General features: G+C 71.2%; 55 protein-coding genes and 1 tRNA gene (1 of these 56 cut by a window edge). 22 read left to right on the forward strand and 34 right to left on the reverse strand.

Annotation, left to right across the window (positions count from 1 at the left end):
- The first annotated feature begins 23 nt into the window (after positions 1–23).
- Complete coding sequence (locus ACFY1L_RS50765) at positions 24–1,037, forward strand: SAM-dependent methyltransferase (RefSeq protein ID WP_388841988.1); 1,014 nt, start codon at positions 24–26, stop codon at positions 1,035–1,037.
- 18 nt (positions 1,038–1,055) lie between these two features.
- On the opposite strand, the gene ACFY1L_RS50770 is transcribed toward ACFY1L_RS50765, so the two are convergent.
- The gene (locus ACFY1L_RS50770) at positions 1,056–2,207 is read right to left on the reverse strand and encodes an NADH-quinone oxidoreductase subunit D (RefSeq protein ID WP_388841990.1); all 1,152 of its coding nucleotides are present in this window, start codon (positions 2,205–2,207) and stop codon (positions 1,056–1,058) included.
- 31 nt (positions 2,208–2,238) lie between these two features.
- On the opposite strand from ACFY1L_RS50770, the gene ACFY1L_RS50775 reads away from it, so the two are divergent.
- On the forward strand, positions 2,239–2,751 hold the full coding sequence (locus ACFY1L_RS50775) for a PH domain-containing protein (RefSeq protein WP_388841992.1): 513 nt from the start codon (positions 2,239–2,241) through the stop codon (positions 2,749–2,751).
- Positions 2,748–4,109 carry a PH domain-containing protein gene (locus tag ACFY1L_RS50780; RefSeq protein ID WP_388841994.1) on the forward strand — a complete coding sequence of 454 codons (1,362 nt, stop codon included), beginning with the start codon at positions 2,748–2,750 and terminating at the stop codon, positions 4,107–4,109. The genes ACFY1L_RS50775 and ACFY1L_RS50780 overlap by 4 nt, the downstream gene beginning before the upstream one ends.
- A gap of 18 nt (positions 4,110–4,127) precedes the next feature.
- Here the strand turns inward: ACFY1L_RS50780 and ACFY1L_RS50785 are convergent, their stop codons facing one another.
- Both ACFY1L_RS50785 and ACFY1L_RS50790 read right to left on the reverse strand, forming a co-directional pair.
- A complete protein-coding gene (locus ACFY1L_RS50785) occupies positions 4,128–5,510 on the reverse strand; it encodes a hypothetical protein (protein WP_388841996.1) in 1,383 nt (460 codons plus the stop codon).
- 160 nt (positions 5,511–5,670) lie between these two features.
- The gene (locus ACFY1L_RS50790; RefSeq protein WP_388841998.1) at positions 5,671–6,798 is read right to left on the reverse strand and encodes an alpha/beta hydrolase; all 1,128 of its coding nucleotides are present in this window, start codon (positions 6,796–6,798) and stop codon (positions 5,671–5,673) included.
- 224 nt (positions 6,799–7,022) lie between these two features.
- Between ACFY1L_RS50790 and ACFY1L_RS50795 the strand changes: the two genes are divergently transcribed.
- The 6 genes from ACFY1L_RS50795 (at position 7,023) to ACFY1L_RS50820 (ending at position 12,179) form a co-directional block, all read left to right on the forward strand.
- Entirely contained in the window at positions 7,023–8,834 is a 1,812-nt protein-coding gene (locus ACFY1L_RS50795) for a phosphatidylglycerol lysyltransferase domain-containing protein (protein WP_388842000.1), read from the forward strand.
- A gap of 115 nt (positions 8,835–8,949) precedes the next feature.
- Positions 8,950–9,861 (forward strand): dihydropteroate synthase, encoded by a 912-nt coding sequence (folP, locus tag ACFY1L_RS50800; protein WP_388842002.1) that lies wholly within the window; start codon positions 8,950–8,952, stop codon positions 9,859–9,861.
- A complete protein-coding gene (locus ACFY1L_RS50805; protein ID WP_388842004.1) occupies positions 9,858–10,361 on the forward strand; it encodes a nuclear transport factor 2 family protein in 504 nt (167 codons plus the stop codon). Before folP ends, ACFY1L_RS50805 begins: the two co-directional genes overlap by 4 nt.
- Positions 10,362–10,643: 282 nt before the next feature.
- The gene (folB, locus tag ACFY1L_RS50810) at positions 10,644–11,003 is read left to right on the forward strand and encodes a dihydroneopterin aldolase (protein WP_388842006.1); all 360 of its coding nucleotides are present in this window, start codon (positions 10,644–10,646) and stop codon (positions 11,001–11,003) included.
- Complete coding sequence (gene folK / locus ACFY1L_RS50815; RefSeq protein WP_388842008.1) at positions 11,000–11,611, forward strand: 2-amino-4-hydroxy-6-hydroxymethyldihydropteridine diphosphokinase; 612 nt, start codon at positions 11,000–11,002, stop codon at positions 11,609–11,611. The genes folB and folK overlap by 4 nt, the downstream gene beginning before the upstream one ends.
- Before the next feature lie 82 nt (positions 11,612–11,693).
- On the forward strand, positions 11,694–12,179 hold the full coding sequence (locus tag ACFY1L_RS50820; protein ID WP_388842010.1) for a DUF3180 domain-containing protein: 486 nt from the start codon (positions 11,694–11,696) through the stop codon (positions 12,177–12,179).
- A gap of 41 nt (positions 12,180–12,220) precedes the next feature.
- Here ACFY1L_RS50820 and folE read toward each other — a convergent pair whose 3' ends face one another.
- From folE to dacB, 6 genes are all read right to left on the reverse strand, one after another.
- Positions 12,221–12,826 carry a GTP cyclohydrolase I FolE gene (gene folE / locus ACFY1L_RS50825; protein WP_361275154.1) on the reverse strand — a complete coding sequence of 202 codons (606 nt, stop codon included), beginning with the start codon at positions 12,824–12,826 and terminating at the stop codon, positions 12,221–12,223.
- Positions 12,827–12,967: 141 nt separating this feature from the next.
- Entirely contained in the window at positions 12,968–15,007 is a 2,040-nt protein-coding gene (gene ftsH, locus ACFY1L_RS50830) for an ATP-dependent zinc metalloprotease FtsH (protein WP_388842012.1), read from the reverse strand.
- 207 nt (positions 15,008–15,214) lie between these two features.
- Complete coding sequence (gene hpt / locus ACFY1L_RS50835; protein ID WP_388842173.1) at positions 15,215–15,775, reverse strand: hypoxanthine phosphoribosyltransferase; 561 nt, start codon at positions 15,773–15,775, stop codon at positions 15,215–15,217.
- A gap of 53 nt (positions 15,776–15,828) precedes the next feature.
- Positions 15,829–16,872 carry a tRNA lysidine(34) synthetase TilS gene (gene tilS / locus ACFY1L_RS50840; RefSeq protein WP_388842014.1) on the reverse strand — a complete coding sequence of 348 codons (1,044 nt, stop codon included), beginning with the start codon at positions 16,870–16,872 and terminating at the stop codon, positions 15,829–15,831.
- A gap of 191 nt (positions 16,873–17,063) precedes the next feature.
- Entirely contained in the window at positions 17,064–18,188 is a 1,125-nt protein-coding gene (locus ACFY1L_RS50845; RefSeq protein WP_388842016.1) for a zinc-dependent metalloprotease, read from the reverse strand.
- A 78-nt stretch (positions 18,189–18,266) separates the two neighbouring features.
- Positions 18,267–19,919 (reverse strand): D-alanyl-D-alanine carboxypeptidase/D-alanyl-D-alanine-endopeptidase, encoded by a 1,653-nt coding sequence (dacB, locus tag ACFY1L_RS50850; RefSeq protein ID WP_388842018.1) that lies wholly within the window; start codon positions 19,917–19,919, stop codon positions 18,267–18,269.
- A 79-nt stretch (positions 19,920–19,998) separates the two neighbouring features.
- On the opposite strand from dacB, the gene ACFY1L_RS50855 reads away from it, so the two are divergent.
- Complete coding sequence (locus ACFY1L_RS50855) at positions 19,999–20,490, forward strand: inorganic diphosphatase (RefSeq protein ID WP_194078292.1); 492 nt, start codon at positions 19,999–20,001, stop codon at positions 20,488–20,490.
- Between the two features lie 106 nt (positions 20,491–20,596).
- The gene (locus tag ACFY1L_RS50860; RefSeq protein WP_388842020.1) at positions 20,597–22,267 is read left to right on the forward strand and encodes a threonine/serine exporter ThrE family protein; all 1,671 of its coding nucleotides are present in this window, start codon (positions 20,597–20,599) and stop codon (positions 22,265–22,267) included.
- 7 nt (positions 22,268–22,274) lie between these two features.
- Here ACFY1L_RS50860 and ACFY1L_RS50865 read toward each other — a convergent pair whose 3' ends face one another.
- On the reverse strand, positions 22,275–23,153 hold the full coding sequence (locus tag ACFY1L_RS50865) for a DedA family protein (protein ID WP_388842022.1): 879 nt from the start codon (positions 23,151–23,153) through the stop codon (positions 22,275–22,277).
- 141 nt (positions 23,154–23,294) lie between these two features.
- On the opposite strand from ACFY1L_RS50865, the gene ACFY1L_RS50870 reads away from it, so the two are divergent.
- The gene (locus ACFY1L_RS50870) at positions 23,295–23,660 is read left to right on the forward strand and encodes a YbjQ family protein (protein ID WP_388842024.1); all 366 of its coding nucleotides are present in this window, start codon (positions 23,295–23,297) and stop codon (positions 23,658–23,660) included.
- A 24-nt stretch (positions 23,661–23,684) separates the two neighbouring features.
- Here ACFY1L_RS50870 and ACFY1L_RS50875 read toward each other — a convergent pair whose 3' ends face one another.
- The gene (locus tag ACFY1L_RS50875; protein WP_388842175.1) at positions 23,685–24,446 is read right to left on the reverse strand and encodes a MerR family transcriptional regulator; all 762 of its coding nucleotides are present in this window, start codon (positions 24,444–24,446) and stop codon (positions 23,685–23,687) included.
- A 218-nt stretch (positions 24,447–24,664) separates the two neighbouring features.
- Between ACFY1L_RS50875 and ACFY1L_RS50880 the strand changes: the two genes are divergently transcribed.
- Complete coding sequence (locus ACFY1L_RS50880) at positions 24,665–26,065, forward strand: glutamate decarboxylase (protein WP_388842026.1); 1,401 nt, start codon at positions 24,665–24,667, stop codon at positions 26,063–26,065.
- A 4-nt stretch (positions 26,066–26,069) separates the two neighbouring features.
- On the opposite strand, the gene ACFY1L_RS50885 is transcribed toward ACFY1L_RS50880, so the two are convergent.
- The 4 genes from ACFY1L_RS50885 to ACFY1L_RS50900 all read right to left on the reverse strand — a co-directional run bounded on the left by ACFY1L_RS50885 (position 26,070) and on the right by ACFY1L_RS50900 (position 29,069).
- Entirely contained in the window at positions 26,070–26,831 is a 762-nt protein-coding gene (locus tag ACFY1L_RS50885) for an ABC transporter permease (RefSeq protein WP_388842028.1), read from the reverse strand.
- Positions 26,828–27,781 carry an ATP-binding cassette domain-containing protein gene (locus tag ACFY1L_RS50890; protein WP_388842030.1) on the reverse strand — a complete coding sequence of 318 codons (954 nt, stop codon included), beginning with the start codon at positions 27,779–27,781 and terminating at the stop codon, positions 26,828–26,830. The genes ACFY1L_RS50885 and ACFY1L_RS50890 overlap by 4 nt, the downstream gene beginning before the upstream one ends.
- A gap of 73 nt (positions 27,782–27,854) precedes the next feature.
- Positions 27,855–28,496 (reverse strand): PadR family transcriptional regulator, encoded by a 642-nt coding sequence (locus ACFY1L_RS50895; RefSeq protein ID WP_388842032.1) that lies wholly within the window; start codon positions 28,494–28,496, stop codon positions 27,855–27,857.
- A gap of 24 nt (positions 28,497–28,520) precedes the next feature.
- Positions 28,521–29,069 carry a DinB family protein gene (locus ACFY1L_RS50900; RefSeq protein WP_388842034.1) on the reverse strand — a complete coding sequence of 183 codons (549 nt, stop codon included), beginning with the start codon at positions 29,067–29,069 and terminating at the stop codon, positions 28,521–28,523.
- A 267-nt stretch (positions 29,070–29,336) separates the two neighbouring features.
- On the opposite strand from ACFY1L_RS50900, the gene ACFY1L_RS50905 reads away from it, so the two are divergent.
- Entirely contained in the window at positions 29,337–29,819 is a 483-nt protein-coding gene (locus tag ACFY1L_RS50905; protein WP_388842036.1) for a hypothetical protein, read from the forward strand.
- A gap of 24 nt (positions 29,820–29,843) precedes the next feature.
- Here the strand turns inward: ACFY1L_RS50905 and ACFY1L_RS50910 are convergent, their stop codons facing one another.
- Together ACFY1L_RS50910 and ACFY1L_RS50915 are read right to left on the reverse strand one after the other, a co-directional pair.
- Entirely contained in the window at positions 29,844–31,304 is a 1,461-nt protein-coding gene (locus ACFY1L_RS50910; protein WP_388842038.1) for an aldehyde dehydrogenase family protein, read from the reverse strand.
- A gap of 112 nt (positions 31,305–31,416) precedes the next feature.
- Complete coding sequence (locus ACFY1L_RS50915) at positions 31,417–32,241, reverse strand: helix-turn-helix domain-containing protein (RefSeq protein WP_388842177.1); 825 nt, start codon at positions 32,239–32,241, stop codon at positions 31,417–31,419.
- Between the two features lie 333 nt (positions 32,242–32,574).
- Between ACFY1L_RS50915 and ACFY1L_RS50920 the strand changes: the two genes are divergently transcribed.
- Positions 32,575–33,096 carry an ATP-binding protein gene (locus ACFY1L_RS50920; protein WP_388842040.1) on the forward strand — a complete coding sequence of 174 codons (522 nt, stop codon included), beginning with the start codon at positions 32,575–32,577 and terminating at the stop codon, positions 33,094–33,096.
- Between the two features lie 83 nt (positions 33,097–33,179).
- Here ACFY1L_RS50920 and ACFY1L_RS50925 read toward each other — a convergent pair whose 3' ends face one another.
- From ACFY1L_RS50925 to rpmG, 8 genes are all read right to left on the reverse strand, one after another.
- Positions 33,180–33,398: a DUF397 domain-containing protein gene (locus tag ACFY1L_RS50925; protein WP_388842179.1), complete on the reverse strand. Its 219-nt coding sequence runs from the start codon at positions 33,396–33,398 to the stop codon at positions 33,180–33,182.
- Positions 33,399–33,569: 171 nt separating this feature from the next.
- Positions 33,570–34,088, reverse strand: coding sequence for an SRPBCC domain-containing protein (locus ACFY1L_RS50930; RefSeq protein WP_388842042.1), 519 nt, complete (start codon positions 34,086–34,088; stop codon positions 33,570–33,572).
- The gene (locus tag ACFY1L_RS50935; protein WP_388842044.1) at positions 34,085–34,441 is read right to left on the reverse strand and encodes an ArsR/SmtB family transcription factor; all 357 of its coding nucleotides are present in this window, start codon (positions 34,439–34,441) and stop codon (positions 34,085–34,087) included. Before ACFY1L_RS50935 ends, ACFY1L_RS50930 begins: the two co-directional genes overlap by 4 nt.
- Before the next feature lie 10 nt (positions 34,442–34,451).
- Positions 34,452–34,823, reverse strand: a complete 372-nt coding sequence (locus ACFY1L_RS50940; protein WP_388842046.1) for a VOC family protein — start codon at positions 34,821–34,823, stop codon at positions 34,452–34,454.
- A 70-nt stretch (positions 34,824–34,893) separates the two neighbouring features.
- Entirely contained in the window at positions 34,894–35,127 is a 234-nt protein-coding gene (rpsR, locus tag ACFY1L_RS50945) for a 30S ribosomal protein S18 (protein ID WP_388842048.1), read from the reverse strand.
- A gap of 3 nt (positions 35,128–35,130) precedes the next feature.
- Positions 35,131–36,258 (reverse strand): CobW family GTP-binding protein, encoded by a 1,128-nt coding sequence (locus ACFY1L_RS50950; protein ID WP_388842050.1) that lies wholly within the window; start codon positions 36,256–36,258, stop codon positions 35,131–35,133.
- On the reverse strand, positions 36,255–36,509 hold the full coding sequence (locus ACFY1L_RS50955; protein WP_388842052.1) for a type B 50S ribosomal protein L31: 255 nt from the start codon (positions 36,507–36,509) through the stop codon (positions 36,255–36,257). The genes ACFY1L_RS50950 and ACFY1L_RS50955 overlap by 4 nt, the downstream gene beginning before the upstream one ends.
- Before the next feature lie 9 nt (positions 36,510–36,518).
- Positions 36,519–36,683, reverse strand: a complete 165-nt coding sequence (gene rpmG / locus ACFY1L_RS50960; RefSeq protein ID WP_015658813.1) for a 50S ribosomal protein L33 — start codon at positions 36,681–36,683, stop codon at positions 36,519–36,521.
- A 62-nt stretch (positions 36,684–36,745) separates the two neighbouring features.
- Between rpmG and rpmB the strand changes: the two genes are divergently transcribed.
- The 4 genes from rpmB (at position 36,746) to ACFY1L_RS50980 (ending at position 38,654) form a co-directional block, all read left to right on the forward strand.
- A complete protein-coding gene (gene rpmB / locus ACFY1L_RS50965; protein ID WP_388842055.1) occupies positions 36,746–36,982 on the forward strand; it encodes a 50S ribosomal protein L28 in 237 nt (78 codons plus the stop codon).
- On the forward strand, positions 36,982–37,287 hold the full coding sequence (gene rpsN, locus ACFY1L_RS50970; RefSeq protein WP_388842057.1) for a 30S ribosomal protein S14: 306 nt from the start codon (positions 36,982–36,984) through the stop codon (positions 37,285–37,287). The genes rpmB and rpsN overlap by 1 nt, the downstream gene beginning before the upstream one ends.
- Before the next feature lie 146 nt (positions 37,288–37,433).
- The gene (locus ACFY1L_RS50975) at positions 37,434–37,961 is read left to right on the forward strand and encodes a hypothetical protein (protein WP_388842059.1); all 528 of its coding nucleotides are present in this window, start codon (positions 37,434–37,436) and stop codon (positions 37,959–37,961) included.
- A gap of 171 nt (positions 37,962–38,132) precedes the next feature.
- Positions 38,133–38,654 carry a DUF4232 domain-containing protein gene (locus ACFY1L_RS50980; RefSeq protein ID WP_388842061.1) on the forward strand — a complete coding sequence of 174 codons (522 nt, stop codon included), beginning with the start codon at positions 38,133–38,135 and terminating at the stop codon, positions 38,652–38,654.
- Positions 38,655–38,666: 12 nt separating this feature from the next.
- On the opposite strand, the gene ACFY1L_RS50985 is transcribed toward ACFY1L_RS50980, so the two are convergent.
- Both ACFY1L_RS50985 and ACFY1L_RS50990 read right to left on the reverse strand, forming a co-directional pair.
- The gene (locus ACFY1L_RS50985) at positions 38,667–39,803 is read right to left on the reverse strand and encodes a DUF2786 domain-containing protein (RefSeq protein ID WP_388842063.1); all 1,137 of its coding nucleotides are present in this window, start codon (positions 39,801–39,803) and stop codon (positions 38,667–38,669) included.
- A 54-nt stretch (positions 39,804–39,857) separates the two neighbouring features.
- Entirely contained in the window at positions 39,858–40,805 is a 948-nt protein-coding gene (locus tag ACFY1L_RS50990) for a S41 family peptidase (RefSeq protein WP_388842065.1), read from the reverse strand.
- A 111-nt stretch (positions 40,806–40,916) separates the two neighbouring features.
- On the opposite strand from ACFY1L_RS50990, the gene ACFY1L_RS50995 reads away from it, so the two are divergent.
- The 3 genes from ACFY1L_RS50995 (at position 40,917) to ACFY1L_RS51005 (ending at position 44,092) form a co-directional block, all read left to right on the forward strand.
- Complete coding sequence (locus tag ACFY1L_RS50995; RefSeq protein WP_388842067.1) at positions 40,917–41,546, forward strand: LysE family translocator; 630 nt, start codon at positions 40,917–40,919, stop codon at positions 41,544–41,546.
- A 74-nt stretch (positions 41,547–41,620) separates the two neighbouring features.
- Positions 41,621–42,352, forward strand: coding sequence for a Clp protease N-terminal domain-containing protein (locus ACFY1L_RS51000; protein ID WP_388842069.1), 732 nt, complete (start codon positions 41,621–41,623; stop codon positions 42,350–42,352).
- A 48-nt stretch (positions 42,353–42,400) separates the two neighbouring features.
- A complete protein-coding gene (locus ACFY1L_RS51005; RefSeq protein WP_388842071.1) occupies positions 42,401–44,092 on the forward strand; it encodes a bifunctional 3'-5' exonuclease/DNA polymerase in 1,692 nt (563 codons plus the stop codon).
- Between the two features lie 51 nt (positions 44,093–44,143).
- On the opposite strand, the gene ACFY1L_RS51010 is transcribed toward ACFY1L_RS51005, so the two are convergent.
- The 7 genes from ACFY1L_RS51010 to tmk form a co-directional block, all read right to left on the reverse strand.
- Complete coding sequence (locus ACFY1L_RS51010; RefSeq protein WP_388842073.1) at positions 44,144–47,158, reverse strand: BTAD domain-containing putative transcriptional regulator; 3,015 nt, start codon at positions 47,156–47,158, stop codon at positions 44,144–44,146.
- A 401-nt stretch (positions 47,159–47,559) separates the two neighbouring features.
- Complete coding sequence (locus ACFY1L_RS51015) at positions 47,560–48,462, reverse strand: glycosyltransferase family 2 protein (RefSeq protein ID WP_388842075.1); 903 nt, start codon at positions 48,460–48,462, stop codon at positions 47,560–47,562.
- 87 nt (positions 48,463–48,549) lie between these two features.
- Positions 48,550–48,987: a DUF3052 family protein gene (locus ACFY1L_RS51020; protein WP_388842077.1), complete on the reverse strand. Its 438-nt coding sequence runs from the start codon at positions 48,985–48,987 to the stop codon at positions 48,550–48,552.
- A 59-nt stretch (positions 48,988–49,046) separates the two neighbouring features.
- Positions 49,047–49,123 (reverse strand) — tRNA-Thr (locus tag ACFY1L_RS51025).
- Positions 49,124–49,230: 107 nt separating this feature from the next.
- Positions 49,231–50,814, reverse strand: coding sequence for an alpha/beta hydrolase (locus ACFY1L_RS51030; protein WP_388842079.1), 1,584 nt, complete (start codon positions 50,812–50,814; stop codon positions 49,231–49,233).
- A gap of 123 nt (positions 50,815–50,937) precedes the next feature.
- The gene (locus ACFY1L_RS51035; protein ID WP_388842081.1) at positions 50,938–52,143 is read right to left on the reverse strand and encodes a DNA polymerase III subunit delta'; all 1,206 of its coding nucleotides are present in this window, start codon (positions 52,141–52,143) and stop codon (positions 50,938–50,940) included.
- A 128-nt stretch (positions 52,144–52,271) separates the two neighbouring features.
- Positions 52,272–55,016: the 3' portion of a dTMP kinase gene (gene tmk, locus ACFY1L_RS51040; RefSeq protein WP_388842083.1), read on the reverse strand. The gene runs 486 nt beyond the window's last position; only the last 2,745 of its 3,231 coding nucleotides appear in the window; its start codon lies beyond the right edge, outside the window — the gene reads right to left on this strand; the stop codon is at positions 52,272–52,274.

Below are 55,016 nucleotides of genomic sequence, written 5' to 3' on the forward strand. Positions count from 1 at the left end.
TCCTGCGCGCTTAGCCTGGCCCGGTGACGGACGACGCAACGGACGAGTGGCGCGGTTGGCGGGCGGCGACGCAGGACGCCCTGTACGGGTCCGACGGCTTCTATCGCAGGCCGGAGGGTCCGGCCGGGCACTTCCGTACGTCCGTGCACGCGTCGTCGCTGTTCGCGGGGGCCGTGGCGGGGTTGCTGGGCCGGGTCGACGAGGCCCTGGGCCGGCCCGCTCGGCTCGACTTCGTCGACATGGCGGCGGGGCGGGGCGAGCTCGTCGGCGGTGTGCTGGCCGCGCTGCCGGCGGATGTGGCCGCTCGCACGCACGCGTACGGCGTCGAGATCGCCGACCGCCCGGAAGACCTGGACGACCGGATCGAGTGGCTGCCCGAGCCGCCGCAGAAAGTCACCGGGCTGCTGTTCGCCAACGAGTGGCTGGACAACGTCCCGGTGGACATCGCCGAGGCGGACTCCGCAGGCGTACCTCGCAAGGTGCTCGTACGGCAGGACGGGACCGAGCGGCTCGGGGAACCGGTCGGCGGTGCCGAGGCGGAGTGGCTCGCGCGGTGGTGGCCGCTCGGCGGGGCGGAAGGGCTGCGGGCGGAGATCGGGCTGCCCAGGGACGAGGCGTGGGCGGACGCGGTCGCGAGCGTCGGCCAGGGCCTCGCGGTCGCCGTCGACTACGCGCACACTCTGGATGCGCGCCCCCCGTTCGGGACCCTCACCGGCTTCCGCGCGGGGCGTGAGACGGCACCGGTGCCGGACGGGTCGTGCGACATCACGGCGCACGTCGCGCTGGACGCGTGCGCGGCGCGCATTCCCTCCGGCGCACGCCTGTTGCGACAGCGCGAGGCACTGCGCGTCCTGGGCGTCGCGGGCGCGCGCCCTCCGCTGGCACTCGCGTCCACACAGCCCGCCGCCTACGTGCGCGCTCTTGCAAGTGCCGGCGAAGCCGCCGAACTCACCGCTCCGGGCGGCCTCGGCGACTTCGGCTGGCTGCTGCAGTCAGTTGGAATTCCGGACGTACTGCCGGATGTACTGGTCGACTGACCCGTTACCTGCCTGTCCCTACTTGTCGATGTCGCCGACCACGAAGAACAGCGACCCCAGGATCGCCACCATGTCCGCCACCAGCGTCCCCGGCAGCAGCTCCACGAGCGCCTGGATGTTGTTGTACGAGGCCGAGCGCAGCTTCAGTCGGTACGGGGTCTTCTCGCCCTTGCTGACGAGGTAGTAGCCGTTGATGCCGAGCGGGTTCTCGGTCCACGCGTACGTGTGCCCCTCGGGCGCCTTGAGGACCTTCGGGAGCCGCTGGTTGATCGGCCCGGGCGGCAGCTCGGAGAGCCGGTCGAGGCAGGCGTCGGCGAGGTCGAGGGCGACGTGGGTCTGCTCCAGGAGCACCTCGAAGCGGGCGAGGCAGTCGCCCTCCTGCCGGGTGACGACCTTCAGGGTGTCCTGCAGCTCGCCGTACGCGAGGTACGGCTCGTCGCGGCGCAGGTCGAAGTCGACGCCCGAGGCACGCGCGATGGGCCCGCTCACGCCGTACGCGTGCACGGTCTCCGGCGCAAGCGCCCCCACGCCCCGCGTGCGCCCGCGGAAGATCTCGTTGCCGAGCACCAGGTCGTCGAACCGGTCCATACGCGAGCGCACGGCGGCGACTGCTTCACGCGCGCGTGAGGCCCAGCCGGCCGGCAGGTCCTCCTTGAGGCCGCCGACGCGGTTGAACATGTAGTGCATACGGCCGCCGGAGACCTCCTCCATGACGTTCTGGAGGACCTCGCGCTCACGGAAGGCGTAGAAGACGGGGGTGATGCCGCCGAGCTCCAGCGGATAGGAGCCCAGGAACATCAGGTGGTTGAGCACCCGGTTGAGCTCCGCGAGCAGCGTGCGTGTCCACACCGCGCGCGTGGGGACCTCCATGCCGAGCATGCGCTCCACGGCGAGGACCACGCCCAGCTCGTTCGAGAAGGCCGACAGCCAGTCGTGGCGGTTGGCGAGCATGATGATCTGGCGGTAGTCGCGCGCCTCGAAGAGCTTCTCCGCGCCGCGGTGCATGTACCCGATCACCGGCTCCGCGTGCATGATGCGCTCGCCGTCCAGCACCAGTCGCAGCCGCAGTACGCCATGCGTGGACGGGTGCTGCGGTCCGATGTTGAGCACCATGTCGGTGCTCTCCGCGGCGCCGCCGATACCGACCATGGTCTCCGTCGTGGGAGTCATGGACACAGTCTCTCCTACGTACGCTGGCCGTATGGAAACGGGGAGCCCGCACAGCACGGGCACTACGGGGGACGAGGCGGCGGCACCCGAGTGGACCGGCCTGCCGCCCGGGCTGCTGCGGATGCGCCGCCTGCTGCTGGTGGTGTGGCTGGGGGTGCTGGCTCTCGCCCTGGGCCTGCTGCTCGGCCTGCTGGCCGGGCCCGGCTGGGCCGCCTTCGCGCTGCTGCCGCTCGCGCTCATGGCCTGGGGCTGGGTGCTGCTCGGCCGCAACTGGCGCTCCTGGCGGTACGCCGAGCGCGCCGACGACCTGCTGATCAGCCGGGGCGTGCTGTGGCGCGAGGAGACCGTGGTGCCGTACGGGCGGATGCAGCTGGTGGAGGTGACCTCCGGGCCCGTCGAGCGGCACTTCGGGCTGGCCAGCGTGCAGCTGCACACGGCGGCCGCCGCGACCGACGCGACCATCCCGGGCCTCGACCCGGCCGAGGCGGAACGGCTGCGCGACCGGCTCACCGAGCTCGGCGAGGCCCGATCGGCGGGCCTGTGACGGCGCCGGGCGTCGACGACGCCGTACTCGAGAAGCCGCCCGTCACCGAGCGGCGACTGCACCCCGTGACGCCCCTCAGGCGTGCGTGGGCGCCGGTGGCCGTGCTGATCGGGTGGGCGGTGCACGACCCCGACCAGGCGCAGCGCCAGCTGACGAAGCTGACGACCACCACCCTGCTGATCGCGCTCGCGGTCCTCGTCCCGGCCGCGGCCCTGTACGGCTTCCTCACCTGGTGGTTCACGCACTTCGCGGTGACCGACGCCGAACTGCGCATCCGTACCGGCCTGTTGTTCCGGCGCACCGCGCACATCCGGCTCGAACGCATCCAGGCCATCGACATCACCCAGCCGCTCCTCGCGCGTGTGGCCGGCGTCGCCAAGCTCAAACTCGACGTCATAGGCACCGACAAGAAGGACGAGCTGGCCTTCCTCGGGGAGCGCGAGGCGCGTGCGCTGCGCGCTGAACTGCTCGCGCGCGCCGCCGGTTTCGCACCCGAGACGGCGCACGAGGTCGGCGAAGCACCAGCGCGCGAACTGCTGCGCACGCCCGCGCGCGACCTCGCGATCTCCCTCGTGCTGACCGGCGCCACCTGGGGCACCCTGGCCGCCGCGCTCGTCGTCCCGCCGGTGCTGTGGCTGGCCACCCACAGCGTGTGGACGGTCCTCGCGACCGGCGTCCCCCTGCTGGGTGCGGCCGCCACGAGCAGCGTGGGGCGGTTCGTCGGCGAGTACGACTGGACTGTGGGCGAGTCCCCGGACGGGCTGCGCATCGACCACGGGCTGCTCGACCGCACGCACGAGACGGTGCCACCCGGACGCGTGCAGACCGTGCGGATCGTGGAGCCGCTGCTGTGGCGGCGGCGCGGCTGGGTCCGCGTGGAGCTGGACGTGGCCGGTTCGTCCAACTCCGTGCTCGTGCCGGTCGCTCCGCGCGAGCTCGCCGAATCGGTCGTCACGCGCGTGCTGCCCGGGGTGACCGTCCCGGCGGCTTCGGCGCTGTCACGGCCGCCGCGGCGCGCCGGGCGATGCGTGCCGGTGTGGTGGCGGGGATACGGACTCGCCGTCACCGACACGGTGTTCGCGGCACGGCACGGTCTGCTGCGCCGGAGCCTGGCGCTCGTGCCGCACGCAAAGGTGCAGAGCGTACGGCTCGCTCAGGGGCCCTGGGAGCGGCTGTGGCGGGTCGCCGACGTCCATGTGGACACGGGGGCCAACAAGACCGTCACGGCCCGGCTGCGGGACGCGGAGGAGGCCGCGGAGCTGCTGCGCGCGCAGGCGGAGAGATCACGCACCGGGCGCAGGGACGCGCGGCCGGACAGATGGATGGCGCCGCAGGGCAGTCACCCCACGGCGCCATGAGATCCGGTACGAGCTGCTTCAGGACACCGCGCTGCGCAGCCCCTGCACGTCGATCTGCTCCGTCTCGTCGTGGGCCGTCAGGTCGATCACCTGGCCGACGCCGCGCGCGTCCTCGTCGGCCGGCTTGAACTCCGCCTCGGTCTCGGCCTTGTGGAGGGCGAGCGCCTCCTGACCCACGACGTCGGCGAGGTCCTCGTTCTGCACGGCCTCCATGGCCGTGCTCGACTGCTCGGCCTTCGTACCGAAGAAGTCGAATCCGCCCTCGACTGCCGGTCGCCGCACGGGCGCGGCCGGTACGACGGCCACCGCGGTCGGCGCGACGAAGTGCCCGGAGGGCTGCTGCACGGGCCTGGCCGGAGTGATGGCGGCCGCGCGCTCATGCCCGTCGACCGCCTCGGGCTGCCCCTGTGCCTCGTCCTCCTGCGCCGCGGCCTCCGTGTCGTCGGCGGCGGCCTCGGTCACAACGGCGGCGGGCTCGTTGACGACGGCCGCGGCCGCGGCGGCAGCAGCCGCGGCGGAGTCCGAACCGGCCTTCGCCTTCACCGGCTCGCCCTTCTTGGAGCCGCGCTTTGAGGGACCGTCACCTTTCGGGGAACCGTCGTCCTTGGGGTCGGTGTCGTCCTCGGCCGCAGCGTCGTCCTCGACTGCAGCGGCGTCCTCGGCCGCGTCGTCGTCCGTGAGCGCCGCGTCGTCCTGCGAGCCGTCCTCGCCCGTCACGTCGCCGTCGTCCTTCGGAGAACCGTCACCGTCCTCGTCGAACTTCTTCAGCGCCGCGTTCGCCCGCAGGAAGAGCTTGGAACCCTCCGGGGAGAAGACCGCCGGAGCCTCCGGCGTCTCCTCGGTGCCCTCGGCGGCGTCCTGTGCCGAGGCAGCCACAGCCTCGGCCTCCTGGTCCGCGACCGCCGACTCGTCGGTCGGCACCGGTGGCAACGCGCGCGCGGGAGCCGCGGCCTCTATCTCGAGCAGCCGACGGCCCTCCAGGGCGCTCGCACGCTCGGTCTCCGCCGTCGCGTACCGCCGCAGCAGCGCCGCGTGCTCGTTGCGCAGCCCCGCCAGCTCGGCGCGCTTGGCCCGCAGCCGCTGCTCGAGCTTCGTGCGCAGCTCGCGCGACTCCTCGAGGTCGGTCTCGAGCTCGGCGACCCGCTCCTCGTGCCGCCACTCGTCGCTCGCACGCGCGCGCGTGAGGTCGGCGACCTGTTTGCCCGCCTGCGAGTCCCAGCGGCGCATGACGGCCGCCCCGACGACAGCCGTCGCCGCGGCGAACGCGGCGACGACACGGAGCACGGCCGGCTGCGAGAACACCCAGGGGCCGAAGGCGCAGACAAGGGAGACGCCTGCGATAGCCGACGGAGGCAGCAGCCTGTGCAAGGGCGGGGAATGGCGGTGACGTCCACGTGGCATGGCCAGAAACTTACCGCGCGTAGGCGAGCCTTGGTGCCCCGCCCCGCAAAAACACAGCCATCCCGAAACGTTCACAGGGCATCAGGAATAGCACTTCGCCGAATTCGGCAAGATCATCAATGATCGAAACCCCGGCTGCGCTGCCCGGACGGCCGTCCGGTCACCGGTCGCTCAGCCGCCCGCTGATCCACTGCAGCGTCGCCGGAATCTCCCGACGCCAGGTGTTGAAGTTGTGCCCGCCGCTTTCGAGGATGATCGACGAGATCCGCGTCAGCCCGGTGGCCTGCACGCGCTCTATGAACTTCAACGTGTCCTTGTAGTTGGATTCCCCGATCTTGCTGCTGGTGACGAGCAGTGAAGTGTCGGGGGCGGGAAGGTGCTTGAGATACCAGAACAGGTCGGCGCGATCGCGCAGCCCATTGTCGCCGTGGAAGAGATCGCCCGTGGTGGGGTCGATCGGTGCCTTGTAGTACGGCGACAGGCCCGCGGCGGCCGCATACGACCGCGGGTGGTGCATGGCCAGCTTCAGCGCGCAGTAGCCGCCCGTGGAGTCGCCGATGATGCCCCAACTGCCGGGCTTCTTGCCCACCCTGTAGTGCGCGAGCATCGCGTCGGGCAGGTCCTTGGCGAAGAACGTCTCGGTCTTCGGACCGCCCGGGATGTCCACGCACTCCGTGTCCCGCGGCGGCGCCACCGTCGGCCGCATCATCACCAGGATCATCGGCTGCATACGGCCGTCCTTGGCGAGGTCCTGGGCGGTGCGCGGGTAGTGCAGTTTGTCCACGAGGGCCTGGGCGGTGCCCGGATACCCGGTGAGGACGACGGCTGCGGGGAACGTACGCGTGCGGTACTGCGGCTGGAAGTACTCCGGCGGCAGGTAGACGTACGCGGGCGTGGCGATGTTCGTCGTACGGCCGACGATGTCGACCTTCTGGATCTGACCGCCGACCTGCGGCCTGGCACCGCCGGCGCCGCGCACGCTCGCCGTCTCGACCACCTGCAGCGGACCGCCCGAACCGCCGAGCGCCGTGTGGTTTATGACCACGCCCTGGTCCTTCTCCTGACCGAACAGGTCCGCCCAGCTGGCATAGAACCCGAAGGCCTGGTTGGCGGCGAGGCCCAGCGACATGAAGAGGGCCAGCTGGGTGCCGAGCAGCAGGCCGACGCGACCGCTGACGGCCCGCCAGTTCCGCCGCGCCAGACGCGGCCACAGCCACACCGTGCCGACGAACAGCAGTACGGCCAACGCGACTGCCAATCCCAGCACTTTGTTGCTCGTAAGACCCATGACCTGCTTCCTGCCTGCGGTTTCCACCCGGCTCCCCCACACCTTCGCAAGGGCTTGTCCGGGACTTTCCTCGGCCTTTGAACCGGCTTTGAGGAGGGTCTGGAACCTTCCTCCTCGAGACACCGTCCTAGAGGGCGCAATGTCGCCGGATGCCCGAATCGGGCCCGGATCCAAGGTCTCTCGCAGAACTACGGGATGCGATGTCTGTCAGGACAGATGAGGAAATGTCGGGCGGGGTTCCGTTCCGATCACGCAACGCGCGGCGCGTCCTGCGCGGTCCGCGCCCCGAGGCCGTCCCCGTCCTCGTCGCCAGAGCTTGTGCCGTCGTTGGCCTTCTGGACATCGCCGCGGGCGTCTTCCCGCGCTTCAGGCACAGCCGTATGCACACCATTGCCGAGGTGCTGCCGGGATCGTTCGGCCCGTTCGCGGCCGCGCTCTCGCTCAGCGCGGGCATCCTGCTGCTGCTGCTCGCACACGGTCTGAGGCGTGGCAAACGCCGGGCATGGCGCGCCGCGGTGGCGCTGCTGCCCGCAGGCGCGGTGGCGCAGTTCACATACCGCCACTCCCTCATCGGAGTGATCATCTCTCTGGCGCTGCTCGCACCCCTGCTGCGACACCGTGACCAGTTCCGGGCGCTGCCCGATCCGCGCAGCCGGTGGCGAGCGCTGGCGAACTTCGTCCTCATGGGCGCCGGATCGCTCGTCCTCGGCCTGGTCATCGTCAGCGTCCACCCGAACCGCATGGTCGGCGACCCCAGCCTGGCCGATCGCATCACGCACGTCCTGTACGGCCTGTTCGGCTTCGAGGGTCCGGTCGACTACCAGGGCAACACCTCCTGGACGGTCGCCTTCTCGCTGGGCGCTCTCGGCCTCCTGACGGCGGTCACGACGATCTACCTCGCCTTCCGGCCCGAACACCCGGCCGCGCGCCTCACGGAGGAGGACGAGGCCCACCTGCGCGCCCTGCTGGAGAAGCACGGCGGCCGCGACTCCCTCGGCCACTTCGCACTGCGCCGGGACAAGGCCGTCGTCTTCTCGCCGAGCGGCAAGGCGGCCGTGACCTACCGCGTCGTGTCCGGCGTGATGCTCGCCAGCGGCGACCCCATCGGCGACGTCGAGGCCTGGCCCGGCGCCATCGAGCGCTTCATGGACGAGGCGAAGGCGCACTCCTGGACTCCCGCCGTCATGGGCTGCTCGGAGACGGGCGGCGAGGTGTGGACCCGCGAGACCGGTCTCGACGCCCTCGAACTGGGCGACGAGGCGGTGGTGGACGTAGCGGATTTCTCCCTCGCCGGCCGCGCGATGCGCAACGTGCGCCAGATGGTCAAGCGCATCGAGCGCGCCGGTTACGAAACCCGGGTACGACGTGTACGTGACCTCGGCGAGACCGAGCTGGAGCGGATCCGGCAGGCCGCCGAGGACTGGCGCGGCACCGACACCGAGCGCGGCTTCTCCATGGCGCTCGGCCGCATCGGCGACACCGCCGACGGCGACTGCCTGATCGCCACCGCCCACAAGGCGGACGACCAGCCCGGGGAGTACGGCGACCTGAAGGCGATCCTGCACTTCGTCCCCTGGGGCGAGGACGGCGCCTCGCTGGACCTGATGCGCCGCGACCGCTCGGCCGACCCCGGCATGAACGAACTGCTCATCGTCGCGGCCCTCCAGGCGGCGCCGAAATTCGGCATCACGCGCGTGTCGCTCAACTTCGCGATGTTCCGCTCGGCACTCGCGCGCGGCGAGAAGATCGGCGCGGGCCCGGTGCTGCGCGCCTGGCGCGGCCTCCTGGTCTTCCTCTCGCGGTGGTTCCAGATCGAGTCCCTGTACAAGTTCAACGCGAAGTTCCGCCCCCGCTGGGAGCCCCGCTTCGTCGTCTACCGCGCGTCCGCTGACCTGCCCCGCATCGGCTTCGCCGCCATGCAGGCGGAGGGCTTCGTCGACCTCGCCCTGCCGCTGCCGCGCTTCCTGCGCCGCCGCAAGGCCCCCGCACGCGCGTGTGCCCACGCGGTGGCCGAAAGAGACGTCCGGGCGGCGTGAGCGGCACCACCGCAGCCACTGAGACGGGCCCGGGCGGGAGCCCCACCCCCCAGCCCGGGGGCTCCCGCCCGGGCCGCGGCGTCCTGCGGCCGGGCCCGGGCTCTACGCTGAACGTATGAGCAAGCAGAGCGGACGCGGGCGCGTCGCGGGCCTTCCGGAATGGGACCGCTGCGCGGTCATGGGAGTCGTGAACGTCACTCCCGATTCCTTCTCCGACGGCGGCCGCTTCTTCGACACCACGGCCGCCGTCAAGCACGGCCTCGGCCTGGTCGCCGAGGGCGCGGACCTGGTCGACGTCGGCGGCGAGTCCACCCGCCCCGGCGCCACCCGCGTCGACGAGGCCGAGGAACTCAAGCGCGTCATCCCGGTCGTCCGCGGCCTCGCCTCCGAGGGCGTCACGGTCTCCGTCGACACCATGCGCGCCTCCGTCGCCGAACGGGCCCTCGCCGCCGGTGCCGCCCTCGTCAACGACGTCAGCGGCGGCCTCGCCGACCCCGCGATGATCCCGGTGGTGGCCGAGACGGGCGCCCCCTTCGTCGTCATGCACTGGCGCGGCTTCCTGGAGGGCGGCAACGTCAAGGGGGTCTACGACGACGTCGTCACCGAAGTCATCGACGAACTGCACGCACGCGTGGAGGCCGTCCTCGCCGGCGGCATCGCACCCGAGCGCATCGTCGTCGACCCCGGCCTCGGCTTCTCCAAGGACGCCGAGCACGACCTCGTCCTCCTCGCCCATCTCGACCGCCTGCTCGGCCTCGGCCACCCGCTCCTCGTGGCCGCCTCCCGCAAGCGGTTCCTCGGCCGCGTCCTGGCCGGACCGGAGTCCGCACCGCCGCCCGCGCGCGAGCGCGACGCCGCCACGGCCGCCGTGTCCGCGCTCGCGGCGCACGCCGGCGCATGGGCGGTACGGGTGCACGAGGTGCGCGCAACGGCGGACGCGGTACGGGTCGCACGCGCCGTGGAAGGGGCGCGCACCACGGGGCACGCGCCCGGCGCAGACACCCGCCGCGCAGAAGGAGCCCGGTGAGCGCCCCCCACACCGACGTCGAGCAGGTGGAAGCCGCCAACACCGCCTTCTACGAGGCGATGGAGCGCGGCGACTTCGACGAGCTGTCCTCGCTCTGGCTCACGCCGGCCGACCTGGGCGTCGACGAGGAGTACCACGACCCGGCCGACGCCGGCGTGATCTCCTGCGTGCACCCCGGCTGGCCGGTGCTCACCGGCCGCGGCGAGGTCCTCAGGTCGTACGCGCTGATCATGGCGAACACCGACTACATCCAGTTCTTCCTGACCGACGTGCATGTCTCCGTCACCGGCGACACCGCCCTGGTGACCTGCACCGAGAACATCCTCAGCGGCGGCCCCGCGCCCGAGGGCGGCGAGGAACTCGGCCCGCTCGTCGGGCAGCTGGTCGTCGCCACCAACGTGTTCCGCCGCACCCCCGAGGGCTGGAAGCTCTGGTCCCACCACGCCTCCCCGGTTCTGTCCGAAAACGACGAGGAAGCGGACGAGGAGACACCCTCCTGACGGGGTAGGCGCCCCTCGAAGAACACTCACGGGCACCCGCCCCGGAACCCGCAGGGACCAAGAAGTGGTTGGAATCACGAACCCCTGGGTAGGGGCGGCTACCAACCCGTGAGCCGCCGGGTTCCCCAGGGGAAACACGCGATGAAACCTCCTGATCCCGGCACGGACCACGCCCTCGTGGCCGGGTCCTGTCAGTGCCCGCAGGTAGATTCGTTCGAGGCCGGTGTGCCGCCCGCACACGGCATCGACCGGCCGTTACCGACGATTGCAGGAGTGATTCGCGTGGATCGTGTCGCGCTGCGCGGCCTCAAGGCCCGCGGGCACCACGGGGTGTTCCCCAAGGAGCGCGAGGAGGGCCAGACCTTCATCGTGGACCTCGTCCTCGGCCTGGACACCCGACCGGCCGCGGCCGACGACGACCTGGCGAAGACCGTGCACTACGGCATCGTGGCGGAGGAGGTCGTGGCCGTCGTCGAGGGCGAACCCGTCGACCTCGTCGAGACGCTCGCCGAGCGCATCGCCCAGGCCTGTCTGAAGCACGACCTGGTCCAGGAGGTCGAGGTCTGCGTCCACAAACCGGACGCGCCGATCACGGTCCCCTTCGACGACGTGACCGTCACCATCACCCGGAGCCGAGTATGACCGCGTCCTTCACCGAGGATCACAGCGACCCGACCGTACAGCCGGTGCCCGCCTCCGTCGTGCAGCAGGTGGACGCCGCCGACACGACCCTGCACAACCCCAAACGCGCGGTGATCTCCCTCGGCGCCAACCTCGGCAACCGCCTGGAGACCCTCCAGGGCGCCATCGACGCCCTCGAGGACACCCCGGGCGTCCGCATCAAGGCCGTGTCGCCGGTGTACGAGACGGAGCCGTGGGGCGTCGAGCCCGGCAGCCAGCCGTCGTACTTCAACGCTGTGATCGTCCTGAAGACGACCCTCCCGCCCTCCTCGCTCCTGGAGCGGGCGCACGCGGTCGAGGAGGCCTTCCACCGCGTACGGGACGAGCGCTGGGGCGCACGCACGCTCGACGTCGACATCGTCGCGTACGACGGTGTCGTCTCCGACGACCCGCAGCTCACCCTCCCCCACCCGCGCGCCCATGAGCGCGCCTTCGTCCTGGCCCCCTGGCACGACGTCGACCCCGACGCCCAGCTGCCCGGCCGCGGCCCGGTGGCCGACCTCCTCGATACCGTCACCCGCCACGGCGTGGAACCCCGCAAGGACCTGGAACTCCACCTGCCCGAGTAGTCGTTAAGGTCAGGACGGCAAGGTCGGGAAGACCACAGTCCGCGGGACGGTCCGCAGGACCCGGGGGAGCTGAAGGGACACCGTGAGAGAGCTGCGCATCAGGGTGCTGGCCGGCGTGTTCGTCGTGGCGGGAATCCTGTCCTGGGCGGGGGCCCGCCTCTGGAACTCGATCGGGACCCTCCCCAGCGTCCCCCTGGCCGCGCCCATCGTCCTGGCCCTGATCGCCGTGGTCCTGACGGCCACGGCGCTCTCGATCCGCGCCCGCCTCAAGGCCCAGCGCGAGCGCCGCCCCGAGGCCAAGGGCGTCGACCCGCTGATGGCGGCCCGCGCGGTCGTCTTCGGCCAGGCCAGCGCCCTGGTGGCGGCCCTCGTCGCCGGCATGTACGGCGGCACGGGCGTCTTCCTCCTGGAACAACTCGACATCCCCGCCCGCCGCGACCAGGCCATCTACGCCGGCTTCTCGGTGGCGGCGGGCATCGCGGTCATAGCGGCGGCCATCTTCCTGGAGCGCGTCTGCAAGCTCCCGGAGGACGACGAACACAACAACGGGGCGGCTTCGGCGGCGTAAAGCCGCACACACCGCCCCGGCCCGGCGCACCCGGTCCGACGTCAGCGCGCCATGATCAGGCTCATCGCCTCGTTCCGCGTGGCCGCGTCCCGCAGCTGCCCGCGCACCGCCGACGTTATGGTCTTCGCGCCCGGCTTGCGGATGCCACGCATCGACATGCACATGTGCTCGCACTCCACGACGACGATGACGCCGCGCGGCTCCAGGATGTCCATGAGGGAGTCCGCGATCTGCGTGGTGAGTCGTTCCTGCACCTGCGGCCGACGAGCATAGACGTCCACCAGGCGGGCCAGCTTCGACAGGCCGGTGATCTTGCCGGTGGTGGCCGGAATGTATCCGACATGAGCGACACCCCTGAACGGCACCAGGTGATGCTCGCACGTCGAGTACACCTCGATGTCCTTCACGAGCACCATCTCGTCGTGCCCCAGGTCGAACGTCGTCGTCAGCACGTCCTCGGGCTTCTGCCACAGCCCCGCGAAGATCTCCTTGTACGCCCGCGCCACCCGCGTCGGCGTCTCCCTGAGCCCCTCCCGGTCCGGGTCCTCGCCGACCGCGATCAGCAGTTCGCGTACGGCGTTCTCGGCGCGCTTCTCGTCGAACTCGCCGATCGAGCCCTCGCCGTCCAGCGTCACGGGGTCGGTCATCTGGTGCCTCGTTCCTGTGCGGGTCACGCGTGCGGGCCACGCGCCTCATCTGCGGCATGGCTGAAAATGCCGCGCCCCCCAGGCTAGAACCTGGGGGGCGCGGCATTCATTCCGGGCCTGTTGAGGCCGCCGGGAGCCGGGTCAGCTCTCGGAGCGGTCCTCCGGGGCCGACTCGGTCGCCGGGGCGGGCTCCGCCGCGGTGGCCTTGGCGGTGGTGATCGCCGGGGTCGCGCCGTTGGCGCCGTTCGTCAGTGCGAGCTCCTTCGGGGAGAGCACCGGCGGGCGGGTCGACGGCGTGCGGCGGGAGGAGCCGGTCCAGGCGGGCCGCGGCGGACGCTTGACGATCGGGGCGAAGATCTCGGCGATCTCCTCCTTGCCCAGCGTCTCCCTCTCCAGCAGCTGCAGGACGAGGTTGTCGAGGACGTCGCGGTTCTCGACCAGGATCTCCCAGGCCTCGTTGTGCGCGTTCTCGATGAGCTTCTTGACTTCCTCGTCCACCAGCGCGGCGACCTCTTCCGAGTAGTCGCGCTGGTGAGCCATCTCACGTCCGAGGAACGGCTCGGTGTTGTCGCCGCCGAACTTGATGGCGCCCAGCCGCTCGGTCATGCCGTACTGCGTGACCATCGCGCGGGCCGTTGCGGTGGCCTTCTCGATGTCGTTCGCAGCACCGGTCGTCGGGTCGTGGAACACGAGCTCCTCGGCCGCGCGGCCGCCCAGCATGTAGGCGAGCTGGTCGAGCATCTCGTTGCGCGTCGTGGAGTACTTGTCCTCGTCCGGCAGAACCATCGTGTAACCGAGGGCCCGTCCGCGCGACAGGATCGTGATCTTGTGGACCGGGTCGGAGTTCGGGGAGGCCGCCGCGACCAGGGCGTGACCGCCCTCGTGGTACGCGGTGATCTTCTTCTCCTTGTCCGACATGATCCGGGTCCGCTTCTGCGGGCCCGCGACCACACGGTCGATCGCCTCGTCCAGCATGGAGTTGTCGATCAGCTTCTTGTCGCTGCGGGCGGTGAGCAGCGCGGCCTCGTTGAGGACGTTGCTCAGGTCCGCTCCGGTGAAGCCCGGGGTGCGGCGGGCGACGGCCGACAGGTCGACGTCCGGCGCGACCGGCTTGCCCTTCTGGTGAACCTTGAGGATCTCCAGACGGCCCTGCAGGTCCGGCGGGTCGACCGCGATCTGGCGGTCGAAGCGGCCGGGGCGCAGCAGCGCCGGGTCGAGGATGTCGGGCCGGTTCGTGGCGGCGATGAGAATCACACCGCCCTTGACGTCGAAGCCGTCCATCTCGACGAGCAGCTGGTTCAGCGTCTGCTCGCGCTCGTCGTGACCGCCGCCGAGGCCGGCGCCGCGATGGCGGCCGACCGCGTCGATCTCGTCGACGAAGACGATCGCCGGGGCGTTCGCCTTGGCCTGCTCGAACAGGTCGCGGACCCGGGAGGCACCGACACCGACGAACATCTCGACGAAGTCGGAACCGGAGATCGAGTAGAAGGGGACCCCGGCCTCGCCGGCCACGGCACGCGCGAGGAGCGTCTTGCCGGTACCGGGACGGCCGTAGAGGAGCACGCCCTTGGGAATCTTGGCGCCGACGGCCTGGAACTTCGCCGGCTCCTGCAGGAACTCCTTGATCTCGTGGAGTTCCTCGACCGCCTCGTCACAGCCCGCGACGTCGGAGAACGTCGTCTTCGGGGTGTCCTTGGTGATCAGCTTGGCCTTCGACTTCCCGAAGTTCATGACCCGGGAGCCGCCGCCCTGCATCTGATTCATCAGGAACAGGAAGACGACCACGATCAGGACGAAGGGGAGCAGGGAGAGCAGGATTCCGAGGAACGGGTTCTGCTTGGACGGCGAAACCGTGTAGCCGTCCGGGATCTGCTTGTCCTGGTACTTGGTCTGCAGCGTGTTGGCGATGGTCACGCCCTGGTCGCCGATGTAGCTCGCCTGGATCTTCGAGCTGCCCTCGACCTTTACGCCGTCCTTGAGCTGGACCTTGACGGTCTGCTCGTCGCCGGTGGTCAGCTTGGCCGACTCGACCTTGTTGTCATTGATCGCCTGGACGACCTGGCCGGTGTCCACCGTCTTGTAGCCGCCGGACGAGCCGACGACCTGCATCAACACGACCACGGCAAGGACGGCCAGCACGATCCACATGACCGGCCCACGGAAGTATCGCTTCACGTCCATCCATACGGAGCGATGTCGCCCCGTCCCTCCTGCCATAGTGAGTTTGATAAGACAGTTCTTCTGACGGTACCCCAGCATTGTGGCCCGAAGCCGCACGGGACGGCTGGCAAACCCGTCTGCATGCTCCAACGGCGCGAAACCCGCTGGGGTTCCCGATCGTCTTACGAGTGTTCGGCCCTTTGGGGCTCAGCCACCGCGAAGAGCGGTTCAGCCGCCGTAGACGTGGGGCGCGAGCGTACCGACGAACGGAAGGTTGCGGTACTTCTCGGCGTAGTCGAGGCCGTAGCCGACGACGAACTCGTTCGGGATGTCGAAGCCGACCCACTCCACGTCGATGGCGACCTTGGCGGCGTCGGGCTTGCGCAGCAGCGTGCAGATCTTCAGGGACTCGGGCTCGCGGGAGCCGAGGTTGTTGATCAGCCAGGACAGGGTCAGGCCCGAGTCGATGATGTCCTCGACGATCAGGACGTGCTTGCCCTTGATGTCGGTGTCGAGGTCCTTGAGGATCCGCACGACACCGGAGGACTGGGTGCCCGCGCCGTACGACGACACGGCCATCCAGTCCATGGTGACAGGGGTGGACAGCGCCCGCGCGAGGTCGGCCATCACCATCACCGCGCCCTTGAGGACGCCGACGATGAGCAGGTCCTTGCCCTCGTACTCAGCGTCGATCTTCGCCGCCAGCTCTGCCAGCTTCGCGTCGATCTCTTCCTTGGTGATGAGCACCTCTTTGAGGTCGGTGCCCATGTCTTTCGCGTCCACCCGCATCACTTTCGGTCGTCCCACCGGCCACCCGTCACCCCCCAAAGGGGGGCAAGGTTTCAGCCTTGCCGAATCACCAGTCTGCCACCCTGGCGCTGCGCGACGACTTTGCCCGGGAGATTGATGGCTCCCTGGCCGCGCCAACCGGTGATCAGCCGGTCGACTTCCTCGATGTGGCGGGCGAACAGCGAACCGGCGGGCGCCCCGGCGGCGATGGCCGCACGGCGCAGGACACGGCGGCGCACGGCGGGCGGCAGGGCGTAGAGCTTGGCGCACTCCAGGAGGCCTGCGGCGTCGCGTACGGAGTTCTCGGCCTGGCCGGCCCAGGCGTCGAGGGCGTCGGCGTCGTCGCGGGAGAGCTGCGCGGTGCGGGCGAGGGCCTCGACGACGCCCTTGCCGAGCGCCTTCTCCAGGGCGGGCAGGCCCTCGTGGCGCAGGCGGGAGCGGGTGTAGGCCGGGTCCGCGTTGTGCGGGTCGTCCCAGACGGGCAGGGACTGGACCATGCAGGCCTTGCGGGCGGTCTGCCGGTCCAGCTGGAGGAAGGGGCGGCGGTAACGGCCGTCGGCCCCCGAGACCGCGGCCATTCCGGACAGGGAGCGGATGCCGGACCCGCGGGCGAGACCGAGCAGGACTGTTTCGGCCTGGTCGTCGCGGGTGTGGCCGAGCAGGACCGCGGCGGCGCCGTGGCGGGCGGCGGCGGCGTCCAGGGCGGCGTAGCGGGCGTCTCGGGCGGCGGCCTCGGGTCCGCCTTCGCGGCCGACGGTCACGGCGACGGAGTCCACCGGGTCGAGGCCCATCTCGCGCAGGCGCAGGGCGACTTCGTCGGCGCGCAGGTCGGAGCCGGCCTGCAGGCCGTGGTCGACGGTGATGCCACCCGGGCGGATGCCGAGCTTGGGGGCCTCGAAGGCAAGGGCGGAGGCGAGGGCCATGGAGTCGGCGCCGCCGGAGCACGCCACGAGCACGACCGGCGACGACGCGCTCTCGTGCGGGGGCTGCTCGGAGGGCTCGGGAGCCCCGGTGGTCGTCCGGTGGTCGTTGAGGATGTCGTGGAGGGCGCGGCGGACCGCCAGGCGTATCGCCGCGACCGCAGGATGGGGACCCATGTCCGGTTCCCTTCATGAAGTTTTCGGGGGTGAGCTCGAGTTCGGTCACTCAGAGTGTGTAGATGGTGACAGAACCGGGCCGTTCCCCGAGCATCGCACGCCTACCCCTGCCCCACGGTCCCTCGGACGGGTGATTGGAGGGGCGTTCGCCTGCCGTCGGCCGGAATCGGTTCACGACCTTCCCACGGTGTTCACGACTCGCTCTTGCGGTGCACCCGCGCGACCCAGTCCGCCGGTTTGGCGATCTCCGCCTTGGTCGGGAGGGTGTTGGGGGACGTCCACACGCGGTTGAAGCCGTCCATGCCGACCTGGTCCACGACGGCTCGTACGAACCGCTCGCCGTCGCGGTACTGCCTGAGTTTGGCGTCCAGACCGAGCAGCTTGCGCAGGGCCATGTCCAGCCGCGAGGCGCCCTTCGCGCGGCGCTGCTGGAACTTCTCACGGATCTCGGAGACGGACGGCACGACGGCCGGACCCACCCCGTCCATCACGAAGTCGGCGTGGCCCTCCAGGAGGGACATCACGGCGGTGAGGCGCGCGAGGATCTCGCGCTGCGCCGGGGTCTGCACGATCTCGACGAAGGACCGCCCGCCGTCGTCCTCCTCGGCCTCGGGGCGTCCGCCGGCGAGGGACTGGGCGGCCTCGCGGATGCGCTCCAGGACCGTCATGGGGTCGACGTCGGTCTCCCCCAAGAACGACTGGATTTCGCCCTCGAGGTGGTCGCGCAGCCAGGGCACCGCGCTGAACTGCGTGCGGTGCGTCTCCTCGTGCAGGCAGACCCAGAGGCGGAAGTCGTGGGGCTGTACGTCGAGTTCGCGCTCCACGTGCACGATGTTCGGGGCGACGAGGAGCAGCCGGCCGCCGCCGTGCTCCCCCGCCGGGAGTTCGCGCGTCGCGGGGGCGAAGGTCTCATACTGGCCGAGGACTCGGGAGGCCAGGAAGGACAGCAGCATCCCGAGTTCGACGCCGGTGACCTTGCCGCCCACTGCCCCGAGGACCGCGCCGCCGGGGGTGTTGCCGCGCCGCTCCTGCATCTTGTCGAGCAGCGGTTTGAGGATCTCCCGGAAGCCGGCGACGTTCGCCCGGACCCAGCCGGGGCGGTCGACGACGAGGACCGGGGTGTTGTGGGTTTCTTCCGTCCCCATACGAGTGAAGCCCCGGACGTGTTCCTCCGAGGCCTTGGCATGCCGGCGCAGCTCCGCGACGACGGCCCGGGCCTCGTCGCGGCTCACGTCGGGGCCCGGCCGCACGAGCCGGGTCGCGGTCGCCACCGCGAGATTCCAGTCGACCATCTCGGCACCACCGATGCTCGTCATGCGTCAACCGTACGTGAGCGTTCCCACTTGGGGCAGGCCGTGCGGGTTGGCGGGGTGGACGTCGGTTCGGGTCCGGCGTCAGCCGCAACCGCACGCCGCCAGCGCCGTGGCGGTCCTGTCCAGGGCCGACTGGGCCTCCAACGGGCTGGTCGTGTCGGACGCCAGGAACGCGAAGGCCAGCAGGCGGCCGTCCTGGTCGACCACCGTTCCCGCCAGCGTGTTCACGCCGGTCAGGGTTCCTGTTTTCGCTCGTACGACTCCTGCCGCGCCGTTCGTGTAGCGGCTGGTCAGGGTGCCGGTGAAGCCTGCCACCGGGAGACCCGTGAGGACCGGGCGGAGTTCGGGGTGGGCTGCGTCGCCCGCCTTGACGAGCAATGCCGTGAGCAGGTCGGCCGTCAGTCGGTCGTCGCGGTCGAGGCCGCTGCCGTCGTGGAACTCGGCACCCTTGAGCGGGAGTTCGAGCCTCTTCAGCTGCGCTCCGATCGCGGCTGCGCCGCCGTCGAAGCTCGCCCGGCCGCCCGTCGCGGCCGCTGTCTGGCGGGCCAGTGCCTCCGCGATGTCGTTGTCGCTGTTGGTCAGCATGCGTTCGACCAGCTCCGAGAGCGGCGGCGAGGAGACCGAGGCCAGCGGCTCCGCGCGGTTCGTCGCCTTGGACGGGCCGGGGGACGTGGTCTTGATGCCGTGGTCGCCGAGGAACTCCCGGAACCGGCGGGCCGCGTCCGCCGCCGGGTCCGTCACGCGCGCGGCCGGGCCGCTCGTCGAGTCGTCCGTGCGGCCCTCGTCGGCCATCAGGGCGCTGACCGGCGCGAGGTTGTCGTTGACGCCGATGGGGTGGATCCGGGAACCGGCGTACAGGGTGGTGTCGTAGGAGAGCGTGACCTCGTGGATGTCGCGCTTGTTGAGCGCGGCCGCCGTCCGGTCGGCCAGGTCGCGCAGGCTCGCCCAGCCGTCGGCCTCCTTGTGCGCCGTCAGGGTCGGGTCGCCGCCGCCGACCAGGACGAGTTCCCTGGTGTCGGGCTCCAGGGCCGTGCGGGTCGTCAGGCGGTGGTCGGCGCCCATCGCCGACAGGGCGGCCACCGCGGTTGCGATCTTCGTCGTGGAGGCGGGGGTCAGGGCGTCGTCGGCGCCGGTGCCGTAGAGGCGCTTGCCGGTGGCCACGTCGACGACCGCGGCGGTGTGGCGGGTGCCGAGCGCCGCGTCCTTCAGGAGGGGGCCCAGGAGGTCGGAGAGGGCCGTGCCGGTCGGGGCCGACTTCACGGTGTTGGCGGAACCGCCGAGGCCGGTCAGGACGGACCCGGCGCTGGGGGCGGGCCGGGGGACCCCGGCGGCCGTATCGGACGTATCGGAATTACGACCGTGATCTGTGCCACCCGTGCGTTCCAGGGCGACCGCGCGGTCCGCCTCGGCCGTACGCTGACCGCTGGAGTCCCAGGGGCCGGCGGCGGTCGCCACTGTGGCGGCCAGCGCCAGACCGGCGGTGGCGGCGCCCGCGGTGTACTGCCAGGTCCTGACGGTCTTCGGCCGCGTGAACCGGACGGACGGCACGCGTGCGAGCTGCGGTTTCGTGGCGGCCGCGGCTCGTTCGAGGCCCGGTCGCACGGCGTTCGCGGCTCGTTCGAGATGCGGGCGTACGGTCCCGGCGGCCCGTGCCAGATGCGGTCGTACGGCGTTCGCGGCCCGCGCCACATGCGGTCTCGCGGCCCGCCAAGGCCTCAGCTCAGGCACGACCACCAGCCCCTTTCGCGATCACACACCTGCGTGAGGGACACTTAACCACCAGAACTATGTGCTGATCATGGAGGAGCCACCGGTGGAGTTCGACGTCACGATCGAGATCCCGAAGGGTTCGCGGAACAAGTACGAGGTGGACCACGAGACCGGTCGGATCCGCCTGGACCGTCGACTCTTCACCTCGACCGCCTACCCGACCGACTACGGCTTCGTCGAGAACACCCTCGGCGAGGACGGTGACCCGCTGGACGCGCTGGTCATCCTGGACGAGCCGACGTTCCCGGGCTGCCTCATCAAGTGCCGCGCGATCGGCATGTTCCGGATGACGGACGAGGCCGGCGGCGACGACAAGCTGCTGTGCGTCCCGGCGACGGACCCGCGTGTGGAGCACCTGCGTGACATCCACCACGTGTCGGAGTTCGACCGCCTGGAGATCCAGCACTTCTTCGAGGTCTACAAGGACCTGGAGCCCGGCAAGTCCGTCGAGGGCGCCAACTGGGTGGGCCGGGTCGACGCCGAGGTCGAGATCGAGCGGTCGTACAAGCGCTTCAAGGAGTCCGGCGGCCACTGAGCCCCCAGCAGTCTTTTCGGGCCGCACGCGTACGCGTGCGGCCCGTTCGCTTCTCTGTGCGCATACTGGGGCTTGCCGCACGCGTCGTACAGGGAGCGTTACTCACGTGACGGATTTGGAGGACCGCAAGCCTCAGTCGGACGAGGCCAGGGGCGCGTTCGATCCCGAGATCACATCCGAGTTCGCCATTCCGGCGGGACTCGCCGCCCCCAGAGCCGTCGCCGAGCCGGAGACCACGTCCGAGTTCGCCGTCCCCCAGGGGCTGGACGTGCCGCAGTCGCCGGGTGCCGAGCCCGAGGGGTCCGCGTTCACCCTGCCGAGCACCTACAGCGCCCAGCAGGCCCCCGCCGCGTTCACGCCGCCGACCGGCGTCCCCGTGGTCAGCCTCACCAAGGACGCGCCCTGGCAGGACCGGATGCGCACGATGCTGCGCATGCCGGTGGCCGAGCGGCCCGCTCCGGAGCCGCGGGGCAAGGTCGAGGAGGAGGGTCCGGCCGTCCCGCGCGTGCTCGACCTGACGCTGCGCATCGGCGAGTTGCTGCTGGCGGGCGGTGAGGGCGCAGAGGACGTGGAGGCGGCGATGTTCGCGGTCTGCCGGTCCTACGGCCTGGACCGCTGCGAGCCGAACGTCACCTTCACACTGCTGTCGATCTCGTACCAGCCCTCGCTCGTCGACGACCCGGTGACGGCCTCGCGGACGGTGCGGCGCCGGGCCACCGACTACACGCGGCTGGCGGCCGTGTTCCAGCTGGTGGACGACCTCAGCGACCCGGAGACCAGCATCTCCCTGGAGGAGGCCTACCGGCGGCTCGCCGAGATGCGCCGCAACCGGCACCCGTACCCCACCTGGGTGCTGACCGGGGCGAGCGGGCTGCTCGCGGGGGCGGCCTCCGTGCTGGTCGGTGGTGACGTGGTCGTCTTCATAGCGGCCATGCTGGGCGCGATGCTCGGCGACCGGCTGGCGTGGCTGTGCGCGGGGCGCGGGCTGCCGGAGTTCTACCAGTTCACGGTGGCCGCGATGCCGCCGGCCGCGATCGGGGTCGCGCTGACGGTGGCCCACGTGGACGTGAAGGCGTCCGCGGTCATCACCGGTGGGCTGTTCGCGCTGCTGCCGGGGCGGGCGCTGGTGGCGGGTGTGCAGGACGGGCTGACCGGGTTCTACATCACCGCGTCGGCGCGCCTGCTGGAGGTGATGTACCTCTTCGTCGGCATCGTCGTGGGCGTGCTCGTGGTCCTGTACTTCGGGGTGAACCTGGGCGCCAAGCTCAACCCCGACGCGGCCCTGAGCATCACTCCCCGGCCCGGCTGGCAGATCGGCGCCTCGATGCTGCTGTCGCTGACGTTCGCGGTGCTGCTCCAGCAGGAGCGGTCCACCGTGCTGTGGGTGACGCTGAACGGTGGTGTCGCCTGGTCGGTGTACGGCGCGCTCCATGACGCCGGTGGCCTCTCGCCGGTTGCTTCCACGGCTGTGGCGGCCGGGCTGGTGGGGCTGTTCGGGCAGCTGCTGTCGCGGTACCGGTTCGCGTCGGCGCTGCCCTACACGACGGCGGCGATCGGGCCTCTGCTGCCCGGTTCCGCCACGTACTTCGGGCTGTTGTCCATCGCACAGAACGAGGTGGACAAGGGGTTGGTGTCGCTGGCCACGGCGGCTTCGCTGGCCATGGCCATCGCGATCGGGGTCAATCTCGGGTCGGAGATCTCGCGGCTGTTCCTGCGGATCCCCGGCGGGGCTTCGGCGGCCGGGCGGCGAGCTGCCAAGCGAACTCGAGGGTTCTGAGCGCCTGCTAGTAACCCTGGTTGTACGGGTGCTGCTGGTACTGCTGGCCGCCGTACTGCTGGTTCGGGTCGTACGGCTGCTGCTGCGGCTGCTGGTACCGCTGCCCGCCGTACTGCTGGTTCGGGTCGTACGGCTGCTGCTGCGGCTGCTGGTACTGCTGGCCGTAGTCCTGGTCGGCCGGCGGGATGCGGCGCAGCTGGGTCGTCGCATCGTCCATGACCGGGGGCTGCTGGTGCTGGGCCGGAGCGGGCTGCTGCGGGTTCTTCCTGGCCTTGGAGCGGGCGCGGAGGAACTCGATGATGATCGGGACCACCGAGACGAAGACGATCAGGATGAGGATCGCCTCGATGTTCTTGTGGACGAAGTCCACGTTGCCGAGCCAGGAGCCCAGCAGGGTCACGCCCGCACCCCAGAGCACGCCGCCGATGACGTTGAACGTGATGAACGAGCGGTACTTCATGCCGCTGACGCCGGCGATGATCGGCGTGAAGGTGCGCACGATGGGCACGAAGCGGGCCAGGACCAGGGACTTGGGGCCGTACTTCTCGAAGAACTCGTGCGCCTTGACCACGTTCTCCTGCTTGAAGAGGCGGGAGTCCGGGCGGGTGAAGAGCGAGGGGCCGACCTTCTTGCCGAAGACGTAGCCCGCCTGGTCGCCGAGGATCGCGGCGACGCAGATCAGCAGGATGGCCGCCCACAGCGGGAAGTCCAGGGTGCCCGCGGTGATCAGCAGGCCGCAGGTGAACAGGAGCGAGTCGCCCGGCAGGAAGAAGCCGATCAGCAGGCCCGACTCCGCGAAGACGATGAGGAGCAGGCCCCAGATGCCGAACGTGTCGAGGAGATAGTTCGGATCCAGCCAGCTCGGGCCGAGGGCAAGCGTCGTCACGGTTCCGGGCTCCTGAAGGGATGGGGGCGAGTACGGCGTACTCGTGCGGCCGCACAAAGCTATCAACGCCATGTGTCCTCCCCAGGTTCCCCCGGTGTCCACGGGATGCACTGTGGGCCGCCTGGGACGAAGCTGTGAGCCATGGGTATCGACGAATACGGCGGCGGCCAGGGGCCCCAGCCGGACGTGCTGGTCGTGACGACGAACGACGCTCCCGGTTTCCGGGTCCAGGAGGTTCTAGGTGAGGTCTTCGGGCTGACGGTGCGCTCCCGCCATCTGGGGAGCCAGATCGGCGCCGGGCTGAAGTCGATGATCGGCGGTGAGCTCAAGGGGCTCACCAAGACGCTCGTGCAGACCCGCAACCAGGCCATGGAACGGCTCGTCGAGCAGGCACGCGCGCGTGGGGCGAACGGAGTCCTGATGTTCCGCTTCGACGTGACCGAGGCGGCGGACGTGGGCACGGAGGTGTGCGCCTACGGGACGGCCGTGGTCCTGGCCCGGGAGTGACCCTCGGGGTCCCGGGCCAGGTCACTAGGAGGTGTGCCGGGACGCGTTCGCCTTGATGGCGTCCCTGAGGTGTTCCGCGAGACCTGGGCGCATGGCGTCGTAGAACGCCTTGAAGCGCTCGTCGGAGACGTACATGTCGCCCAGGCAGCGGTGCATCTCGTACGGGCAGTCGTAGAACCACCTGCTGATGTGCTGCCGGTGTTCCTCGGCCAGGTCCATCGCGGCCTCGCCGGCCGACGGTTCACCGGCGGCCACCAGGGCGGCGTAGCGCTCGCTCCAGTCGTCGACCTCGGCCTGCAGGCGTTTCCAGTCCTCCTTGGTGTAGGTGGCCGCGCGGCGCTGCGACTCGGCGTACGCCTCGGTGCCGCCCCAACGCTCTTCCGCCTCCTCGGCGTACTGCTCGGGGTCCTTGTCGCCGAAGACCTCGAACCGCTCCTCGGGCGTGAGGTTGATGCCCATCTTCCGTGCCTCCATGGCGTGCTCCACGGCCGCCGCCATCTTCTGCAGCTTCTCGATCCGGGCGGTCAGCAGCTCGTGCTGGCGGCGCAGATGCGCGCGCGGGTCCGCGTCCGGGTCGTCGAGCAGGGCGGCGACCTCGTCGAGCGGGAAGCCGAGCTCCCGGTAGAACAGGACCTGCTGCAGCCGGTCGAGGTCGGCGTCGCTGTAGCGCCGGTGGCCGGCGTGGCTGCGCTCGCTCGGGGCGAGCAGGCCGATGTCGTCGTAGTGGTGCAGCGTTCGCACCGTGACGCCGGCGAAGCCCGCGACCTGTCCCACGGAGTAGCCGATCTGTCCTGCCGAGTGGCTCACTTCGTCCGCTCCCTTCTCGGTACGCACTCCACGGTGGGTCCTCACGTCACGTGAGGTGCAAGTCCCACGTTGCTGCCGCTGATCCTGCCCGCTCTGGTCGTGGGCGTCCTGGTGACCGGTCGGCCCAGACGCAGCTGCGCGAGGACGGAACTCCGATCCGCCGACATCCGTTCTTCAGACGACACGAGGAGATGTCCATGCCGCTCCACAAAGGTTCCGAGAAGCCCGACGAGCGCCCGCTGTCGGTCAACCCGTTCTTCGGGGAGGCCAATCCGGTCGGCGGCATGACCCAGGCACCGCCCAAGCACCGCCTACCGGACACCCCGCTGCCGCCGATGACGGCGTACCAGCTGGTGCACGACGAGCTGATGCTGGACGGCAACTCCCGCCTGAACCTGGCCACTTTCGTCACCACCTGGATGGAGCCGCAGGCCGGTGTCCTGATGGCGGAGTGCCGGGACAAGAACATGATCGACAAGGACGAGTACCCGCGCACCGCCGAGCTGGAGCGCCGCTGCGTGGCGATGCTGGCCGACCTGTGGAACGCACCGGATCCGTCGGCCGTCGTGGGCTGTTCGACGACCGGTTCGAGCGAGGCGTGCATGCTCGCCGGGATGGCGCTCAAGCGGCGCTGGAGCAAGCGGAACCCCTCCGCCACGGCCCGCCCGAACCTCATCATGGGTGTCAATGTCCAGGTCTGCTGGGAGAAGTTCTGCAACTTCTGGGAGGTGGAGGCCCGCCTGGTCCCCATGGAGGGCGACCGGTTCCATCTCGACCCGCAAGCCGCCGACGAGCTGTGCGACGAGAACACCATCGGGGTCGTCGGCATCCTCGGCTCCACCTTCGACGGCTCGTACGAGCCCATCGCCGACCTGTGCGCGGCACTCGACGCCCTCCAGGAGCGCACGGGCCTGGACATCCCGGTGCACGTCGACGGCGCCTCCGGCGGCATGGTCGCGCCCTTCCTCGACGAGGACCTGGTGTGGGACTTCCGCCTCCCGCGCGTGGCGTCCATCAACACCTCGGGGCACAAGTACGGGCTGGTCTACCCGGGCGTCGGGTGGGCGCTGTGGCGCGACAAGGAGGCTCTCCCCGAGGAACTCGTCTTCCGGGTCAACTACTTGGGCGGCGACATGCCCACGTTCGCCCTGAACTTCTCGCGCCCGGGCGCCCAGGTGGTCGCGCAGTACTACACGTTCCTGCGGCTGGGCCGCGAGGGCTACCGGGCCGTGCAGCAGACGACCCGGGACGTGGCCAGGGGCATCGCCGACCGGGTGGAGGCGCTCGGCGACTTCCGGCTGCTGACCCGGGGCGACGAGCTGCCCGTGTTCGCCTTCACGACGGCTCCGGGCGTGGAGTCGTACGACGTCTTCGACGTGTCCCGGCGGATGCGCGAGAAGGGCTGGCTGGTGCCCGCGTACACCTTCCCGCCGAACCGCGAGGACCTGTCCGTGCTGCGGGTGGTGTGCCGCAACGGCTTCTCGGCCGACCTCGCCGACCTGTTCGTCGAGGACCTGACCCGTCTGCTGCCGGAACTGCGCCGGCAGCCGCACCCCCTGACCAGGGACAAGGGGGCGGCCACCGGCTTCCACCACTAGCGACCTAGCGGCTCATGTGCGCGAACTTCCGCACCGCCAGCGGGAAGAACACAGCCAGCAGCCCCAACGGCCATACGACGGCCGCCCATACGTGCCCCGGCTCCCCGCCGGGGCCGCCGAGCAGGTCTCGTACGGCGGTCGCGGTCTGGGACATCGGGTTCCACTCGACGACCGTGCCCAGCCAGTCGGGCATGGACTTCGGGGTGGCAAGGGCGTTGGACAGGAAGCCGACCGGCCAGACCAGGATCTGTACGGCCTGCACCATCTCCGGCTTCCCGGCGACCAGGGCCAGGTGGATGCCGATCCACAGCATGGCGAAGCGGAGCAGCAGCAACAGGCCCACGGCGCCCAGGAACGCGGCCGCCGACCCGTGCGCGCGCCAGCCGAGCGTGTGTCCGACGCCGATCAGGATCGTCAGCCCCAGCGCCGACTGGAGCATGTCGGCGGCCGAACGGCCCACCAGAACCGACCCGTTGGCCATCGGCAGCGAGCGGAAGCGGTCGATGACGCCCTTGTCGAGGTCCTGGGTGACGGCGAGCATCGTGCCCTCCAGGCCGAAGGCCATGGTGAGCGCGAGCATGCCGGGGACCAGGTAGTCGCGGTACTCGCCACTCACCCCTCGGCCGCCGCCGATCAGGTAGGCGAACATCAGCAGCAGCATCACCGGGAAGACCAGCCCGACGACCAGCCGGCCCGGCTGTCGCGCCCAATGGGCGAGTTCGCGGCGGGTCATGGTCCAGGAGTCGGTCAGTGCGTACGTGGTCATGCGGCCTCCTCGACTCGGTGGTCACCGGTGAGGTGCAGAAACACCTCGTCCAGCGTCGGTCGCCGCAGAGCGACGTCCTCCGCCTCGATGCCGGCCTCCTCCAGGGCCCGTACGGCACCGGAGAGCGCGGACATGCGGTCGGTGACCGGGGCGCTGAGCAGACGGCGGTCGGGGTCGACCGAGATGTCGGACTCGGGGATGGGCAACAGGGCGACCGCGGCGCCCAGCTGGCCGGCATCGCGCAGGACTACGTCGATGCGGTCGCCGCCGGTGGCCGCCTTGAGCTCGTCCGCCGTACCCTCCGCGATCACCCGGCCGGCGTCGACGACCGAGATGCGGTCGGCGAGCTGGTCGGCCTCCTCCAGGTACTGGGTGGTGAGCAGGACCGTCGTACCGCCGCCGACCAGGGAGCGGACCGACGCCCATACCTCGGCGCGGCCGCGTGGGTCGAGGCCGGTCGTCGGCTCGTCCAGGAACAGCACCTCCGGATCCCGGACGAGGGAGGCGGCCAGATCCAGGCGGCGCCGCATGCCGCCGCTGTAGGCGCGCACCGGCTTGCGGCCGGCGTCGGCGAGGCCGAAGCGCTCCAGGAGTTCGCCGGCACGCACGCGCGCGTGCCGTGCGCCCAGGTGGTACAGGCGGCCGAACATCTCCAGGTTCTGGCGGCCGCCGAGTTCCTCGTCGAGGGCCGCGTGCTGACCGAGCAGACCGATGCGCAGGCGCACCGCGCGGGCCTCGGCCACCACGTCGTGCCCGGCCACCTCGATCCGGCCCGCGTCGGGCCTGAGCAGGGTGGACAGGATGCGGACCAAGGTTGTCTTGCCCGCGCCGTTCGGGCCCAGGACTCCGTGCACCGTGCCACGGGCGACCGTGAGGTCGAGCCCGTCCAGTGCGTGTTTCTCGCCGTACTTCTTGCGTGCTCCGTCGACGGTGATCGCCGCGTCGGCCACTGCCACTCCCTCGCTAGTCAAACTTGACTACCTTCTGGAAGGTAACGCGGGAATCCCGATTGGTCAAACTTGATTAGTGGTCGTCCTCCGGGTGCCGCTCCCCGGTCGCGTACGGGTTCTCCTGCCCCTCCACGAGGACGCCGACGAAGGGCTCACCCTCCCCCGCGAACGTGTACGCCCCGCCCTCGATCCGGCCGATGAGCCCCTGGGTCCACTCGGCCTCGGCGTCGGCCGTGTGGATCCAGAGGTTCATGATCTCGCCGATGTGGCCGAGCTGTTCGGGGCCGTCCTCGGGGATGTAGTGCTCCGTGACGGCCCCGCGCCACTCCTCGATCCGCCGGGTCCGCTCCTTCAGGAGGGACACCACCTCGGCGCGCGGCAGGTCGACCATGAAGCCGATGGCCGCCGCCTTCACGTCCATCTTCTGGTCGTAGGAGGTCAGCGCCTCGCGCACCAGCCTGAGGTACTCCTCGGTGCCCGCGTCGGTGATCTCGTACTCGGTGCGCGGCGGGCCGCCGGCCGTGGACGGTGCGATCTCGTGCGCGTGCAGCAGCCCTTGCTTGGCCATCTGCTTGAGCGCGTGGTAGATCGAGCCGGGCTTGGCGTTGGACCACTCGTGCGCGCCCCAGTACTCCAGGTCGTTGCGCACCTGGTAGCCGTGGGCCCGCCCGTGCTGGCGGACGGCGCCCAGCACCAGGAGACGGATCGCTGACATGGGGCCAGCGTAGGACCCTTGACGTCAGCCCCAGCTCGTGCCCTGCTCCTTGGCCACCAGCTCGAAGGCGGTGGCGCCGTCCAGGGACTCCCTGATGATGTCGGCGTGGCCTGCGTGCCGGGCCGTCTCGCGGATCAGGTGCAGGCAGAGCCAGCGCACGGAGACGCGGCCCTCCGGCGGGAACCAGGGGTCGTTCGGGAGCGGGAAGGTGTCGTCGAGGCTCGGCACCGAGCGGATGTACGCCTCGGTCTCGGCGGCGACCTTCTCCCAGTACGCGAGCTGGGACTCGACACTCTCGCCGTCGACGAGCTGGAACGTCTCGTGCCAGTTGGTCTCGTCCCGCTGGATCGCCGGCGGCTCCTGCTTGGCCCGGGCGATCCAGCCCTGCTCGACCTCGGCGACATGCTTGAGCAGACCGGAGAGGGACAGCTCACTGGCGCTGGGCCTGCTCGCGGCCTGCTCCTCCGTGAGTCCGAGCAGCGCCCGGCGGATGCCACCGCGCTGCTCCTCGATGAACGCGAGCAGCGCCCCGCGCTCGTCGCCCTGCGCCTCTGCCGGTACGTGCGTGACCATGACCGTCGCCTTTCGTCGGATCGGGGCCTCGGGAGGCCTCCTGACACCGACGAAGCTACGGGGCCTTTAGGTCAGGTTCTGTCCTCAATCGGGAGGCGGTGCAGAGAAGTTCCACCCAGGGAGGATCATGACGGCAGGCCGTCAGGGGAGGGCGCAGTGGGCAGGGGATCCAGGAAACGCCGCGCACGCAGGAAGCGGGAGGGCAAGCAGCCCGCGCGCCCGAGACCGCCGCTGAATCCCACGCGGCCCGGCGCGAAACCGTCGCCCGTGGTGGTCGCACTGGCCGGGGCGTTCTGCGTCCTCGTGTTCGGCCTGGCGCCGCTGCTCCAGGGCGGCTACATGCTGGCGGGCGCCCTCGGCCTCGTAGGGCATCGCGCCGTCTTCACCGCCGCGGGCTGCCACCTGACCGGGACCGGCAAGAACCGCCACAACGTCTGCGAGGGCGAACTGGTCGAGGCGCACCGGCCGCAGCGGTACGCCTCCATCGCCGCGGACGTGCCGCTGGACCGGGCCACACCCGTCCAGGTGCTCCCCACCGGCTGGCTGGAGACCGTCGGCCCCGCCGCCGTCACCGGCTGGTCGACCCTGGGCCTGGGCGGCCTGACCGGCCTGACGGCAGCCTCGCTCGTCGTCTTCCGGGGCCGCGTGAAGCCGCCGTCCCACAGCATCGGACGCCGACTGTTCGTCGTCCTGGCATCCCTGACACTGACCGGGCTCGTCGTCTACGTCGTTGTCAGGGCCGTCACATGACGACGGCCCCGACCGGACCGTTCCTCAGAACGGGAACCCGCTCCGCCCGTGCTGCACCGAGATCCACTTCTGCGTGGTGAAGCACTCGACGGTCCCCTCACCGTTGAGGCGGCCGACGCCGGAGCTCTTCTCGCCGCCGAAGGGGACGAGCGGCTCGTCGTGGACGGTGCCGTCGTTCACGTGGAACATGCCGGTGTCGATCTGCTTGGCGAAGGCGACACCCCGCTCGATGTCACCGGTGTGCACGGCGCCGCTCAGACCGTACGGCGTGTCGTTGACGATGCGTACGGCCTCCTCCTCACCGTCGAAGGGGATGAGGAAGGCGACCGGGCCGAAGACCTCCTGCCGGAGCAGGGCCGAGTCGGCGGGGACGCCGGTGAGGACGGAGGGCTCGACCAGGTTGTCGGTGGTCTCGCCGCGCACCAGGGCCGTCGCGCCCTCGGCGATCGCCTGCTCGACCGTGGCCGAAAGGGAGTCCGCCTGCGAGGAGTTGATCACCGGGCCGATGACGGTCTGCGGGTCGCGCGGGTCGCCGACCTTGAGGGTCTTGACCTTGGCGACGAACTTCTCCGTGAACTCGTCGACGATCGAGCGGTCCACCAGCACGCGGTTGGCGGCCATGCAGACCTGGCCCTGGTGGACGTAGCGGCTGAAGACGGCCGCGTCGACCGCGTAGTCGATGTCTGCGTCGTCGAGCACCACGATCGCGCTGTTGCCGCCCAGTTCGAGGACCGTGCGCTTGAAGTGCGAGGCGCAGACGGTGGCGACGTGCCGGCCGACCTTGTCGGAGCCGGTGAAGGAGATGACCTTCGGTACCGGGTGCTCGATGAAGGCGTCGCCGATCTCCGCGATGTCCGTGATGACAACGTTCAGGAGCCCGCCGGGCAGACCCGCGTCCTCGAAGATCTTCGCGACCAGGGAGCCGCCGGTGATCGGGGTGTTCTGGTGCGGCTTGAGGACCACGCCGTTGCCGAGCGCGAGGGCCGGGGCGACCGACTTGATCGACAGCAGGAAGGGGAAGTTGAAGGGGCTGATCACGCCCACGACACCGACCGGGACGCGGTAGAGACGGTTCTCCTTGCCGTCCACCGGCGACGGGAGGATCTTGCCCTCGGGGCGCAGCGCCCACTGGATCGACTCGCGCAGGAACTCCTTGGCGAGATGGAGCTCGAAGCCGGCCTTCAGATGCGTGCCGCCGAGCTCGGCGATGATCACCTCGGTGATCTCCTCCTGGCGCTCCTCGATCAGCGCGAGGGCCTTCTCCAGGACCGCACGGCGCGCATACGGGTTGGTCGCCGCCCACTGCTTCTGCACGCGGGCCGCCGACTTGTACGCCTCGTCGACCTCGTCGACCGTGGCTATCGTGATCGACGCCAGCTTCTCGCCGTCGTACGGGTTGAAGTCGATGATGTCCCAGGAACCCGTGCCCGGGCGCCACTCACCGTCGATGTACTGCTGGGCCAGGTCGGTGAAGTACGACGACATGTGATCCCCAAATCACTAGCAGACACACGATCAACATCACGGTCTGATCACACGTCATCGTACTTGCGACGCAAGCGAGTTGGGGACTGAGAGCGAACTTATGGGGAGAACCCTAGGAGAGCTGGAGGAGACCTCGTAGGACATCGCGGCTCTCTTCCAATCCCGGGCTGTCCTGCTGGAGCTCCTTGAGGGCCTTCTCGTACTGGGCGACGTCCTCGTGCTTGTCCAGGTAGAGGGCGCTGGTGAGCTGCTCCAGGTAGACGACGTCGGTCAGATCGGACTCGGTGAAGCTGAGGATCGTGAACGCGCCGCTCTCGCCCGAGTGCCCGCCGAAGCTGAACGGCATGATCTGCAGCCGTACGTTCGGATGCTCGGAGATCTCGATCAGGTGCTGGAGCTGACCGCGCATCACCTGCCGGTCGCCGTACGGGCGGCGCAGGGCCGCCTCGTCGAGGACGATGTGGTAGTCCGGGGCGTTCTCGGAGACGAGGTACTTCTGCCGCTCCAGGCGCAGCGCCACCCGCTTCTCGATGTCGGCGGGGCTCGCGCCCTTCATGCCGCGCTGTACGACTGCACGTGCATACGCCTCGGTCTGCAGCAGGCCGTGCACGAACTGCACCTCGTACGCCCGGATCAGGGACGCCGCACCCTCCAGCCCCACATAGGTGGGGAACCAACTCGGCAGCACGTCCGAGTAACTGTGCCACCAGCCCGCGACGTTGGCCTCCCGGGCGAGGGAGAGGAGCGAGGTGCGCTCCTGCTCGTCCGTGATGCCGTACAGCGTCAACAGGTCTTCCACATCACGCGTCTTGAAGCTCACCCGGCCCAGTTCCATCCGGCTGATCTTCGACTCCGACGCGCGGATCGAGTAACCCGCCGCCTCGCGCGTGATCCCGCGCGCCTCGCGCAGTCGCCTGAGTTGCGAGCCGAGCAGCATGCGCCGCACCACCGATCCGGGCTCTCCCACGCTCACGTTCGCCAGCCTCCCCAACGCCTTCAGGGGCCGAAGTCTGCCACTAAAACACTCCGAGCAGTACTCGTCCGATTACAGAGAAGGAAAGAAGCCAAAGATTCTGCACAGGAACCAGGAAGGAGTTGGCAAGTAGGGGGAGAGAAGATGGCGGAAAAAATGGCCAACAAGCGGTACGGGAGGGTCCAATTCGGTCGCGTGCACGTGCATCTGCACCTTGCATCTGCACCGCTCATCCAAGACCATGGTCTCGCGCAACCGCTGCATCGCAACGACCGCGAATTCCCGGGAGTGCCTCGCATGGGGACGAATGGATCGACCATGCTCGAGCCGTTACGGCAGGGCCTTCCGCCGCTGGATCCCGCGGCCGTGTCCAACGCCGCCTCCTGCGCTCTTCCCGCCCGCTACGAGGCGGTCCGCGAGGCGAGACTCTTCACCCGCAGAACGCTGGACCAATGGGACGCGGGCGACCGCTTCGACGACATCTGCCTGGTCGTCTCCGAGCTGGTCACCAACGCCCTGCGGCACGGCCTGGCGGCGACCGGCGCGCGCATACCGGAGCACAACCCGTCCGTGCGGCTGCACCTGATGCGCTGGACCGAGCGGCTGGTGTGCGCGGTGCGCGACCCCAGCAACGACAGTCCGGTCGCGGGCGAGGTGGACGACTTCTCGGCGGAGTCCGGGCGCGGCCTGTTCCTCGTCGACTCCTTCGCCGACGGCTGGGGCTGGCACCCGCTCGCGGGCACGCTCGGCGGCAAGGTGGTCTGGGCACTGTTCCGGCTGCCGCAGCCGCCGGCGGCGTCGGCGGACTGCTCGGAGTGAGTGGCCCCGGCGTTTTTTGACGCCGGGGTTCTACGCGCGTTACGGCGACGGTGGCCCGGACCGTCCCGAAGTGCCCGCTTTCGTCAGCCGGCTACCAGGTGGTCGAACTCGCCGTCCTTGATGCCCAGGAGCATCGCCTCGATCTCCGCGCGCGTGTAGACGAGCGCGGGGCCTTCGGGGAAGCGCGAGTTGCGTACGGCCACGTCACCGCCGGGCAGCCGGGCGAACTCCACGCAGGAACCCTGCGAGTTGCTGTGCCGGCTCTTCTGCCAGGCCACTCCGTTCAGCTCCGTGGCTGCCATGCCGTTGTACACGTCGTGGTCCACAGGTCGCTCCCGGTGGTGCGGTGGCCTTGGGGCCAGTGATGCAGTGGTCAACTGGTCCGGATCATAGCCGTGTTCACGTGCGGATGCATGAGCAGATGCACGTGCACGCGGGGTGGTTCTGTGGTTACAGATGTGACGTACGTGGCGCTACACCCGTTCCAGCGCTTGCCCCAGAGCTCGCATCACATGCGTTCTCCAGCCCCCGCCCATGATCGTCCGGGCCATCAGCTGTGCGGGGTCGTCGGGGTCGAATCCCTCGTGCACTAGGAAGAGACGTGTACCGCGGCCTTCTTGTTCCAACCTCCACGTAATGGTCCAGTCCGCGGGATTGGCCGGATCGGCATCCGCCCAGCGGACGGAGAGCATCCGCTCGACGTCGTAGGCGAGGACCTCGACGTCCACGACGCCGGAGAAGTTGGTGTTGGGCCGCGGTACGGAGGTGAGCCGGTACCGGTGGCCGATCTCGAGGCGAAAGTCCTCTGACCCCTGCATCTGCCACTGCACGAGCAGCTCGGGCTCGGTCAGGGCGCGCCAGACCTTGGCGGGCGGGTGCGGGAAGAACTGGTCGACGCGGACGGCGGTGAGGTCGTCGTCGGGGCCGTCGGCGGGTCGGTAGCCGGCGGCACGGTCGTCCGGGGACCGGTCGCCTGCGGGTTCGGTGCTCATGTCGGCCCATCGTCGGGCATGTGGTCGAGGAGGTCACCGAGGCCCTTCAAGCGGTCGCGCCAGAACCGCTCGTACGGATGGAGCCAGTCCTGCACCTCGGCGAGGGGGGCCGCCTCGAGGCGGTAGATGCGCTGCCGGCCGGAGCGCTGCTCGGAGACGAGGCCCGCGTCGCGCAACACCTTCAGGTGCTCGGAGAGGCTGGGACGGCGCATGTCGAAGTGCTCGGCCAGCGCCTGGACGGGCTGGGGCCCGCCGTCGCGGAGCAGCCGCAGCACCTCGCGGCGGGTGGCGTTGGCGAGCGCGGCGAAGACGCGGTCCGCCACGGCCTCTTCGCGGGCCCCGGTTGCGGTCATGCCGACCTTCCTACTGGTGTGCCTCCGTCAGCAGCAGCAGACCGTTGCCGTCGGGGTCCGTGAAGGAGGCCATGCGGCCCCACGGGAGATCGTCGGGCCCCTGCACCGCGGTCCCCGCCTCAGCGAGCCGAGCGCAGTCCGCGTCGACATCGGTCGTGACCAACATGATCCCCCGGGCCGAACCGGCCTCGAAACCGCCCATCCCGGGACCGGAAAGCGTGAAGACGGTCTGCGCCCCCTTCGGGGCCACCTGGAGCCAGCGCCCCTGTGGCATGTCCAGGTCGGCGGTGACCTCGAAGCCGAGAACGTCCGTGTAGAAGCGCAGGGCGCGGTCCTGGTCGGAGACGGGGAGGGTGACGAAGGAGGCGTGAGTGATGTTCATGGAGCCGACGATAGGTAGGAGATTCCCTACGTGTCAAACGTAGGGAATCTCCTACCTATTAGCGGCGCGCTCAGCGGCTGCCATACGGCAGCAGGGCCATCTCCCGGGCGTTCTTGATCGCGCGGGCGAGCAGTCGTTGCTGCTGGGCCGTGACTCGGGTGACGCGGCGGCTGCGGATCTTGCCCCGGTCGGAGATGAACTTCCGCAGCAGGTCGGTGTCCTTGTAGTCGATGTACGTGATCCCGGCCGCGTCCAGCGGGTTGGGGCGGTTCGTGGCGGGCTTGCGGTCGGGCTTGCGGGCCATGGGTCAGACCTCCAGGAGGGCGTCGAAGGCGGGCGGCAGTCGTTTCCAGGCGTCGCGCCCGGCGGCGTACTCGGCGTCGGTCAACAGGCAGGCCTCCAGCAGGTGTTCGAGCCCGTGGCGGTCGAGGCCGGGGGAGGTGAAGACGAGGTGCTGGCAGCAGTCGCCGTGCTCCGCGTGCCAGTCCAGCGCGGCGGCGGCGCGGCGCACCGGCGGGACCATGTCCCAGGCGGCGTCGGGGAGCGCGGCCAGCCACGGCCCGACGCTCTCCACGCACAGCGCCCCGCCCGCCGCGTCCCAGTGCAGCAGCGTGTCCGGCTTGTCGGCGAGCCAGAACCGGCCCCGGCTGCGGGCGGCGGCGCAGGTCAGGTCCTCCAGCGCCGCGTACAGCCGCTCCGGGTGGAAGGGGCGGCTGCGGTGCCATACGAACGTGGAGACACCGTGGGCATCGGCCTCGGCGGGCAGGAGGGCGCAGGCCGGGTGCTGGGCTGCGGCCGCCGCTTCGACGTCGAATCCGGCCAGCGCGGCGCCCGCAAGGTCGCCGTGGCCGATGACGACCCGCCGGGCCGTCGGGTGCAGCTGCTCCAGCAGCTCGCGGTCCTCGTCGTCGGCCTCCTCACCGTCGGTGACAGCCAGGACGGGGGCGTACTCCAGCTGGCGCGCGAACGTGTCCGCGACCGTCCGCTGGTCCGTGGCCGCCGCCGCGAGGCCGCCCTCGGCGAGGTCGTCGCCGTTGCCGAGGCAGGGCAGGACGAGCGCCGGGTCGACGGCGGTGATGACGCCGGTGACCGTAAGGCCGCCGGCCACGACCACCTCGGCCATGGCCTTGGGCTCGACGGAGTCCCACAGCTCGACGACGGCGAGGCGGGTGCCCCCGGCGTCCGCGAGCCTGCGCAGCTCGGGGACGAGGTCTTCCCTGAGCGCGCAGCAGGCGCAGTCGTTGACCAGGGGCGTCTCGCCGGCCGACACGAGGCCGGCCGCGTCGCGGATCGTCCGTACGACCGTCCCCGCCGCGGCCGTGGCGAGGTCGTGGTGGAGTACGACGCTGCCGGGGACGTCTGCCAGCAGCTGGGCGACGGCCGCCCTGCGGGCGTCGGCGTGCAGGCCGCCGACGATCACGACCGACAGGCTCACGCCCCGCCCCGCTTCCCGAACCGGCGCTCGAAGCGCTCCACGCGGCCGGCGGTGTCCAGGACGCGGGCCGTACCGGTGTAGAAGGGGTGGCTGACGTTCGAGATCTCGACGTCCACGACCGGGTAGGTGTTGCCGTCCTCCCACTCGATCGTCTTCTCGCTCGTCATCGTCGAGCGGGTCAGGAAGGCGTGGTTCGCGGCGCGGTCACGGAAGACGACGGGACCGTAGGCCGGGTGGATTCCCTTGCGCATGGCGGTGGTTCAGCGCTCCTCTCGGAAGTCGACGTGGCGGCCGGCGACCGGGTCGTACTTGCGCAGCGTCATGCGGTCGGGGTCGTTGCGGCGGTTCTTGCGGGTCACGTAGGTGAAGCCGGTCCCTGCCGTGGAGCGGAGCTTGATGACCGGGCGGAGTTCGTTGCGAGCCATGGTGGTACCTTACTGAAAATGAATTCCATTAGCGACATCGCTTCAGGAGAGGTACGTCACCCATGTCCGCGCACTGCATGCTGACCGGCGCCCGGCCCGGCTTCGGCAACCGCATCTCCCACTCCCACCGGCGCACTCCCCGCCGTTTCGACCCCAACATCCAGAGCAAGCGGTACTGGCTGCCGAGCGAGGGCCGGTACGTACGGCTGCGGCTGAGCACGAAGGGGATCAGGACCGTCGACACGATCGGCGTCGAGGCGGCCGTGGCGCGGATCCGTGCGCGGGGGGTGCGGGTCTGATGGCGAAGAAGAGCAAGATCGCGAAGAACGAGAAGCGGCAGAAGATCGTCGCCCGCCACGCCGAGCGGCGCGCCGAGCTGAAGGAGATCATCCGGCGCCCGTCGTCGACGGAGGCCGAACGGCTCGCCGCCGAGCGGGAGTTGCGCCGCCAGCCGCGCGACGCGAGCGCGACACGCGTACGCAACCGGGACCAGGTGGACGGGCGGCCGCGGGGGTACTTCCGGGCGTTCGGGCTGTCCCGGGTTTCGCTGCGGGAGCAGGCGCATGCGGGGTACTTGCCGGGGGTGCGCAAGTCGTCCTGGTGAGCGCGGGTGGGTCTCGTGAATCTCACAGCCGCTCCTCAGGGGCAGCACGGCCGTCCCTGGTAGCTTGCTGCGGGCGTTCGGGCCGCGCGGCCCGGCCCACCGGCTACGGCTTGCTACTGCTCGTTGCTACTGCTTGGGAGCTACCAGTGACTTCGGCGACCTTCACGCGTCCCTCTCGCACGGTGTCGCGCCGGCCGGTGCGGATCGCCGCGGCGGCCGTGGGGCTGGCGGGCGCGCTCGTGCTGACCGCGTGCAGCAGCGGCGGCGACTCCGACGACGACGCCTCGTCCAGCCCCTCCTCCTCGGCGACCTCCACCGCGGACACCGGCGGCGGCACCGGCGGGTCGACGACCGCGTCCGACAGCCTGCAGGGCAGCTGGCTCGCCACGACCGACGGCAAGGCCGTCGCGCTGGTCATCAACGGCAAGCAGGCCGGGCTCTTCTCCACCGGCGGGGCCGTGTGCAGCGGGACCGCGGGCAAGGAGGCCGGCATGCAGATGCTCCACCTCACCTGCACGGACGGCAGCAAGGCCCGGGCGACGGGCATGGTCGACTCCGTGACCAAGAGCTCGCTGAAGATCACCTGGTCCGGCAGCACCGGCAAGGAGACGTACACCAGGTCGGAGGGCGGGACGCTGCCGTCAGGACTGCCCACGGCCAGCCTGGGGTCGTGACCCCCGACTCCCGAAGCCCGGGATCGTATGTCCCAAGGCCTTGAGTCGTACCTTTCCGGGGCGCCGACGAGTTGGTGGGGGCAGGCAACCGCTTCATGGGTCGGTGCGTGATGATCCATGCACGCGATCACCGGCGTCCCGCCCGCCCCAGAGCACCAGAGGAACCACCACATGCGCGCCATCCCGATCACCGTCGCCGCCCTCTCCGCTGCCCTTCTCCTCACCGCCTGCGACGACAACGGCGGTGACAGCGGCGGCGGCAAGAGCAAGGCCGGCGACGCCTGCACGCTCGACGGCGTCGGCGTGCAGGTCGCGGCGAGCGCCGCGCCGGCCGCCGGGGACACCGGCAACGTCACCGTCACGATCACCAATCGCGGCACCAAGTGCACCGTGAACGGCTTCCCCGGCGTCGACCTCAACGCCGGCGACACCTCGGCCAAGGTCCCGGCCGACAAGGCGGCGAAGGCCCAGAAGCTGACCCTCGCCAAGGACGCGACCGCCTCCTTCACGATCACCTACGTGCGCGGCGCGGCGGGCGGCAAGAAGAGCCTCCCGGTGAAGACCGCGAAGTTCAGCCTGCCCGGCTCCACCGCCGACCACAGCTTCACGTGGTCGTACGGCGAGGTCGCCCTCAAGGGCGACGCGGGCGAGCCGAACGCCTCGGTGACCGCCTTCGCGCAGGCCGGCGACTGACGCACGGGCGGCTCATGGGAGCCGCGGCCGGGCTCCCACCCGGGCCCGGTCCGCCGCCTCCGCGCCCTGTGTCCAGCCCGCCTCGTCGGTCACACCGCGCAGGCGCGTGGTCGTCGTCTGCGGGAACATGCGGTCCGTGTGCGCCGTGACGGCGACCTCGCGGGTGGCCAGGACCGGGAGCAGATCGTCGGTCACCTGCGTCTCGGCGGCGGCCGCGAGGCGGGTGCCTATGCGGTGGGCGTAGGCCGCGAAGAAGGACTGCCGGAAGGTCTTGGTGCGCTTGCGGCCGCCCGCCCGCTGGGCCGCCTCGGCCTTCGTCATCGCGTGCGTGGCCTGCACGAGGAGCGAGGTGTAGAGCAGCTCGACGGCCTCCAGGTCGGCCTCGAAGCCGACGACCGTGGAGAAGCCCAGCGGTTCGTTCCACACGGCCCGGCAGTGGTTGGCGGTGGCGACCGCGTCCAGCAGAACCGCCTTGGCCTGCTCGTACGGCGCCTCGACGCCGATCCGGCAGGCGCCGGGGGTGTCGGGAGAGGGCGCCTGCGCCGCGAGCAGCGCCTCGTCGATGCTGTGCCGGGCCGACAGCTCCTGCGCCTTGGCCGTGAGCGCCTCCGCCTCCTCCGGGAATCCGGTCGCCTCCGCCTTGGCGAGCAGCGCGCGGATGCGGGTGAGCATGCGGGACTCGGGCCTGGGGTGACGGGTGGCCGTGGGCTCGTGGTCTTCGAGGGGTTCCAGGGTCGGCAGGCGCAGCAGCAGGCGGTACAGCTCCAGGACCGTGGTCGCGTGCGTGAAGCGGTCGGTGCGGGACGGGGTGTCGGCGGCCTCGGCGGCCTGCTCGGCGAGTTCGTCCAGCTGAGCGCGCCAGCGGGGGCCGCGCGGACAGTCGTCCGGCAGCTGCGCGCCGATCAGCGCCGATGCCAGTCGTACGTGTATGTCGTCCAGCTCGCGCCGCACGATCCGTACGACGTCGGCGGGCTGCCAGCCGCGCCGCCAGGCCGCCGCCACGAACTCCCGGCCGTGGCAGGCGAGTTCGGCGTCCGCGGCCGGGTCCGCGGCCAGCAGGGACGCGCCCGTGTCGAGGGCGGTGTCGGTCTCGGCGTACAGGGCGGCCCGGAAGGCGCGTTCGACGGTGCTGGACGTAGAGCTGCTCACTCGGTCGATCGTGCCACGCGGCACTGACAACCGGGTCAGCCGTGGATCAGGGGCTCAGACACTGGCCCTCAGGGCCAGCGTCCGGTCGAGGGCGTCGGGGGCCGGGCAGGGAACGTCGGGGAGGACGCCGGTGCCCTCCCAGTTGGTGCCGGAGACCGGGTTGATCGAGCGGCCGACGGGGATGGTGGCCTCCAGGTTCGGGTGGACGGTCCAGCCCTCGCGCGGGTGGGCGCCGCCGCGGGTGGTCTCCCCCACGACGGTCGCGCGGCCCTGCTGCTGGAGGTCGTAGGCCAGTTCCTCGGCGGCGGAGAAGGTGCGGGGGCCGGTGAGGACGTAGACCGGCTTGGTGCCGCCGAAACGGGCGCCGGGGACGTGCGGCAGGGTCCAGGACTGGTCGTAGCGGTCGCCCACGCGCGCGTACATGGTGTTGAGGTGGGTGTGCTCGTCCAGCAGGTAGCTGCAGACGAAGGCGACGGTGTCCGGGTCGCCGCCGCGATTGGCCCGCAGGTCCAGGATCAGCGCGTCGGCGCGGGCGACCAGGGTGAGCGCGGCGGCGAGCGGCTCGGCCGACCAGGCCAGCGGGAAGAGGGCCGGGGCGAGTTCGAGCAGGGCTGTTCCGCCGTCCAGCAACTCGACCCGGGGCACGCCGCCGAGGGAAGCGTCGAAGTCGCGGCGCATCTCGGCCGCCGCGGCCTCGCCCCGGCCCTGCGGCACCCGGCCGGGGTGGTACTTGAGGCGCAGGTGCAGGTCGCCGTTGACCGACTGCAGATCCGCGGTGACCAGGCCGCCGAGCTCCTCGGCGCTCTCCACGTCGTACGCCCCCTCCGCCAGACGCCGGCGCAGCAGCGCGGCCAGCTGTTCGGCGACGTCCGGGAAGACGTAGTGCTCGGTGAGGAGCCGGGCCGTCTCGTCGACGACTGCCGGAACGTCCGTGACGGGGGCGGGAGTCGAGGACGGGGCGGGGGCTGCGGAGGAGCTCGTTGTCAGCGCGGTCGTCGTCATGGCAGCTGAGTCAACCACCGTCCGCCCACGCCTCACATGGCATTTTCCCGGACTCGTCTCACACCCCGAAACTCGGTCGCTCCTCTTCCCGGTGAGTTGAAGCATGGCCGCATGGTGGACATGTCCTTGTACGCGGCGTACCTCGTCACCGCTTTCGCGCTCTGCATCACTCCCGGCCCCGACATGATGTTCATCGTTGCGATGGGTGGACGGGGAGGACCCACGGCAGGGGTGCTGGCGGCCCTCGGCACCGCCTGCGCGATGCTCGTGCACACGGCCGCCGCGGCGCTCGGCCTCTCGGCGCTGTTCACGACGCTTCCGACGCTCTATCACGTCCTGCGATGGGCGGGCGCGGCCTATCTGCTGTACCTGGCGGTCAAGGCGTTCCGCGACCGCGGGACGCCGGTCGGGGAGGACGCCGCACCCGCCGGGCCCGGTCGGCGGCGCGCCTTCTGGCAGGGAGCCCTCACCAACCTGCTCAACCCCAAGGCGATCCTTTTCAGCATCTCCTTCCTGCCGCAGTTCGTGAATCCCGAACTGGGGCACGTGCCCGGCCAGTTCATGGTCCTCGGCGTGACGATCGTCGTGATGGGCTTCGTCGTCGAGGGAGCCATCGGCCTGCTCTCCGGGAAGCTCTCCGCGCTGCTGCGCCGCAGCCGGCGGGTGGCGCGCGGGCTGAACATCTTCAGCGGGACGGTGTTCACGGGGCTGGCGGTACGGCTGGCGGCCTCGCCGAAGTAGGCACGCGCGCGTGAGGGCATTTCGACTGTCAACCCGGGGTTGACGGGCAATTGCTGTCAACCTACGGTTGACACATGTCGACGAACCCGACCACGTCATCCGTACGCCTCGACGACCTCATCGCGGCGATCAAGAAGGTTCACACCGAACCCCTCGACCAGCTCCAGGACGCGGTGATCGCCGCCGATCACCTCGGCGAGGTGGCCGACCACCTGATCGGCCACTTCGTGGACCAGGCCCGCCGCTCCGGGGCCTCCTGGACGGACATCGGCCAGAGCATGGGCGTCACCCGGCAGGCCGCGCAGAAGCGGTTCGTGCCGAAGGAGTCGACCGCCCTCGACCCGAACCAGGGCTTCGGCCGCTACACCCTGCGGGCCCGCAACGTGGTGATGACCGCGCACAACGAGGCCAAGGCAGGTCCCCACACCGAGGTCGTGCCCGCGCACCTGGTCCTCGGTCTGCTCGCCGAACCGGAGGGCCTGGCCGCCAAGGCGATCGCCGCACAGGGCGTCTCCCACGACGCGGTGCGGGAGGCAGCGGCCGCCGCGCTCCCGCCCGCAGCCGAGGAGGCCCCGGAGCTCGTCCCGTACGCCTCCGACGCGAAGAAGGTCCTGGAACTCACCTTCCGCGAGGCCCTCCGCCTCGGCCACAACTACGTCGGCACCGAGCACATCCTGCTGGCCCTGCTGGAGTTCGAGCACGGCTCGGGAGTGCTGTCCGGCCTCGGCATCGAGAAGGGACCGATCGAGACCGAGCTCGCCAAGGCTCTGGAGAAGTACCTGCAGGCGCCGCCCGAGCCGAGCTGAGGCCGTTGTCGCAGGCCGTTGTCAGACCCGCCTGCCACACTCGCAGTCATGACCGACCGCTGGGCACTCGCCCCGGCCGAGGACGGTGGCGTGGAGCTCGCCCCCCTCGGTCCGGACGGGCTGCTCGCCGGGCCGGTCCTGTGGGAGCCCGACCTCGCGACGGCCGTGCGGGCCCGGCCGGAGGTCGCGCGATGGGTGTGGCGGTCCACGGCCGAGGTGTATCCGCGTCTGCTCGCCACGGGGGTGCGAGTGGAGCGGTGCTACGACATCGAGGACGCCGAGACCCTCCTGCTCGGCCACGAGGGGCGGTACGGCGAGCCCCGCTCGGCGGCCGCCGCCCTGGCCCGGCTGCGCGGCGGCCCCGTACCGCCCGACCCGCCCCAGCGCTCCGCCGAACCGGGCGCGCAGTCCCCGCTCTTCGAACCGCAGACCGTCCATGTGCCGCTGCCCGACCTGGTCGAGGTGTACGCCGAGCAGCAGCGCCGGCACGACGCCACCCCGCACCCCGACCGGATGCGGCTGCTGACCGCGGCCGAGTCGGCGGGGATGCTGGTCGCCGCCGAGATGAACCGCGCCGGGCTGCCCTGGAGCGCCGAGGTCCACCGCCAGGTGCTGCACGAGCTGCTCGGCGAGCGGTACGCGGGCGGTGGCGAGCCCCGGCGCCTGGCCGAGCTCGCGGACGAGGTGTCCGCCGCGTTCGGCCGCCGGGTGCGCCCCGATCTGCCCGCGGACGTCATCAAGGCGTTCGCGCAGGCCGGGATCAAGGTCAAGTCGACCCGGCGCTGGGAGATCGAGTCCGTCGACCACCCGGCCGTGAAGCCGCTGGTCGAGTACAAGAAGCTGTACCGCATCTGGGTCGCCCACGGCTGGTCCTGGCTGCAGGACTGGGTGCGTGACGGGCGGTTCAGGCCCGAGTTCATGGCGCACGGCACGGTCACGGGCCGCTGGGTCACCAACGGCGGGGGCGCCCTGCAGATCCCCAAGGTCATCCGGCGCGCGGTGGTCGCCGATCCCGGCTGGCGGCTCGTGGTCGCGGATGCCGACCAGATGGAGCCGCGCGTGCTGGCGGCCATCTCCCGCGACCCGGGGCTGGTGGAGGTGGCCGGCCGCGAGACCGACCTCTACCAGTCCGTCTCCGACCGGGCCTTCTCCGGCGACCGCGCCCAGGCCAAGCTCGCCGTGCTCGGCGCGGTCTACGGTCAGACCTCCGGCGACGGCCTGAAGAACCTCGCCGCGCTCAGACGCCGCTTCCCCAAGGCGGTGGCGTACGTCGACGACGCGGCGCGCGCCGGCGAGGAGGGGCGGCTCGTGCGGACCTGGCTGGGGCGGACCTGCCCGCCCGCGGCCGGAGCGGGCGACGACGCCTCCGAGGAGGCCGGCATCCCCCAGGACGAACCGGCCGAGGCCCCCGCCGGCACCGAGTGGGTGCCGGGCTACGCCTCCACGAACACCCGCGCCCGCGGCCGCTTCGCCCGCAACTTCGTCGTCCAGGGCAGCGCCGCCGACTGGGCCCTGCTGCTGCTCGCCGCACTCCGCCAGGCCTGCGCGGGCATGGCGGCCGAGTTGGTCTTCTTCCAGCACGACGAGGTGATCGTGCACTGCCCCGAGGAGGAGGCGGAGGCCGTCGTGACGGCGATCCGGGAGTCGGCTGAGCTGGCCGGACGACTGACGTTCGGTGAGACGCCGGTGCGGTTTCCGTTCACTACGGCGGTGGTGGAGTGTTACGCGGACGCGAAATGAGAGGTGGAAGGCGGTAGTTGACCTGTCGGCCGTTGCCCGGGCACGTGGCGATCAGCGGGCGTTCGTCTCGGTCAGCAGCTCCCTCAGCTCCGTCACCACGGCCTTCTCGTCCGTCCCGTCCAGCGCCTCGAGCGCCTTGCGCCACTCTTCGTACGCCTCCGTCGCGCGCCCGCGCTCCCGCAGCAGCAGCCCGTGCTGGTGGCGGGCGAGGCCGCCCGTGTAGCGGTCGGCGCGGGCGTCGGCGCGGCTGAGCAGTTCGGCGCATTCGCTGCCGGCCCGTTCCGTACGGCCGAGCAGGCGCAGTGCCCGCACCAGTCCCAGCCGGGTCTGCGACTCGCCGTGCCAGTCGCCGTGGCCGCCGAGAATGCGCAGGCTCTCCTCGAAGTGCGGCAGGGCGGCGGCCGGTTCACCGAGGGTGAGATGGGCGTAGCCGATGTTGCAGTGCGCGGAGTGCTGCACGATCACGGCGCCGATCTCGTCCCCGATGGCGAGCGAGCGCCGGTGCTGCTCGATCGCGGCCCGCGGGTCGGTGTGCTCGTACAGGTTGCCGAGGTGGCTGTGGGTCACGGCCTCGCCGTGCGGGTCGTTCAACTGCCGTGAGTACTCCAGGCTCTGACGCAGGGCACGGCCGGACTCCTCGTAACGGCCGAGTCCTTCGAGCAGCAGCCCGCGGTTGTTGAGGCAGCGTCGCATCCAGGAGACGCGGTCGAGCCGCAGCCAGATCGTCAGCGCCCGGTCGTTGAGGGCGAGGGCCTCGCCCTGCCGTCCGGTCAGGAAGTGCAGGCCGGCGAGGTCGCCGAGCGCATACGCCTCGGCCGCCTCGTCACCGAGCCGTCGCGCCACGCGCAGGGCGGCCAGGCCGAGCACCTCCATCTCGGCGACGCGACCGCTGCGCTGCACATAGGGGAAGAAGAGGCGGACGAGTGCCGAGACCCGGGCGGCCCTGCGGTCGTCGGCGTCGTCGGCGTACCGCTCCACCATCGTGACGACGTTCTCCAGCTCCGTGTCGCCCCAGGCGAAGGCCTGTTCGGCGGACTCGAAGAAGGGCAGGGCAGCGACCTCCGCCGCGTGGTCCGGCGGCTGGGCCGCGGTCGGGCGGCGGCGGTCGTCCTGGTCGAGGCCGGGTTCGACGATCGCGGTGAGGGCGCGCTCGGCGACGGCGGCGTACCAGCGCAGTGCGGACTCGTCGATGTCGGTGTCGGCGGCGCCGCCCGCGAGTTCGTGGGCGAAGTCGCGGACCAGGTCGTGGGGTGCGTAGCGGCCGTAGGCGGTCTCCTCCAGGAGGGCCACGTCCACGAGCCGGTCCAGCGCGGCCTCGGCCCGCCGTGCGTCGGTGCCGGTGAGGCGGGCGATCAGGGGCGCGCCGTACACGGGCAGGTCGAGCGCACCGACGCCGCGCAGCGCGAGCGCCGCATCCCGGTCGGCCTCGCGCTCCGAGGCGGCGAGGGCGTCGTGCGCGACAGCCAGGGAGCGGCGCACGCTCAGGTCGTCGTACTCCAGGTGGTGCAACCGCCCCTCGGTGGCGGCCAGTTGACCGGCGAGCACGTCCGGGGTGAGGGCACGGCGCGCGGCGAGGCGGGCGGCGACGATGCGCAGGGCGAGCGGGAGACGGCCGGTGAGTTCGACGAGGGGGTGGGCCGCGTCGAGGCCGTCCCGGCCGGAGACGGCCCGTAGCAGCGCCGCGCTCTCCTCGCCGCTCAGCGGGGTGAGCGGGAAGCGCCGGGCGCCGTCCAGGGCGGTCAGCGGCGAGCGGCTGGTGACGATCACCGCACAGCCGGAGCCGGCCGGCAGCAGGGGCCGTACCTGCGCGGCGCTGGCGGCGTCGTCCAGCACCAGCAGCGTGCGGGTCGGCGCGAGCAGGGAGCGCAGCAACGCGGCGGCCGCGTACGGGTGTTCGGGGATGTGCCGGGGCTCGGTGCCGAGGTCGCGGAGCAGCGCGGTGAGAGCCTGGGCGGAGGACAGCGGGGTCATGCCGGGGGTGGCGCCGTGCAGGTTGACGTAGAGCTGACCGTCGGGGAAACGTTCCCGCAGCTCATGGGCGACGTGCAGGGCGAGGGCGCTCTTGCCCACGCCGGCCATGCCGCTGATGACGGCCACCGCGGGAGTCCGGCCGGGCTCGAGGGTGCTGCGGAGGTCGTCGAGGGTGGAGGTGCGACCCGTGAAGTGGGCGGGGGGCGGGGGCAGTTGGGCGGGCCGGGGTGGTTGCGGGACGGCAGGCGCGGGGTCGTCCGTGCTGCCGCGCGGGGTGTCGTCCTCGCGCGTGGCACCTGGGTCCGCGGTGCCGGCGAGCACCTCGACGTGCGCGTCCCGCACCGCCTGACCCGGTTCGATGCCGAGCTCCTCGACCAGGTGGGTGCGCAGATCGCGGTGGACGGCCAGCGCCTCGGCCTGGCGGCCGGTGCGGTGCAGGGCGAGCATCAGCTGGCGGTGGTAGGCCTCCCGCAGCGGATACTCGGCGGCCAGCGCCGCCAACTCCGGTACGAGACCGTCCAGCCGGGCACCGTCGACGGCCAGCTCGGCGTCGTAGCGCCACTCCAGGAGGAGCAGGCGTGCCTCCCGCAGACGCGACACGAACGCGTACCCGCCCAGTTCAGCGGGCAGCCCGCTCAACGGCGAGCCCCGCCACAGCGCGAGCGCGGAGGCGCACTCGCGCACGACCCGCTCCCAGTTGCGGGCCGCGTACGCCCCGCGCGCCGCGGCGAGATGCAGCTCGAAGACATGGACGTCCAGCTCGCCCTGCTCGACCCGCAGCACATAACCGGGCGGCACCGCCCGCAGCCGTTCGGGATCGTCGAGCAGCCGCCGCAGCCGGGCCACGTGGTTGTGCAGCGAGGCCTGCGCGGAGGCGGGCGGCGAGCCGCCCCACAGCGCGTCCTTGAGCGACTCCACGGAGACGATGCGCCCGGCCTCGAGCAGCAGGGCGGCGAGCAGGGCACGGACCTTGGGACTGCCGACGGCTTTGACGTCGACGCTTCCCAGGGCGTCCACGTCCTCGACGGCGTCGCCGTGGACGTCGTACAGGACCGGCGGCCCCAGCAGTCCGAACCGCAGCCCGCGCCGCCTCACGCCGCCCACTGCCTTCCCGCGTCCTGGCGGATTCCCGCCCTCGTCACATTGGTTTCCCGCCACCCACTCCACGACGGTCCCCGGCGGAATCCCGCTACCGTTCCGGCAGTCCGACGAGGCCACCAGCGACTTCACGCCAGTCGGCCGACGCCGGAACGGAGAACCGTTGGCCACATGTTAGCGATCCGTTGGCGTGACCTGATGTGATCACTTCATCGGATCTGGCCCGGGGGCGCGCGCGTACGACGCGCAACTCGGGGGAGTGTCGCCGCCGCGGCCGGATCCGGGGGACGTCAGAGGGTCCCGGTCGGCGGAGGTGAACGACCGGGACCCTCGTCCCCTCTTCGAGACCCGTTGGCTCCGAGGCCGTTCTCCTGCAGACCTGTTGGCTCTGATTCTGTTCAGATGACGGGTGGCCGGCCCAGCCGCGAGAGCCGCCAGACGGTCCGCCAGCGCATGGGGTACCGCTCGCCGGCCGGCTCCTTCAGCCCTTCCACGAATCCGCCGAACCAGGCGCGCAGCCCGGCCCGCGACCGGGTCCGCAGAAGCGTGAGCAGCGTCCAGATCCCCAGGTGTACGGGGATGAGGACGAGGGGCAGCCGGCGCCGCACCAGCCAGACCCGGTTCCGGGCGTTCACCCGGTAGTAGATGGCGTGCCGGGCGGGCGAGGTCTTCGGGTGCTGGAGCAGCAGTTCGGGCGCGTACAGGATCCGCCAGCCCGCGTCGGCGGCCCGCCAGGCCAGATCGGTCTCCTCGTGGGCGAAGAAGAACTCGGCGGGCCAGTCCCCGATCTCGTCGAGCATGGCGGTACGGAAGGCGTGCCCGCCGCCGAGGAACCCGGTGACGTACCCGCCGCGCATGGGGTCGGAGGCGCCGACCCGGGGCACGTGCCGCTGCTGCGTCTCCCCGTGCTCGTCGGCGATCCGGAATCCGACGATGCCGAGCCGCGGGTCGGCGGCGAACAGATCGCGTACGCGGCTGAGCACTTCGGCGTCGACGAGCAGCCCGTCGTCGTCCAGCTCCACTACGACATCTGCGTCCCCGAACTCCCGCAGCTTGCGGAGCGCGACGTTCCGGCCGCCGGGGCAGCCGAGGTTCTCGTCGAGTTCGAGGAGGGTGACCTCGCCCGGCAGCGACAGCCGCTCGGCGAAGTCGGGCAGCGGGCAGCCGTTTCCGACGATCACGATCCGTGCGGGGGCGAAGTCCTGCTTGGCCACGGACTCCAGCAGCGCGTCGACCTCGGCGGGCCGGTTCCCCATGGTCACCACGGCGACGGCGATCCTCGGCGCCCCCTGGTCTCCCATGCCCTCACCTCATCCCGGCCGCCGACAACATCGGCCGCGATGCTAGCCGTTCACGGTAAGGACTTCTTAAGTACGCCGATTCTTGGGTCAGGCGTGTCGGTTGATACGACGGTTCTCCTTGCGCCGTACGAACTTCAGCCCCGACCAGTCCTCCCCCAGCGCGGCGACCTTCACGTCGACGACACCGAGCGGCAGGAACAGCTCGCGCAGATCGTTCTCGGCGATGTCACTGACGTGCCCGGCGGCCTTGCGCGGCCAGGCGATCCAGAGCATGGCGTCGTCGGCGAGGTCGGTGACGAGGTCCGGGGCCTCGGCGGCGAGGTCGGCGTGAGCCCGGTAGAAGGCGACGGTGACGTCGGCACCGCGCGGGCCGTCGGATGCGAGATCGACGCCGTCGGGGAGGCCGGGGATGTCGAAGGCTTCCGGGGCGTGCCGGAGCGCGACGCGGTGGCCCGGCTTGATGCCGATCTTCTTGGCGAGAGGAGTACCGGAGTACCCGGCACCGGCAGCCGCGGATCCACTCATGTCCCGCCTCCACTCAACACAGAACCCCAGGTCAGTATCTTCCTGACCTGGGGTCTCAGTGGAGCCGCCTTCGGGATTCGAACCCGAGACCTACGCATTACGAGTGCGTTGCTCTGGCCATCTGAGCTAAGGCGGCGCGCCGTCCGCACCATGGTGCGATCAGCAACGTCGGTAAGTCTACACAGTTTCCGGGGGTGCTCCGTACCGGCCCCGGGCTCGGGGAGCGCGGGGCCGGTGGTGGGGCTATGAGCAGCGCTTTCCCCTCGTCGGAGGGGTTCCGTGGAGCAGGTAGGCGTCGATCGTGGAGTCGATGCAGCGGCTGCCGCGGCCGTAGGCGGTGTGGCCGTCGCCCTGGTAGGTGAGGAGGCGGGCCGAGGAGAGCTGGCGGGACAGGGACTGGGCCCAGCGGTACGGGGTCGCCGGGTCGCGGGTGGTGCCGACCACGACGATCGGGGCCGCGCCCTTCGCCTCGATGCGATGCGGGGCGCCGGTGGGCTTCACCGGCCAGTACGCGCAGTTCAGCGAGGCCCAGGCGAGGCCGCTGCCGAAGACCGGGGACGCCTTCTCGAACTCGGGGAGGGCCTTCTCCACCTGGTCGGGGCCGGAGAAGGCGGGCGGGAGGTCCAGGCAGTTCACGGCGGCGTTGGCGAACATCATGTTCGAGTAGCGTCCGTCGGCGCCGCGCTCGTAGTAGCTGTCGGAGAGGACGAGCAGGCCCGCCCCGTCGCGCTCCTTCATCGCCGAGGTCAGCGCCTCGCGCAGCTGCTCCCACGCACCCTCGTCGTACATCGCCGCGATCACACCGGTGGTGGCGAGGGACTCGTCGAGCTTGCGGCCGTCGGCGTCACCGGTGGGGACGGGGTGCGCGTCCACCTTCTTGAAGAAGGCGCTGAGGTTCCTGCCGACCTGGGCGGGTGTGGTGCCCTTGCCGCCCAGCGGGCAGTCCGCATGCCGCACGCAGTCCTTCGCGAAGGACTGGAACGCCGTCTCGAAGCCCGCCGTCTGATCCAGGTTCAGCCGGCGGGCGGACAGCGAGGGGTCCATCGCGCCGTCCAGCACCAGCCGTCCCACCCGCTCCGGGAACAGCCCGGCGTACGTCGACCCGAGGAACGTCCCGTACGACGCCCCCACATACGTCAGCTTCGCGTCTCCCAGCGCCGCCCGCAGGACGTCCATGTCCCGGGCGGCCTCGACGGTGGACACATGCCGCAGCAGCTGGGACGAGTGCGCCCCGCAGCCCTCGGCGAACCTCTTGTACGCGGCGACGAGTTGGCTCGTCTCCTGCCGGTCGTCCGGTGTGCTGTCCGTCTCCGTGTACGTGTCCATCTGCCGCCCGTCGAGGCATTCGACGGGCTCGCTGCGGGCGACTCCGCGCGGGTCGACGGCGACCATGTCGTAGCGGGCGCGGACCTGTGCCGGGTAGCCGATGCCGGCGTACTGCTGCAGGTAGCCGATCGCCGAGCCGCCCGGTCCGCCCGGGTTCACCAGCAGCGAGCCGAGCGGTTTGCCCTTGCCGATGGCCTTCTTGCGGGCGACGGCCAGCCGCACGTCCCCGGCGGCCGGTCTGGCGTAGTCGAGCGGCACCTTCATCGTGGCGCACTGGAAGCCGGGGACACCGCAGGTGCGCCAGCTCAGCTTCTGCCCGTAGTACGGCGCGAGGGTGGACGGTGTCGCCTGCGGCAGGGCGGCCAGCGCCGCCTCCACAGGGTTGTCGGCGGAACTCGCCGGACCTCCGGAGGAACAGGCGGAGACGAGCAGCAGGGCTGCGGCGAGGAGGGTGACGGCGGTTCGGGGACGGCAGGGACGGGAGCTGCGCCTGAGGTACATCAGGCGAGCGTAACTGTGCGCAGCGACCCGGTTGCCCTGCGTACACGCCGTGACTCGTACGAGTTACGAGTCACGGCGTCAACTTGCCGTTGGTCGCTGGGCGGACGGGTGAGCGCGGGTCGGTCAGCCCGCTCTGAGTGCCATCGTCATCGCCTCCACCGCGAGCAGCGGGGCCACATTGCGGTCGAGGGCCTCGCGGCAGGCGGCGATCGCCTCGATGCGACGCAGGGTGGACTCGGGGGAACTGCCGCGGGCGAGGCGCTCCAGGGTGTCCTCGGCGTCCGCGTTGGCGATGGCCACGCGGGAGCCGAGCTGGAGGGCGAGGACGTCGCGGTAGAAGCCGGTGAGGTCGGTCAGGGCGAGGTCGAGGCTGTCGCGCTGCGTGCGCGTCCTGCGCCGCTTCTGCTTGTCCTCCAGGTCCTTCATCACGCCCGCCGTGCCGCGCGGCATCCGGCCGCCCTGGGACGCGCCCATGGCCGCCTTCAGCTCCTCGGTCTCCTTGCCGTCCATCTCCTCGGCGAGCTGCTTGGCGTCCTCCGCGGCCGCGTCGACAAGCTCCTGCGCGGCCTTGAGCGCACTGCCGATCTCCTCGACCCGCAGCGGCAGCTTCAGCACGGCCGCGCGGCGCTCGCGGGCGGCCGGGTCGGTGGCCAGTCGGCGGGCCCGGTCGACGTGCCCCTGTGTGGCGCGGGCCGCGGCTTCGGCGACGGGCGGCTCGATGCCCTCCCGCCGTACGAGCATGTCGGCGACGGCCGCCACGGAGGGCGTCAGCAGGTTCAGGTGGCGGCAGCGGGAGCGGATGGTGGGCAGGACGTCCTCGAGGGAGGGGGCGCACAGCAGCCAGACCGTGCGCGGGGCAGGCTCCTCCACCGCCTTCAGGACAGCGTTGGCCGACTTCTCGTTCAGCCGCTCGGCGTCCTCGACGAGGATGATCTGCCAGCGGCCGTTCGCCGGCGAAGTGAACGACTTGCGGACGGTGTCCCGCATGTCGTCGGCGAGGATCTGCGTGCCGACGGCGGCCACCGTGGTGACGTCCGCGTGCGTACCGACCAGGGCCGTATGGCATCCGTCGCAGAACCCGCAGCCCGGCACTCCACCGAGCGCACGGTCGGGGCTGACGCACTGCAGCGCGGCTGCGAAGGCCCGCGCCGTCTGGGTCCGCCCGGCGCCGGGAGGGCCGGTGAAGAGCCACGCGTGCGTCATCTTCGACGCCTCGGGGGGCGGCGTGGCGGCGGTGGCCGCGGTGACGAGGGCATCGGCGTCCCGGGCAGCCCCGGCAAGCTGCTCGGCCACCTTCTCCTGGCCGACGAGGTCGTCCCAGACGGTCATGCGTCACCCCGCCCTTTCGTCATGGTTCGTGTTGCGGGACCCATTGTGCGGGGTGGCACTGACAACGGAGTGGGGGCGACCTGCGCACCCACCCCCACACGGCACGCCGTTCAGCTGCTCAACGAGGCTCAGCGCCCTCGACCCCGACGCCTTCCCCGCCCCGCGTCGTCGTCGTACTCGTCCTGATGCGGTCCGAGCAACTCATCCGCCAGCGACGGCAGATCGTCCAGCGGCGTCTCCTCGGCCCAGTCCGACCGGGCCCGCCGCCGCGGCGCGCCCTCCGCATCGACCTGAGGCATCTCCCGCGTACGGTCCTCGGCCCCTTCGGGCCGGGCGCCCCCCGCCTGCTCGTCCCGGAACAGCCCCGGCGGCACCCGATGCGCGGCGTCCTCGCCCCGCACGGGAGGCAGTACGGCGGTCTCGTCCTCGGCCCCCGATGTCACCGGCGGCAGCACGGCCGTCTCGTCGGCCGCACCCGGCACCACCGGAGGCAGCACCGCCGTCTCGTCCGTCGCCCCGGCGGGAGCCGGCGGCTGCGGCAGCTTCGTCGTCACCTCGGACTCGGACTCCCCGCGGGACCCCGCGCCGGCGTCACGCGCTCCGCCCCGCTTCTCCTCGCCCACGGCTCGCAGCACAGCCGTCTCCTCGACCGGCCCGCCCGACGCGTTCGTCGGCGTCACCACCGGCGTGGGCACAGTCGCCGCATCGGTCGGCACCGCAGGCGCCGCGGGCTGCTTGGGTCCCGCCTCCGCGGCCGCCGTGGCCTGCTCGGCGAGGCGCCGGGCCTCCTCGGCGCGCAGCAGGGCCTCCTCGGCCTTGCGCTGCTTCTCCAGGCGGCGTGCCTCGGCCTCGGCGTGCAGCCGGGCCTCTTCCTCGGCCTGCTTGCGGCGCCGCTCCTCCTCGGCCTTGCGGCGGGCCTCCTCCTCGGCGCGGACCTTCTCCTCCGCGAGGAGCCGTGCCTGCTCCTCCTCGGCGCGCCGGCGCGCGTCCTCGGCCCGCTGCCGGGCCTCCTCCGCCTGCCGCTCGGCCTCGCGACGCTGCGCCTCCTCCAGCTCGCGCCGCTTGCGCTCCTCCTCCTCGGCGCGCAGCTTGGCGAGCTGTTCCTGGCGCTCGCGCTCCAGCCGCTCCTCCTCGGCCTTCCGCGCGGCCTCCTCCTCGGCCTTGCGGCGGGCCTCCTCCTCGGCCTTCTTCCGCGCCTCCTCCTGGGCCTTCACCTCGGCCTCGGACAGCGGCAGCATCTGGTCGAGCCGGTGGCGTACGACGGTGGTGACGGACTCGGGCTCCTGGCCCGCGTCCACCACCAGGTACCGCCCGGGGTCGGCCGCGGCCAGCGTCAGGAAACCGGACCGCACGCGCGCGTGGAACTCGGCCGGCTCCGACTCCAGCCGGTCCGGCGCCTCGGTGAACCGCTCGCGGGCGATGTCCGGCGAGACGTCCAGCAGCACGGTCAGGTGCGGCACGAGGCCGTCCGTCGCCCAGCGGTTGATACGGGCGATCTCCGTCGGGGAGAGGTCACGGCCCGCCCCCTGGTAGGCCACGGAGGAGTCGATGTACCGGTCGGAGATCACCACGGCACCGCGCTCCAGCGCGGGCCTGACCACCGTGTCCACGTGCTCCGCACGGTCCGCCGCGTACAGCAGCGCCTCCGCCCGGTGGGACAGCCCCGCGCTCGACACGTCCAGCAGGATCGAGCGCAGCCGCTTGCCCACCGGCGTCGCCCCCGGCTCGCGCGTCAGCACGACCTCGTGGCCCTTGGCCCGGATCCACTCGGCGAGCGCCTCGGCCTGCGTGGACTTGCCGGCGCCGTCGCCGCCCTCCAGGGCGATGAAGAAGCCGCTCTCCGCGGGAGCCGTCACCGGGTCGTCGCCGCCGAGCAGCGCGTCCCGCAGGTCGTGCCGCAGCGGCACCCCGGAGCGGTCGTCGACCTTGGCCAGCACCAGCGCGGCCACCGGCAGCAGCAGCGCTCCGACCAGCATCAGCGTGAAGGCGGCGCCTCCGTGCGCGAACACGAACTTGCCGTTCTCCAGGCGGTGCGGCCCGATCCCCGCGGCCACCACCGGGGCGATCACCGCGCCGAGCGCCACGCACACGCGTACGACCGCGTGCAGGTGCTCCGTCGTGCGCGCCCGCCGGTAGTCCTCGGCCTCCTGGTCGAGCAGCGTGTGCCCGGTGTTGGCGGCCACGCCCGCGCCGACGCCGGCCAGCGCGACGATCAGCAGCACGGTGGTGACGTCCGGGACGAGCCCCGCGGCCAGCAGCGCGACGCCGGTGAAGGCGATCGCCAGCGCGAGCAGCCGGCGCCGCGACAGCGACACCAGAATCTTCGGCGCCGTACGGATGCCGACGACGACACCGCCGGTCAGCGCGAACACCAGCAGCCCGTACGTCACCGGGCCGCCGCCCAGGTCCTTGGCGTGCAGCACGCACACGGCGACGGCGGCCGAGATCGCACCGGCGACGGCCGCGGCGGCGAGCACCAGCAGCGGGATGGCTTCCGTGCGTCCCTTGTCGACGCCCGTGCCCGTCTTGGGGCGGCGCAGTCCCTCGAGCGGCGAACGCGCGCGCGGAGTGCGCGTGTCGGGCAGCTCCAGGAAGGTCACGACGGACAGGGACGCGGCGAACAGCCCGGCCGCCACGTACGAGGCGAGGGCGGCCTGGTGCTGCTCGAACCAGTCGATCCCGGCGCCCAGCAGGTTGTTGAGCAGCCCCGCGGCGACGAGCGCGGCGGCGGCCAGGGGGATCGCCACGAAGTTCGTACGCAGCGACAGGCGGCGCAGGGCGTCCATGTGGTCCGGCAGCGGCCGTACCGTCGCGCCCTCCAGGGGCGGGGCGGGCAGCAGCGCAGGCGCCGCGCTCTCGCGGCACACCGTCCA

Source organism: Streptomyces sp. NPDC001663 (assembly GCF_042893105.1).
Taxonomy (GTDB): Bacteria; Actinomycetota; Actinomycetes; order Streptomycetales; family Streptomycetaceae; genus Streptomyces.

Excerpts from the sequence above, each read along its gene's own strand:
- ACFY1L_RS50770 (WP_388841990.1), bottom strand. The coding sequence starts at position 2,207 with ATGACTCCCACGACGGAGACCATGGTCGGTATCGGCGGCGCCGCGGAG.
- ACFY1L_RS50775 (WP_388841992.1), top strand. The coding sequence starts at position 2,239 with ATGGAAACGGGGAGCCCGCACAGCACGGGCACTACGGGGGACGAGGCG.
- ACFY1L_RS50785 (WP_388841996.1), bottom strand. The coding sequence starts at position 5,510 with ATGCCACGTGGACGTCACCGCCATTCCCCGCCCTTGCACAGGCTGCTG.
- ACFY1L_RS50790 (WP_388841998.1), bottom strand. The coding sequence starts at position 6,798 with ATGGGTCTTACGAGCAACAAAGTGCTGGGATTGGCAGTCGCGTTGGCC.
- ACFY1L_RS50795 (WP_388842000.1), top strand. The coding sequence starts at position 7,023 with ATGTCGGGCGGGGTTCCGTTCCGATCACGCAACGCGCGGCGCGTCCTG.
- folP (WP_388842002.1), top strand. The coding sequence starts at position 8,950 with ATGAGCAAGCAGAGCGGACGCGGGCGCGTCGCGGGCCTTCCGGAATGG.
- folK (WP_388842008.1), top strand. The coding sequence starts at position 11,000 with ATGACCGCGTCCTTCACCGAGGATCACAGCGACCCGACCGTACAGCCG.
- folE (WP_361275154.1), bottom strand. The coding sequence starts at position 12,826 with ATGACCGACCCCGTGACGCTGGACGGCGAGGGCTCGATCGGCGAGTTC.
- ftsH (WP_388842012.1), bottom strand. The coding sequence starts at position 15,007 with ATGGACGTGAAGCGATACTTCCGTGGGCCGGTCATGTGGATCGTGCTG.
- hpt (WP_388842173.1), bottom strand. The coding sequence starts at position 15,775 with ATGCGGGTGGACGCGAAAGACATGGGCACCGACCTCAAAGAGGTGCTC.
- tilS (WP_388842014.1), bottom strand. The coding sequence starts at position 16,872 with ATGGGTCCCCATCCTGCGGTCGCGGCGATACGCCTGGCGGTCCGCCGC.
- ACFY1L_RS50845 (WP_388842016.1), bottom strand. The coding sequence starts at position 18,188 with ATGACGAGCATCGGTGGTGCCGAGATGGTCGACTGGAATCTCGCGGTG.
- ACFY1L_RS50870 (WP_388842024.1), top strand. The coding sequence starts at position 23,295 with ATGGGTATCGACGAATACGGCGGCGGCCAGGGGCCCCAGCCGGACGTG.
- ACFY1L_RS50880 (WP_388842026.1), top strand. The coding sequence starts at position 24,665 with ATGCCGCTCCACAAAGGTTCCGAGAAGCCCGACGAGCGCCCGCTGTCG.
- ACFY1L_RS50885 (WP_388842028.1), bottom strand. The coding sequence starts at position 26,831 with ATGACCACGTACGCACTGACCGACTCCTGGACCATGACCCGCCGCGAA.
- ACFY1L_RS50895 (WP_388842032.1), bottom strand. The coding sequence starts at position 28,496 with ATGTCAGCGATCCGTCTCCTGGTGCTGGGCGCCGTCCGCCAGCACGGG.
- ACFY1L_RS50900 (WP_388842034.1), bottom strand. The coding sequence starts at position 29,069 with ATGGTCACGCACGTACCGGCAGAGGCGCAGGGCGACGAGCGCGGGGCG.
- ACFY1L_RS50910 (WP_388842038.1), bottom strand. The coding sequence starts at position 31,304 with ATGTCGTCGTACTTCACCGACCTGGCCCAGCAGTACATCGACGGTGAG.
- ACFY1L_RS50915 (WP_388842177.1), bottom strand. The coding sequence starts at position 32,241 with ATGCTGCTCGGCTCGCAACTCAGGCGACTGCGCGAGGCGCGCGGGATC.
- ACFY1L_RS50920 (WP_388842040.1), top strand. The coding sequence starts at position 32,575 with ATGGGGACGAATGGATCGACCATGCTCGAGCCGTTACGGCAGGGCCTT.
- ACFY1L_RS50925 (WP_388842179.1), bottom strand. The coding sequence starts at position 33,398 with ATGGCAGCCACGGAGCTGAACGGAGTGGCCTGGCAGAAGAGCCGGCAC.
- ACFY1L_RS50930 (WP_388842042.1), bottom strand. The coding sequence starts at position 34,088 with ATGAGCACCGAACCCGCAGGCGACCGGTCCCCGGACGACCGTGCCGCC.
- ACFY1L_RS50935 (WP_388842044.1), bottom strand. The coding sequence starts at position 34,441 with ATGACCGCAACCGGGGCCCGCGAAGAGGCCGTGGCGGACCGCGTCTTC.
- ACFY1L_RS50940 (WP_388842046.1), bottom strand. The coding sequence starts at position 34,823 with ATGAACATCACTCACGCCTCCTTCGTCACCCTCCCCGTCTCCGACCAG.
- rpsR (WP_388842048.1), bottom strand. The coding sequence starts at position 35,127 with ATGGCCCGCAAGCCCGACCGCAAGCCCGCCACGAACCGCCCCAACCCG.
- ACFY1L_RS50955 (WP_388842052.1), bottom strand. The coding sequence starts at position 36,509 with ATGCGCAAGGGAATCCACCCGGCCTACGGTCCCGTCGTCTTCCGTGAC.
- rpmG (WP_015658813.1), bottom strand. The coding sequence starts at position 36,683 with ATGGCTCGCAACGAACTCCGCCCGGTCATCAAGCTCCGCTCCACGGCA.
- rpmB (WP_388842055.1), top strand. The coding sequence starts at position 36,746 with ATGTCCGCGCACTGCATGCTGACCGGCGCCCGGCCCGGCTTCGGCAAC.
- rpsN (WP_388842057.1), top strand. The coding sequence starts at position 36,982 with ATGGCGAAGAAGAGCAAGATCGCGAAGAACGAGAAGCGGCAGAAGATC.
- ACFY1L_RS50980 (WP_388842061.1), top strand. The coding sequence starts at position 38,133 with ATGCGCGCCATCCCGATCACCGTCGCCGCCCTCTCCGCTGCCCTTCTC.
- ACFY1L_RS50990 (WP_388842065.1), bottom strand. The coding sequence starts at position 40,805 with ATGACGACGACCGCGCTGACAACGAGCTCCTCCGCAGCCCCCGCCCCG.
- ACFY1L_RS50995 (WP_388842067.1), top strand. The coding sequence starts at position 40,917 with ATGGTGGACATGTCCTTGTACGCGGCGTACCTCGTCACCGCTTTCGCG.
- ACFY1L_RS51000 (WP_388842069.1), top strand. The coding sequence starts at position 41,621 with ATGTCGACGAACCCGACCACGTCATCCGTACGCCTCGACGACCTCATC.
- ACFY1L_RS51005 (WP_388842071.1), top strand. The coding sequence starts at position 42,401 with ATGACCGACCGCTGGGCACTCGCCCCGGCCGAGGACGGTGGCGTGGAG.
- ACFY1L_RS51015 (WP_388842075.1), bottom strand. The coding sequence starts at position 48,462 with ATGGGAGACCAGGGGGCGCCGAGGATCGCCGTCGCCGTGGTGACCATG.
- ACFY1L_RS51020 (WP_388842077.1), bottom strand. The coding sequence starts at position 48,987 with ATGAGTGGATCCGCGGCTGCCGGTGCCGGGTACTCCGGTACTCCTCTC.
- ACFY1L_RS51030 (WP_388842079.1), bottom strand. The coding sequence starts at position 50,814 with ATGTACCTCAGGCGCAGCTCCCGTCCCTGCCGTCCCCGAACCGCCGTC.
- ACFY1L_RS51035 (WP_388842081.1), bottom strand. The coding sequence starts at position 52,143 with ATGACCGTCTGGGACGACCTCGTCGGCCAGGAGAAGGTGGCCGAGCAG.